The organism is Pseudomonas neuropathica, assembly GCF_015461835.1.
Lineage (GTDB): Bacteria > Pseudomonadota > Gammaproteobacteria > Pseudomonadales > Pseudomonadaceae > Aquipseudomonas > Aquipseudomonas neuropathica.
This window is the reverse complement of sequence record NZ_JACOPX010000015.1, coordinates 57672-114898: the sequence shown is the minus strand read 5'-3', so window position 1 is coordinate 114898 and position 57227 is coordinate 57672. Positions and strand designations below refer to the sequence as shown.

General features: G+C 59.7%; 51 protein-coding genes (2 of these 51 cut by a window edge). 26 read left to right on the top strand and 25 right to left on the bottom strand.

Annotated features, from left to right (window positions below; translation table 11 throughout):
- Positions 1-2428, top strand: partial view of a dermonecrotic toxin domain-containing protein gene (locus tag H8F23_RS21825; protein ID WP_194935745.1) — the 3' portion only. 2168 nt of this gene lie to the left of the window's left edge; 2428 of the gene's 4596 nt are visible here — the last part of the coding sequence; the start codon falls outside the window, past its left edge; its stop codon occupies positions 2426-2428.
- Here the strand turns inward: H8F23_RS21825 and pdxR are convergent.
- Positions 2385-3938, bottom strand: coding sequence for a MocR-like pyridoxine biosynthesis transcription factor PdxR (pdxR, locus tag H8F23_RS21820; protein ID WP_194935744.1), 1554 nt, complete (start codon positions 3936-3938; stop codon positions 2385-2387). The genes H8F23_RS21825 and pdxR overlap by 44 nt on opposite strands.
- Before the next feature lie 92 nt (positions 3939-4030).
- Between pdxR and H8F23_RS21815 the strand changes: the two genes are divergently transcribed.
- From H8F23_RS21815 to H8F23_RS21805, 3 genes are read left to right on the top strand one after another with little or no spacing between them, the layout of a single operon-like run.
- Complete coding sequence (locus H8F23_RS21815; RefSeq protein ID WP_116254209.1) at positions 4031-4654, top strand: FMN-binding negative transcriptional regulator; 624 nt, start codon at positions 4031-4033, stop codon at positions 4652-4654.
- Positions 4655-4664: 10 nt separating this feature from the next.
- Positions 4665-5111, top strand: coding sequence for a GNAT family N-acetyltransferase (locus H8F23_RS21810; protein ID WP_194935743.1), 447 nt, complete (start codon positions 4665-4667; stop codon positions 5109-5111).
- A gap of 12 nt (positions 5112-5123) precedes the next feature.
- Entirely contained in the window at positions 5124-5795 is a 672-nt protein-coding gene (locus H8F23_RS21805; RefSeq protein WP_194935742.1) for a GNAT family N-acetyltransferase, read from the top strand.
- A gap of 114 nt (positions 5796-5909) precedes the next feature.
- Here the strand turns inward: H8F23_RS21805 and H8F23_RS21800 are convergent, their stop codons facing one another.
- Positions 5910-6809, bottom strand: a complete 900-nt coding sequence (locus H8F23_RS21800; RefSeq protein WP_194935741.1) for a homocysteine S-methyltransferase family protein — start codon at positions 6807-6809, stop codon at positions 5910-5912.
- A gap of 113 nt (positions 6810-6922) precedes the next feature.
- Here H8F23_RS21800 and H8F23_RS21795 point away from each other — a divergent pair, with 113 nt between their 5' ends.
- Together H8F23_RS21795 and H8F23_RS21790 are read left to right on the top strand one after the other, a co-directional pair.
- Complete coding sequence (locus tag H8F23_RS21795; protein ID WP_194935740.1) at positions 6923-7744, top strand: ABC transporter substrate-binding protein; 822 nt, start codon at positions 6923-6925, stop codon at positions 7742-7744.
- Positions 7741-8577, top strand: a complete 837-nt coding sequence (locus H8F23_RS21790) for an amino acid ABC transporter permease (RefSeq protein WP_194935739.1) — start codon at positions 7741-7743, stop codon at positions 8575-8577. Before H8F23_RS21795 ends, H8F23_RS21790 begins: the two co-directional genes overlap by 4 nt.
- 32 nt (positions 8578-8609) lie before the next feature.
- Here H8F23_RS21790 and H8F23_RS21785 read toward each other — a convergent pair whose 3' ends face one another.
- A complete protein-coding gene (locus H8F23_RS21785; RefSeq protein ID WP_194935738.1) occupies positions 8610-8888 on the bottom strand; it encodes a helix-turn-helix domain-containing protein in 279 nt (92 codons plus the stop codon).
- 243 nt (positions 8889-9131) lie between these two features.
- Between H8F23_RS21785 and H8F23_RS21780 the strand changes: the two genes are divergently transcribed.
- Together H8F23_RS21780 and H8F23_RS21775 are read left to right on the top strand one after the other, a co-directional pair.
- A complete protein-coding gene (locus H8F23_RS21780; protein ID WP_194935737.1) occupies positions 9132-12089 on the top strand; it encodes an autotransporter outer membrane beta-barrel domain-containing protein in 2958 nt (985 codons plus the stop codon).
- A gap of 199 nt (positions 12090-12288) precedes the next feature.
- A complete protein-coding gene (locus H8F23_RS21775) occupies positions 12289-14466 on the top strand; it encodes an autotransporter outer membrane beta-barrel domain-containing protein (RefSeq protein WP_194935736.1) in 2178 nt (725 codons plus the stop codon).
- A gap of 183 nt (positions 14467-14649) precedes the next feature.
- Here H8F23_RS21775 and oadA read toward each other — a convergent pair whose 3' ends face one another.
- Both oadA and H8F23_RS21765 read right to left on the bottom strand, forming a co-directional pair.
- Entirely contained in the window at positions 14650-16458 is a 1809-nt protein-coding gene (gene oadA, locus H8F23_RS21770; RefSeq protein WP_194935735.1) for a sodium-extruding oxaloacetate decarboxylase subunit alpha, read from the bottom strand.
- Positions 16459-16469: 11 nt separating this feature from the next.
- Entirely contained in the window at positions 16470-17885 is a 1416-nt protein-coding gene (locus tag H8F23_RS21765; protein ID WP_025112637.1) for an acetyl-CoA carboxylase biotin carboxylase subunit, read from the bottom strand.
- A 190-nt stretch (positions 17886-18075) separates the two neighbouring features.
- Here H8F23_RS21765 and H8F23_RS21760 point away from each other — a divergent pair, with 190 nt between their 5' ends.
- Positions 18076-19038 (top strand): LysR family transcriptional regulator, encoded by a 963-nt coding sequence (locus H8F23_RS21760; RefSeq protein ID WP_194935734.1) that lies wholly within the window; start codon positions 18076-18078, stop codon positions 19036-19038.
- On the opposite strand, the gene H8F23_RS21755 is transcribed toward H8F23_RS21760, so the two are convergent.
- From H8F23_RS21755 to H8F23_RS21745, 3 genes are all read right to left on the bottom strand, one after another.
- Positions 18980-19183 carry a PA3496 family putative envelope integrity protein gene (locus H8F23_RS21755; protein ID WP_194935733.1) on the bottom strand — a complete coding sequence of 68 codons (204 nt, stop codon included), beginning with the start codon at positions 19181-19183 and terminating at the stop codon, positions 18980-18982. The two genes, H8F23_RS21760 and H8F23_RS21755, sit on opposite strands and share 59 nt — an antisense overlap.
- Positions 19184-19337: 154 nt before the next feature.
- The gene (gene hexR / locus H8F23_RS21750) at positions 19338-20204 is read right to left on the bottom strand and encodes a transcriptional regulator HexR (protein ID WP_007912071.1); all 867 of its coding nucleotides are present in this window, start codon (positions 20202-20204) and stop codon (positions 19338-19340) included.
- Between the two features lie 127 nt (positions 20205-20331).
- Positions 20332-23202: a GGDEF domain-containing phosphodiesterase gene (locus H8F23_RS21745; RefSeq protein ID WP_194935732.1), complete on the bottom strand. Its 2871-nt coding sequence runs from the start codon at positions 23200-23202 to the stop codon at positions 20332-20334.
- 257 nt (positions 23203-23459) lie between these two features.
- Here H8F23_RS21745 and uvrD point away from each other — a divergent pair, with 257 nt between their 5' ends.
- From uvrD to H8F23_RS21725, 4 genes are all read left to right on the top strand, one after another.
- Positions 23460-25643: a DNA helicase II gene (uvrD, locus tag H8F23_RS21740; protein ID WP_003229685.1), complete on the top strand. Its 2184-nt coding sequence runs from the start codon at positions 23460-23462 to the stop codon at positions 25641-25643.
- 141 nt (positions 25644-25784) lie between these two features.
- A complete protein-coding gene (locus tag H8F23_RS21735) occupies positions 25785-26225 on the top strand; it encodes an EamA family transporter (RefSeq protein ID WP_016984014.1) in 441 nt (146 codons plus the stop codon).
- A gap of 177 nt (positions 26226-26402) precedes the next feature.
- The gene (locus tag H8F23_RS21730; protein ID WP_093429599.1) at positions 26403-27278 is read left to right on the top strand and encodes a Tim44 domain-containing protein; all 876 of its coding nucleotides are present in this window, start codon (positions 26403-26405) and stop codon (positions 27276-27278) included.
- Positions 27279-27416: 138 nt separating this feature from the next.
- Entirely contained in the window at positions 27417-27824 is a 408-nt protein-coding gene (locus H8F23_RS21725) for an SMI1/KNR4 family protein (RefSeq protein WP_129386777.1), read from the top strand.
- A gap of 21 nt (positions 27825-27845) precedes the next feature.
- On the opposite strand, the gene H8F23_RS21720 is transcribed toward H8F23_RS21725, so the two are convergent.
- A complete protein-coding gene (locus H8F23_RS21720) occupies positions 27846-29609 on the bottom strand; it encodes a cation:proton antiporter (protein WP_093429598.1) in 1764 nt (587 codons plus the stop codon).
- Between the two features lie 279 nt (positions 29610-29888).
- On the opposite strand from H8F23_RS21720, the gene H8F23_RS21715 reads away from it, so the two are divergent.
- Positions 29889-30371 (top strand): acyl-CoA thioesterase, encoded by a 483-nt coding sequence (locus tag H8F23_RS21715; protein WP_003229693.1) that lies wholly within the window; start codon positions 29889-29891, stop codon positions 30369-30371.
- 104 nt (positions 30372-30475) lie between these two features.
- Here the strand turns inward: H8F23_RS21715 and pdxY are convergent, their stop codons facing one another.
- Positions 30476-31348, bottom strand: coding sequence for a pyridoxal kinase PdxY (gene pdxY, locus H8F23_RS21710; protein ID WP_007912061.1), 873 nt, complete (start codon positions 31346-31348; stop codon positions 30476-30478).
- Positions 31349-31465: 117 nt separating this feature from the next.
- On the opposite strand from pdxY, the gene H8F23_RS21705 reads away from it, so the two are divergent.
- Complete coding sequence (locus H8F23_RS21705) at positions 31466-31879, top strand: DUF3301 domain-containing protein (RefSeq protein ID WP_194935794.1); 414 nt, start codon at positions 31466-31468, stop codon at positions 31877-31879.
- 79 nt (positions 31880-31958) lie between these two features.
- Here H8F23_RS21705 and H8F23_RS21700 read toward each other — a convergent pair whose 3' ends face one another.
- The gene (locus tag H8F23_RS21700; RefSeq protein ID WP_194935731.1) at positions 31959-32924 is read right to left on the bottom strand and encodes a CobW family GTP-binding protein; all 966 of its coding nucleotides are present in this window, start codon (positions 32922-32924) and stop codon (positions 31959-31961) included.
- A gap of 29 nt (positions 32925-32953) precedes the next feature.
- On the opposite strand from H8F23_RS21700, the gene H8F23_RS21695 reads away from it, so the two are divergent.
- Positions 32954-33310: an NADH:ubiquinone oxidoreductase gene (locus H8F23_RS21695; protein ID WP_099757562.1), complete on the top strand. Its 357-nt coding sequence runs from the start codon at positions 32954-32956 to the stop codon at positions 33308-33310.
- Positions 33311-33314: 4 nt separating this feature from the next.
- On the opposite strand, the gene H8F23_RS21690 is transcribed toward H8F23_RS21695, so the two are convergent.
- Both H8F23_RS21690 and zigA read right to left on the bottom strand, forming a co-directional pair.
- Positions 33315-33959 carry a DUF1826 domain-containing protein gene (locus H8F23_RS21690; RefSeq protein ID WP_194935730.1) on the bottom strand — a complete coding sequence of 215 codons (645 nt, stop codon included), beginning with the start codon at positions 33957-33959 and terminating at the stop codon, positions 33315-33317.
- Positions 33959-35164 (bottom strand): zinc metallochaperone GTPase ZigA, encoded by a 1206-nt coding sequence (gene zigA / locus H8F23_RS21685; RefSeq protein WP_194935729.1) that lies wholly within the window; start codon positions 35162-35164, stop codon positions 33959-33961. The genes H8F23_RS21690 and zigA overlap by 1 nt, the downstream gene beginning before the upstream one ends.
- Positions 35165-35388: 224 nt before the next feature.
- On the opposite strand from zigA, the gene H8F23_RS21680 reads away from it, so the two are divergent.
- Positions 35389-35766, top strand: a complete 378-nt coding sequence (locus H8F23_RS21680; protein WP_194935728.1) for a glutamine synthetase — start codon at positions 35389-35391, stop codon at positions 35764-35766.
- Here H8F23_RS21680 and H8F23_RS21675 read toward each other — a convergent pair.
- The gene (locus H8F23_RS21675) at positions 35763-36965 is read right to left on the bottom strand and encodes an N-acetylmuramoyl-L-alanine amidase (RefSeq protein WP_194935727.1); all 1203 of its coding nucleotides are present in this window, start codon (positions 36963-36965) and stop codon (positions 35763-35765) included. The two genes, H8F23_RS21680 and H8F23_RS21675, sit on opposite strands and share 4 nt — an antisense overlap.
- A gap of 84 nt (positions 36966-37049) precedes the next feature.
- On the opposite strand from H8F23_RS21675, the gene folE2 reads away from it, so the two are divergent.
- Genes folE2 through H8F23_RS21645 form a run of 6 tightly spaced genes read left to right on the top strand, consistent with a single transcriptional unit; the run spans position 37050 to position 42256 of the window.
- Positions 37050-37946, top strand: a complete 897-nt coding sequence (gene folE2, locus H8F23_RS21670; protein ID WP_194935726.1) for a GTP cyclohydrolase FolE2 — start codon at positions 37050-37052, stop codon at positions 37944-37946.
- Entirely contained in the window at positions 37943-38611 is a 669-nt protein-coding gene (locus H8F23_RS21665) for a metal ABC transporter ATP-binding protein (RefSeq protein ID WP_194935725.1), read from the top strand. The genes folE2 and H8F23_RS21665 overlap by 4 nt, the downstream gene beginning before the upstream one ends.
- Positions 38611-39477 (top strand): metal ABC transporter permease, encoded by an 867-nt coding sequence (locus H8F23_RS21660; RefSeq protein ID WP_194935724.1) that lies wholly within the window; start codon positions 38611-38613, stop codon positions 39475-39477. The genes H8F23_RS21665 and H8F23_RS21660 overlap by 1 nt, the downstream gene beginning before the upstream one ends.
- Positions 39478-39488: 11 nt before the next feature.
- Positions 39489-40364: a metal ABC transporter substrate-binding protein gene (locus H8F23_RS21655; RefSeq protein WP_194935723.1), complete on the top strand. Its 876-nt coding sequence runs from the start codon at positions 39489-39491 to the stop codon at positions 40362-40364.
- Positions 40361-40921, top strand: coding sequence for a gamma carbonic anhydrase family protein (locus tag H8F23_RS21650; protein WP_194935722.1), 561 nt, complete (start codon positions 40361-40363; stop codon positions 40919-40921). The genes H8F23_RS21655 and H8F23_RS21650 overlap by 4 nt, the downstream gene beginning before the upstream one ends.
- 3 nt (positions 40922-40924) lie before the next feature.
- Positions 40925-42256 carry a dihydroorotase gene (locus H8F23_RS21645; protein WP_194935721.1) on the top strand — a complete coding sequence of 444 codons (1332 nt, stop codon included), beginning with the start codon at positions 40925-40927 and terminating at the stop codon, positions 42254-42256.
- A gap of 50 nt (positions 42257-42306) precedes the next feature.
- On the opposite strand, the gene H8F23_RS21640 is transcribed toward H8F23_RS21645, so the two are convergent.
- Positions 42307-42825, bottom strand: a complete 519-nt coding sequence (locus tag H8F23_RS21640) for a DUF3617 domain-containing protein (RefSeq protein WP_129386824.1) — start codon at positions 42823-42825, stop codon at positions 42307-42309.
- Positions 42826-42956: 131 nt separating this feature from the next.
- On the opposite strand from H8F23_RS21640, the gene cls reads away from it, so the two are divergent.
- On the top strand, positions 42957-44396 hold the full coding sequence (gene cls / locus H8F23_RS21635; protein ID WP_194935720.1) for a cardiolipin synthase: 1440 nt from the start codon (positions 42957-42959) through the stop codon (positions 44394-44396).
- Positions 44397-44431: 35 nt separating this feature from the next.
- On the opposite strand, the gene cfaB is transcribed toward cls, so the two are convergent.
- From cfaB to hflK (H8F23_RS21595), 8 genes are all read right to left on the bottom strand, one after another.
- Positions 44432-45619: a C17 cyclopropane fatty acid synthase CfaB gene (gene cfaB, locus H8F23_RS21630; protein ID WP_194935719.1), complete on the bottom strand. Its 1188-nt coding sequence runs from the start codon at positions 45617-45619 to the stop codon at positions 44432-44434.
- An 84-nt stretch (positions 45620-45703) separates the two neighbouring features.
- Positions 45704-46492: an HvfC/BufC N-terminal domain-containing protein gene (locus H8F23_RS21625; RefSeq protein WP_194935718.1), complete on the bottom strand. Its 789-nt coding sequence runs from the start codon at positions 46490-46492 to the stop codon at positions 45704-45706.
- Complete coding sequence (gene bufB / locus H8F23_RS21620; RefSeq protein WP_194935717.1) at positions 46483-47328, bottom strand: MNIO family bufferin maturase; 846 nt, start codon at positions 47326-47328, stop codon at positions 46483-46485. The genes H8F23_RS21625 and bufB overlap by 10 nt, the downstream gene beginning before the upstream one ends.
- A 65-nt stretch (positions 47329-47393) precedes the next feature.
- Positions 47394-47645, bottom strand: coding sequence for a BufA2 family periplasmic bufferin-type metallophore (gene bufA2 / locus H8F23_RS21615; protein ID WP_194935716.1), 252 nt, complete (start codon positions 47643-47645; stop codon positions 47394-47396).
- 110 nt (positions 47646-47755) lie between these two features.
- The gene (locus tag H8F23_RS21610) at positions 47756-49663 is read right to left on the bottom strand and encodes a heavy metal translocating P-type ATPase (RefSeq protein ID WP_194935715.1); all 1908 of its coding nucleotides are present in this window, start codon (positions 49661-49663) and stop codon (positions 47756-47758) included.
- Positions 49660-50709, bottom strand: coding sequence for a protease modulator HflK (gene hflK / locus H8F23_RS21605; protein WP_194935714.1), 1050 nt, complete (start codon positions 50707-50709; stop codon positions 49660-49662). Before hflK (H8F23_RS21605) ends, H8F23_RS21610 begins: the two co-directional genes overlap by 4 nt.
- Positions 50706-51752, bottom strand: a complete 1047-nt coding sequence (gene hflC, locus H8F23_RS21600) for a protease modulator HflC (RefSeq protein WP_194935713.1) — start codon at positions 51750-51752, stop codon at positions 50706-50708. The genes hflK (H8F23_RS21605) and hflC overlap by 4 nt, the downstream gene beginning before the upstream one ends.
- On the bottom strand, positions 51749-53710 hold the full coding sequence (hflK, locus tag H8F23_RS21595; protein WP_194935793.1) for a protease modulator HflK: 1962 nt from the start codon (positions 53708-53710) through the stop codon (positions 51749-51751). The genes hflC and hflK (H8F23_RS21595) overlap by 4 nt, the downstream gene beginning before the upstream one ends.
- Positions 53711-53920: 210 nt before the next feature.
- Between hflK (H8F23_RS21595) and lpdA the strand changes: the two genes are divergently transcribed.
- Positions 53921-55321 (top strand): dihydrolipoyl dehydrogenase, encoded by a 1401-nt coding sequence (gene lpdA / locus H8F23_RS21590; protein WP_194935712.1) that lies wholly within the window; start codon positions 53921-53923, stop codon positions 55319-55321.
- Positions 55322-55451: 130 nt separating this feature from the next.
- Here the strand turns inward: lpdA and H8F23_RS21585 are convergent, their stop codons facing one another.
- Entirely contained in the window at positions 55452-55925 is a 474-nt protein-coding gene (locus H8F23_RS21585) for an Lrp/AsnC family transcriptional regulator (RefSeq protein WP_158955444.1), read from the bottom strand.
- A gap of 144 nt (positions 55926-56069) precedes the next feature.
- On the opposite strand from H8F23_RS21585, the gene H8F23_RS21580 reads away from it, so the two are divergent.
- Entirely contained in the window at positions 56070-56699 is a 630-nt protein-coding gene (locus H8F23_RS21580; RefSeq protein ID WP_194935711.1) for a LysE family translocator, read from the top strand.
- Here H8F23_RS21580 and H8F23_RS21575 read toward each other — a convergent pair.
- Positions 56696-57227: the 3' end of a hypothetical protein gene (locus H8F23_RS21575; protein ID WP_194935710.1), read on the bottom strand. 1607 nt of this gene lie beyond the right edge of the window; 532 of the gene's 2139 nt are visible here — the last part of the coding sequence; its start codon lies off the right edge, out of view; the stop codon is at positions 56696-56698. The genes H8F23_RS21580 and H8F23_RS21575 overlap by 4 nt on opposite strands.

Here is a 57227-nt window from a genome sequence, read left to right as displayed (position 1 = left end):
TACAGCGGCGTGGATCTGGCAGATCATGGACGACCTGCAAGAGATCAGCGACGTCGCCAATGAGCAGTCCGGCAAGATCGCCTGGACCGCCTTGGCCGACATACTTCTGGCGTTGGGCATGGTACTCGCCCATCGCGCAGCGGTTGGCGACCAGCCCATCAGCGAGTCGATCCCGCAGGAAGAATCCACACCGACGGTCACACCCGACATAGCCGTCAGCAAACCGATGCAGTTGGCGGACATCTCCAGCACCGAACTGCCCATCACGCATGAGATGGTGGTCAACCCTTTTACTGCACTGAAACGATCGCCCATCGCGCTGGCCGCACTGCTCGACAGTTTCCAGATCGCCAAACCCAGAGGCATCGGCGATATCGCCACGGAGGGCACGCACAGACACTTGTATCCGAGTCAGAAGCAATGGTTCACCTCCGTGGGCAAGCGCTGGTTCGAAGTCATGCTCAATGAACATGCCGAGGTCCAGATCATCGACTCACGCCAGCAACCGCCGCGTAAGGGACCAACGCTGGCCCGCACCGCCAACGGTCAATGGGTGATCGACCTTCGATTGCGCTTGCAAGGCGGCGGACTCGACAGCGCCCATCAGGAGATTCAGGACACCAATAAACTGAGCGCGACACAACTGATCACCGAAATCAGCGCCTTTGACGCCACGATGGAAACCAAACGGCTGCAAATTGACGCCGAACACGACGCGTTCAAAAAGGCGCTTCCGTCAGCACGAGCGCAAGCGCGCCAGCAGTATCTGGCTACGCTCGAATCCCAGCGCAAGGCGTACAGTACGACCGTCGAACAGATCAAGGCGCTGCATCAGAAACAACCCGTTTCCAACTACCGCAAAGCCATGATTCAGCGCCTGGAGATGCAGTTGTTTTTTGGGCATGAATGGCTTGAGATTCACTCCACAGAATTCGACGCCAACTTGAAAACCATGCGGACGATGCTTGCCGACGAGGCCGGTTTCGAACAGCGATCATTTGTTCGGATTTTTGAAGAAATGACGGATCAGACTCAGGCCATCATTGAAAAAATGGAGTTGGCCGAGACCCACTTTGCTGAATTGAAGTTGCTGGGAAAAAAAGCTGTCGAGGTTGTTCGCACCTATAGCAAGAAACTGCCCGACTATGAATTGAACGACCTCAAGCTTTTACAGATCAGTCTTGGCCAGGAGATCTGCATCAAGGCTGGTGAAACGGCGACTGCTGCCAACGCCTATGAGGCGCTTGCCAGTCTCATCGAAGACGCGGCGCTGAGCATCCAGAGCACGTTGAATCTGACGGCCGATGAAAGCCTGGACAACCTGCGCGAACGCACGGACGTCTTGAGCAATGTCGCCGAACAGTTTTCCACCATTGATCAACGCTTGGGCGATCTGCTCATCGACTATCCCGAGCAGATCTATACCGAGCGCCTGGAGAATGTGCGCAAACGAGTGATCGGGTTCAAAGCGCGTACGGATACAAAGCTGGCCGAACTGCTTCGTTACAAGCACCTGCTGGAACCGACGCCGGGTCCTTCGAGGCCGAGATCATCGACGCGCCAGATCATCAAGACCAAATCCAGGGGCACGGTGGTCGGTGTTCGGAAAAAGCGCATCAAAGGTCAAAACTCCGACGTGGTGGAAGTACGGAACCCCCTGAAAGGGGTCATCGCAACATTCGAGGAAGAGTCACCCGGTATCTGGGTCGAACAACGCACGGTAAAACCCGAAGCGCCCAAGGCCAGTGCCACCCTCAATACCAGCATTCGTGCAGGTCAGGCCCTGATCGACGGGTTGACCGCATTCCACCGCCGTATCGAGGCCCAGCTCAAACGGGGGCGGCGTCTGCCTGTCGAGGCCGAGGAGGACTATCACAAACATGCCGCTGCCTTGCGCAAAGCCAACGCGGCAATCGATGAAGCATTGACCGCCAGCAATCTCACCGCCGACCTCAAGAAGCCCACTGAAGAACTTGGCCACAAACTTGACGAGGCCGCCAACTCCCTTGACGAAAAAGGCACCAGCACCCGTATCAAAATGGTCAAGCAACAGCCACCGACTGGGGCTGGGGTCCAGTGGTTGAAAGAAAAAGGCGAAGTGAAGATCTCACAAACCGTGACTCGACGCCGGCTCAAAGGTCAGGATCTGGGTTTCCTCGACGAGTACGAAATACGCGACGCTCACACCAACAAGGTATTGTGCTACGCACATTTCCACTACAGCAGCGCGCAAGCCCCCGTGACACCTTTTCCCGACGGGCATATGAAAACCGTGGCTCAGCGACGTATGGGTGGGGCCTATGAGCCACGTTTTCTGAGCAATCAGGCGCTGATCGAAATCCATCGCAGCGGTATTTCCGACAAGTCTGCGCGAGCGCTGTTTCTCACACCTGCCACGCCTGTCGCAACCGAGTCAGCGCCGCTTTGATCGCCGGTTCAGGGACTGCAGCAAAACCCAGCACCAACCCGGCCCGCTGGTCCGGAGGCGTCGTGGAATCGGGCAGCCAGTAGCTGCTCAAGCCGTTGATCTCCACGTCGGCGCGGGCGGCTTGTTCAATGAGTTGCTGCTCGCGCTCGATGCTGTCGACCGCCACGGTCAAGTGCAGTCCGGCCGAGACAGCGGGTAAGTCGCCCACACCTGCAATGGCTGCCGGCCAACCGTCGAGCAAGGTGTTGCGACGGCTAAGGGCGGCGCGGCGCATACGCCGGATATGCCGCTGGAAATGCCCGGCCGCCATGAACTCGGCCATCACCGCTTGGGTACTGACCTCGGAATGGCGGACATCCACCGCGCGGCGTTGCGAGAAGGCATCGACCAGAGCCGGCGGCAGCACCAGATAACCGAGGCGCAATGCCGGAAAGGCAACCTTGCCGAAGGTGCCGACATACAGCACTCGCCCCTGTCGATCGAGTGCCGCCAACGGCGCCAGCGGCGCACCGGTGTAGCGGTATTCGCCATCGTAGTCGTCCTCGACGATCCAGCCTTGGTTGCGCTCGGCCCAAGCGAGCAGTTCGAGGCGCCGGGCAAGACTCATCACCACGCCTGTCGGGTACTGATGAGAGGGCGTCACATACGCCACCCGACAATCCCCGGTGGCCGACAACGCCGAGCAGTCCATGCCCTCCTCGTCCACGGCAATACCCTGCAAACGACCTCCTGCCACCGCGAACGCATGACCGGCCGCGCGGTAGCCCGGATTCTCGATCGCCACGCCATCGCCCGGCTCCACCAGCAACTGTGCACAAAGGCTAATGCCTTGCTGTGCGCCGCTGGTGATCACAATTTGCTCAGGTGAACACTGCATGCCGCGCGAACTGCGCAAATAAGCGGCGATCATGGCGCGCAGGCGCGCATCACCGGACGGATCGCCGTAACACAATTGCTCCAGATCCGGTTTACGCCAGAAAGCCGCATTCAGCTTGGCCCACACCTCGAACGGGAACAGATCAAACGCCGGAACCCCGACCCGAAAGGCTCGCGGTGGACCGCTCGGTGGCTTGGACAAATGGTTGTTTTCAATGCGCGAAAAACCACCGTTGTGGATAACTTTACTGGATGAAACCACAGGTAAATCCAGCCAATTTGTGGATAAGGCTGTGGGTAAGCTTGTTGAAAAGCCTGTGGATACTTTTGTGGATAGTTTTTTTGCCGGGACCGCTACTGGCATCAATTGTGCGACGTAGGTTCCGTCCCCCACTCGCCCTTCGATAAAACCCTCGGCATAGAGTTGATCGTAGGCGCGCACAACGCTGTTGCGCGAAATCCCTAACGCCGCCGCCAGATCGCGACTGGCTGGCAACCGCGTGCCGCTCGCCAGTCGTCCATCCAGCACCCGCAGGCGCAAAGCCTGATACAGCTGACGGCTCAAACCCTGACGGCGATCAAGCTCGATCCCGGCAGGGTTGAACGGCATGGATAACAGCGGCGAATCGGGCATGGCAATGGACCTATGAAATTGGTCATCAATGGCTCTTACAACAGACCAATAGCCTGCCTAGGATGCTGGCATTCGCCAAGGAAAATCTGCCCATGTACACGCCACGCGCCTTTGCCATCGAAGAGTTGTCCCAACTGCACGAACTGATTCTCGCCACCCGCCTCGCCATTCTGGTGAGCCATGGCGAAAGCGGCTTGCAGGCCAGCCATGTGCCGGTGCTGCTGCATTGCGAACAAGGCGAATACGGCACGCTGTACGGACACCTGGCCCGCGCCAACCCACAGTGGAAAGACCTGCGCGACGGCGCCGAAGCCATGCTGATCTTCGCCGGCGCCGATGCCTACGTCAGCCCGGGCTTTTACCCGAGCAAGGCCGAACACGGCAAAGTCGTGCCGACCTGGAACTACATCGCCGTGCACGCTTATGGCCACGCCGAAACCTTCAGCGATGGCGGACGCCTGCTCGACATCGTCAGCACCCTCACCGACCGTCATGAAGCCGGCCGCACGCAACCGTGGTCGGTCGCCGACGCGCCTGCCGATTACATCGACGGCATGCTCAAAGCGATTGTCGGCTTCGCCATCCCCATCGACCGCCTCGAAGGCAAGCGCAAGCTCAGCCAGAACCGCAGCGCCGAAGACATTGCCGGCGTCCGCGAAGGTCTGGCGGCCAGCCCGGACATCAATGATCAAACCCTCGCCCGATTGATGCGCTAAGGAAATCAACATGAGTCAGATCGACATTCGCCCGGCCAGCGCCGACGACCACGCCGCCTGGCTGCCGCTATGGCAGGCCTACCTGCGTTTCTACAACACCGAACTGCCGGACGCTGTGACGCACAGCACCTGGCAGCGCTTTCTCGACCCGAACGAACCTACCCACGCCGCCCTCGCCTGGGCTGGCGGTAAAGCGGTAGGCATGGTGCATTACATCTATCACCGTTCGAACTGGAGCATCGAAGACTCCTGCTACCTGCAGGACTTGCTGGTGATACCCGAAACCCGCGGCACCGGCGTCGGCCGCCTATTGATCGAACACGTTTACGCCACCGCCAAGGCTGACGGCTGCTGCAAAGTGCACTGGCTGACCCACGAAACCAACGCCACCGCGATCCAGCTCTACGAGCGTATCGCCGAACGCCCTGGCTTCATCCAGTTTCGCCAAGCCCTTTAAGGAGACGCACGCATGATCGCTTCACTCGCTGACTGGAAAGGCGTCCCCGCCCCCACCGCCACCTTGCTTGAAGGGCGTTTTATTCGTCTGGAAAGACTCGACCCGGCGCGCCACGGTGACCAGCTGTTCGCCGCACTCGAAGGCCCCGGTGCCGACCCGAAACTCTGGGATTATTTGCCCTACGGCCCGTTCCCCGAGCGCGATACGTTCAACGCCTGGCTGAACAACCACGCGGCCGCCAGCGACCCGTATTTCTTCAGCGTCGTCGATCGCGCCAGCGGTCAGGTACAAGGCATCCTCAGCCTGATGTCGATTGTCCCGGCCCAGGGCCGTATCGAAATCGGCCATGTCACCTTCGGCGCGCCGATGCAGCGCTCGCCGAGAAGCACCGAAGCGGTGTACCTGTTGGCCAAATATTCCTTCGACCTCGGCTACCGCCGCCTCGAATGGAAATGCAATAACGGCAACGCCCGCTCCAAATACGCCGCCGAACGTCTGGGTTTCAGCTTTGAGGGGGTGTTCCGTCAGCACATGGTGGTCAAGGGGCAGAACCGCGACACCGCGTGGTACTCGATACTGGATGGCGAGTGGCCGGCGATTGCGGCAGGGTTCGAGCAGTGGCTGTCGGATGAAAATCAGACGCCCGACGGGCAGGTGAAAGGCCTGGTTGATTGCCGATCGTGATTACCTGAAAAGCAAAAGATCGCAGCCTGCGGCAGCTCCTACACGGGATTGACGTTCACCCTGTAGGAGATGCCGCAGGCTCGGGCCGCGTTCGGACGATCTTTTGATCTGCGGTTACACCAGTTTCTGCGCCAGCACAGCAATGTGTTCCGGCCCGATCCCGCAGCAACCACCCAGATGGCTGGCACCGCGCTGCTGCCAGTCAATCGCCCAGTGCAAGTAACCCGGCGGATCCAGGTCATCGCGCAACGGATCAAGTCCATCATTGGCCGTAGCCTCTTTTGGCTGCGGCGGAAACGCATTGGCGTAGGCACCTATGTTTATCTTCACCCCCAGACGCTCGAAGGTTTCACGCGCGGCATCAATCGCGGCACCGATCACTTCTGGCTGACTGCAATTGAACAACAACGTCTCGACACCCAATTCAGCCGCCACCGCAGCGGCTTCGGCGACTGGCTCACCAGAGCGCAGGCGCGGCACTTCATCAGTGTCTTCGTCCTTCAAGGTGAACGACAACCAGAACGGTTTGCCATCCTTCGGCAACCCGGCGTGAATGGCACGCGCCTCGATGATCGAGCTTTGGGTTTCCGCCAGCCACAGATCAACGTGCGGGGCCAGACCAATGACCAACGGCGCCAGCAACTCGGTCACTCGGTCGGCGTTGAACAGATCCGGACGATAGGAGCCAAACAGCGGCGGCAATGAGCCAGCCACTCGCACGGATTTCCCCGAGGCCTGCACCGCACGTCGCGCCAGCTCACCGGCCAACGCTGCCAGCGCCTGCCCTTCAGCGGCGAAGCGCTCTTCGCCAATATGGAACGGCACCACGGCGTAACTGTTGGTGGTAATCACATTGGCGCCACTGGCGATATAAGCGGTATGCACCCCCTCCACCGCTTGCGGTGCTTCGCTCAACGCCAGCGCCGACCACTCCGGCTGACGAAATGGCGCTCCGGCGCGCTGCAACTCACGGCCCATGCCGCCATCGAGAATAATCGTGCTGCCTGCGCCCATATGCTTTTCACTCATATGCTTATGAAAATAACTCACTACCAGAGTCGTTCTTATAACTATTTAATACGCACCATTCCGTTAAAAACAACCTCTTTTTTACCCAGGGATCGACTGTGAAACTTCAACCGCTACTGGCCCTGGGCCTGACGATTCTGGCCGCCTCCACGCAAGCCTTTGGTGGCACCACGCTGGACCGTATCGAGCAAAAAAAAGAACTGGTCGGCGTGCTGATGGAAAGCTATCCACCGTTCTCGTTTCTCAATGACCAGAATCAACTTGATGGCTTCGACGTTGATGTCGCCAAAGCCGTGGCTGACAAGTTAGGCGTCAAGCTGCGACTCGAAACGCCGTCCTGGGACGTCATTGCCGCCGGCCGCTGGAGCGGGCGCTACGACATCTGCATCTGCTCGATGACGCCGAGCAAGGCCCGCGCCGAGGTGTTCGACTTTCCGGTCGAGTACTACGCCTCACCCGCCGTGATCGTGGTCAACGCCAAGGATGAGCGGATCCACGACGCCAAGGATCTGAGTGGCAAAAAAGTCGGCCTCACCAGCGCGTCCAGTTACGAAAGCTATCTGAACAAGAACCTGGTTATCGAAGGTGCCGAAGACACGCAGTTGCAATATCCGTTCGAAGATGTGCAGATCGCGCCGTACGACACCGACAACGTCGCCTTCCAGGACTTGGGCCTGGGAGCTGGTGTTCGTCTGGATGCAATCCTCACCAACCTCGTCACCGCGCAGCCACGCCTGAACGAAGACAAGCGCTTCAAACTGGCCGGCGCGCCGCTGTATTCGGAGCCGAATTCGGTGGCCATCGAAAAGGGTGACGCGCAATGGGATGCCAAAGTGCGCGAGGTGTTCGCGCAACTGAAGCAGGACGGCACCCTGAGCAAGCTGTCGCAAAAATGGATCGGCGCCGATATCAGCCAATGACTTCTTTCCCGACACCGCCACAGCCACCGCAACCGGTGGCTGAATCACGCCTGCAACGGATGTTCGGTTTTCGTACGCGGCTGTACCTGACATGGGCAGCGCTGTTCTGCCTGTTCGCCGGGTTCTTCCTGAGCTTCGATCTGAAGTTCTCGATCATCCTCGACAAACTGCCCAACCTGGTCGGCTTGCACCTGGCGCCCAACGGCTTTCTGCAAGGCGCGGCGCTGACGCTTTTCCTGTGTATGTGCTCGATTGTGGCCTCGTCCCTGCTGGGCTTCATCACGGCATTGGCGCGTCTGTCGAAAAGCGCCGTGGCGTTCGGCATCGCCAGTTTTTACACCTCGTTCTTTCGCGGCACGCCACTGCTCATTCAGATCCTGTTGATCTACCTGGGCTTGCCACAACTGGGCATCGTGCCTGGCGCCATCGTCGCGGGCATCATTGCCTTGTCGTTGAACTACGGCGCCTATCTCAGCGAAATCTTCCGCGCCGGCATCCTCGGGGTCGACCACGGCCAGCGCGAAGCTTCGCTGGCCTTGGGGATGCGCGAGACAGTGATTTTCTGGCGCATCACCCTGCCGCAAGCCATGCGCACGATCATCCCACCCACCACCAACCAGTTCATCTCGATGCTCAAGGACTCGTCGCTTATTTCGGTCATGGGCGTTTGGGAAGTGATGTTTCTCGCCCAGTCCTATGGACGCTCAAGCTACCGCTACATCGAAATGCTGACGACGGCAGCGATCATCTACTGGCTGATGTCGATTGGACTGGAGTTGATTCAGGCACGCATGGAGCGTCATTACGGCAAGGCTTACGTGCGACGGAGCTAGGGGGATCGGCACCTTGCGGGTTGCGTCGGGTTTTAATGGGGCTCTCGGCGTACCCGCACAACGCCCATTTTCAGGCCAAACGGACGAAACACTGCATTCAACGATTTAAGTGTCTGGTTACCCTCGCCGTGTTCGATATGCACCAACGTGCGCACCGAAATTTTGCACATCTTCGCAAACTGGGTCTGATGCAGACCGGTCACTTCCACGCGCAAACGGCGAACGGCTTCACCGATCTCCAGCGTCCCTTGGGCCAGCGCCTCTTGAATGCTTTCGATGAGCACCGTGCGCTCAGCTACCGTCATGCTCATTGCAGATCCCACTCTTTCATTTCCTCTACTTTTAAATACATTTCAACAGAGCCTTCATTGATGCCGGATGCAATGTAGTGCATTCAAAGCCTGATAGAACGCCAAAATCTGCAACAAAATGCAGATTTACTCCTGGCAAGCGAAATCTGAATGCAAAATAATGCAGATCAGCCACCGACATCATTCTGTAAAAACCCTTCGCTATACAGGACGGCCCGCTTATAACAAAAAGGCCGTCCGACCATGCCGTTCCCGCCCCAGCGTCTGTCCCTCGCCATTGCCCTGTTGATCGCTGCCACATCGGCAAACGCTAAAACCGTGCAGATCGACACCGCCACCACGGCAGCGCAAACGCTTGCCGGTAGCGACACGTTGACAATTTCCGCGCCGGGCAGCATCACCAATAGCGGTAAGGCCGTGAGCCTGAAAGACAGCACCAGCGGTGCCGGTGTGGTGATCGATAACGCCGGCAAAATCGTTTCCAGCGGTGGCCGGGCCATCGACAGCAGTGGCGACCTGACCCAGGCGCGCAACTACACGATTTACAACCGCAGCGGCGGGCAGATTCTCGGCGCCAACGACGCTTTGCGCATCGACAGCAACTTTGTCAGCGGCAGTCTGTTGATCGACAACAGCGGCGTGATTCGCTCCACCACCGGCCAAGGCCTGGATCTGGATGCGCTGCGCAGCGACGGGGTGAAAACCACCATTATCAACCGCGCCGGCGGGCTGATTCGCGGCGACGCCAGCGACGGCATGAAGACCGGGGCCAACGCGACCATTACCAACTACGGCGAGATTTCCACCGGCGATTCGCACAATGCCGACGAGAAATTCGACGGCATCGATATCGATTCCGCGAGCGGCGTCAGTGTGACCAACTACGGGGTGATTTCCGGTGGCCGGCACGGCATCACCACCGATCTTGGCGCGACGCTGATCAACTACGGGCAGATCACCGGCCGCAATGGTTCCGGCTTCGGTTCCGACGGCGATGGCACGGTGATTAACCACGGCACCATCACCGGTGCTTACTCAGGCTTGCAAGCGAACGGTGACGGCGACGGTGTGGACATCGACAAGGTCGCCCACATCGAAAACTACGGGACCATTCAAGGCGTCGGTGCAGGCGGTGTCGACAAGGGCGGTTTCGCCAACGGCAGTGAAGGTATCGCGCTGGGTGGCGGTTACATTCTCAACGCCAGCGGTGCACTGATCAGCGGTGCCGACAGCGCCATTCTGGTCGACGATGGCAGCGGCGGTTCGGGGCTGGCGGCGACCACCCTGGAAAACTTCGGCACCATCCAAGGCCTCAACGGTTTCGGCGTGAAGTTCGTCGGTGAGTTCACCGACAACGTCATCAACGGCGGCACGATCAGCGGCAGCAATGGCCTGGCGCTGGATCTGGGTGGCGGTAACGACAGCCTGACCTTGCGCAACGGCAGTCGCTTTGTCGGCGTGGTGGATGGCGGCAGCGGTTACGACCGCGTGGTGATGGAGGACGCGGCCGGTGGCAGCTTCGGCGCCAGTCGCAACTTTGAATGGCTGGAGGTCAAGCAAGGCGCGTGGACGCTGTCGGGCAGTGGCGATTTCAGCGACGGCGGCGCGGTGCGCAACGGCGCCACCCTGATCAACCAAGGCAGCATCGCTGGCAACCTGACCGTCGACGCTGGCGGTGTGTATGCCGGTGGCGGTTCGGTGGGCAATCTCAACGTCAACGGCACGCTACGCACGGACACCGGACTCGGCCGCGCCACCATCGTTCACGACTTGAACATGGGCAGCGCCGGCACCCTCGCCTACGGCGTCAATGCCGACGGCAGCAGCGCTCCGGTACAGGTCGGCGGCATCGCCAACCTCAACGGCGCAACGCTCGCCGTCAATCCCGGCAGCGGCACCTATCCCTGGCAGAGCCGCTACACCGTGCTGCAAGCGGCGCAGGTCAACGGCACCTTCGGCAAGGTCAGCAGCGACTACGCATTCCTGACGCCGACTCTCGCCTACACGCCCACGCAAGTCGATCTGACCTACACCCGCAATGATGTGGCGTTCAATGAGTTCGCCACGACTGGCAACGGCACAAACGCCGCCAACAGCCTCGCCTCAATCGGCAAAGACAACGCTTTGTACAACGCCTTGCTCAATACCAGCCAAAGCAGCGCCGGCGCGGCGATCGAGCAACTGGCCGGTGCCAGCAATGCCAACCTGACCAGCGCCACCCTCGGCGCCAGCAGTCAGGTCGGCAGCAGCATGCTCTCGGCCATGCAGCAGATGGGCGCCAGCCCGGGACTGCTGGTCGGCCTCGATCAGCGCGACACCCCCGTGCTGGCAGCCAATGGCGTGCCGTCCGAGGCGCGTAATCTGAATGATCCTGACGCTCGCGGGCGGCTCTGGCTGCAAGGCATCGGCGGCTACGGCAAGCTCGATGGCGAACATGGCAGCAGTGGTCTGGAACAACGCACCAAGGGCAGCGTGCTGGGTGCCGACTGGTCACTGAATCCAGCGTGGCGCCTGGGCGTACTGGGTGGTTATTCGAAAACCGATCTGGACGCGACCGGCGTCGACGGCAACGTCGAGAGCTGGCACGCCGGCGTCTACGCGCTGCACCAGAACGGCCCGATCGCTTTGCGCCTCGGCGCGGCGTACAGCGGCCATCAGGGCGAAAGCAAACGCACCATCGCCTTCAATGGTTTCAGCGACCGCCCGAAAGGCGACTACGACGCCGATAGCCAGCAAGCCTTCGCCGAACTCGGCTATGCCATGGGCAGCGGCCGCCTCAGTGCCGAGCCGTTCGCCAGCCTCGGCTATCAGCGCTACCACCGCGACAGCTATAAGGAAAAAGGCGGCGCCGCCGCGCTGCAAGTCGACAGCCAGACCCAGGACAACTTCAGCAGCACCTTCGGCCTGCGCCTGGCGCACTTGAGCAGCCTCGACAACGGCATGAGCGTGACCCCGCGCATGGCTGCTGGCTGGAAACACACTTACGGCGATGTCGGCAGCTCGACGCGGCAGGCGTTTGTGACTGGCGGCACGGCGTTCAGTGTCGATGGCAGCTCGCTGGACCGTGACAGTCTGGTGCTGGAGGCCGGACTGGACGTGGGGATCTCGGCGCGGCACACGCTGGGTTTGGGATACAGCGGTGAGATCGGCAGCAACAGCCGCAATCACGGGTTGATCGGGCAGTGGCAGATGAGCTTTTGAGGGTTGAACAGCCGGCGGGGTCTTGAATGCTTGTAGGAAAAAGAGCCGCTGCTGCCGAGTAAAAATCCTGGTTCCAGATCACACGGTCATTTTCTACAAAACGATGCGATGTCGCCTGCAAGCCTGCGGGAAGCAGCCGACATCGGATTTTCGGGTGCATCAATAGAGTTGGGTCTCCTTTCAAAAAAGGCCCTACCTAATGCCCCTTCAACACACTTTCAAACCAAAACACTTGGCTTTGGCCATTTCGCTGGCGCTGGCTTGTGTAGAGCTTGCCAACGCTCAGCAATCCTCTGAAGTCGCTGATTCAACCGCAGTCGTGAATGCCAATGAATTGCCCAAAACCAGCGCTAAAGAAATGGCGCTTGAACGACTCAAGGGATTTCTCACCGACCCAAGTACGGTGCCCATCGCTTTTAAAAACCCTGAAGAAACGTTTAAAGGTACCGCTGTAAACGATCTGATCACGCTCACGGACGGCGCAAGCTTTACCGGCCTGCTGGATGGTGGCGGGGGAGATAACGTCCTGTTCCTGGATGCAGCGGCAGGCGGCGAGCTGAAAGACACACGTAATTTCAACGGCCTGTTCCTCAGCCGGGGCGATTGGGCGCTGAGTTCCAAGGGAGACTTCAAGGAGGGCGTGCTGGTCAACAGCGGTACCGCGTTGACCAACCTGGGGAGCATTAAGGGCGACGTATATGTCGAGAGCGGTGGCAGCTTTGCCGGTAAAGGTGTGGTGGGAAGCCTGGAGGTCGCCGGCCTGCTCACCGTCAATGAGGTGCTAGGCAGCCCGCGCGTGAAAGGCGACTTGCACTTGTCCCCGACCGCCGAACTGGCTTATGAGGTCACCCCCGGTGGCAGTCAAACGATCAAGGTTGATGGCACCGCCAAGCTGGAAGACGCCACCCTGAAAGTCGTTGCGGGTCCGGGAGAATATCCGCAAAGCAAACAGTACAAAATCCTCGAAGCCGGTAAGGTAGAAGGCGAATTCGGTACGGTCGTTAGCGACCTCGCCTTCATGACAGCCACTCCGCAATACAACAAAAAGTCCGTCGGGCTGACTTACGCCCGTAACGGTAAGCCGCTTTCGAGCGCTGCCACGACAGACAACACTCGTGCCGCTGCCGAGGCCATTGTCGATCCAACAGCACCTGCGCCATCAGCGACACCAACGCCATTGAGGGCGTCTGCACCAGCTCCAATTTCTGTTCCTGTTCCGACTTCAGCGCCGACTCCCATTGCAGAGTCCGTCCCATCGCCAATGCAGGACGAACCTCTTACTGCGCAAGTTAACGAGACCGCCGAACAGCCCGCACCTGCGCCTATAAAACCTGCAAACGCAGCAGTCGCCGCGCTTCTGACCAGCGACAAAACCACCGCACCGGTCGCCCTCAAACAACTCGCCGCCGGCAGCAATGCAAACCTCGCCAAAGCCACGCTGAGCAGCATCACTCCCGTAAGCGCGAGCATGCTTTCGGCCATGCAGCAACTGAACAGCCGTTACGGTTCTGCCTACAGTTCCGGCAACTCGCCGCGTCAGGCCGCCGGCGCTGCCGATTCCGGGCGCGTGTGGATTCAGGCGCTTGGCCATGGTGGCAAAGTCGACCGCAACTTCGACAGCACGCTCAAACACGCTACCCAAGGCCTGGTCATGGGCGCCGACTGGCGGCTCAACGAGCAATGGCATGTCGGCCTGGTCGGCGGTAAATCGCAGACCAGACTCGATGCCCGGCAATACGATGGCGACCTCGACAGCTGGCACCTCGGTGCCTACGCCGTACGTCAGGACGGACCCTTCTCACTGCGTCTCGGGGCGACCTACGCCAGTCATGACGGCGACAGCAAACGTCGCGTGGCCTTCAACGGCTTCAGCGATCGCCTCAAGGGCAATTACGACGCCAACACCCAACAAGCCTTTGCCGAACTGGCGGTCAACATTGGCCGGCACAACGCGACGCTCGAACCGTTCGCCAGCGTCGGCTATCAGCGCTATCAACGCGACAGCTACCGTGAAAACGGCGGGGATGCGGCGCTGAAAGTCTTCGGACAAACCCGCGACAACCTCAGCAGCACTTTTGGCCTGCGCACGGCGAAAACCAATCGGCTGGACAACGGCATGACGCTGACACCGCGATTCAGTGCCGGCTGGAAACACACCTTTGGCGAGATTGAAAGCGACACCCGCCAGCAACTGGTCAAGGGTGGCAAGCGCTTTGAAATTGCCGGTGCCGCGCTGGATCGCAACAGCCTGTCGGTGGATGCCGGCCTCGATCTTGGGCTGTCAGCCAATCACTCCGTCGGCGTTGGTCTTACCGGTGAAATGGCCACTGACAGCCGCACTCACGGCGTGATGGGCCAATGGCGCATGGCGTTTTAACTGACACAACATTTTCTGTAGGAGTTGCCGAAGGCTGCGATCTTTTGATCTTTGTTTTTATTTACCCAAAACAACATCAAAAGATCGCAGCCTTCGGCAGCTCCTACAGGTGAAAAATTCAGGCAAAAAAAAGGGGAGCACATGCCCCCCCGAGGTTTAAAGCGTTGGATCGCGGCCGTTATCTCAGCCTTCGATCTCGATCAGAATTTCACCCGGATTCACCCGATCACCCTTGGCCACATGAATTGCGGTGACCTTGCCGGCAATCGCAGCCTGGACTTCGGTTTCCATCTTCATCGCTTCAGTGATCAGCACAGCCTGGCCGGCCTTGACGGTATCGCCCTCCTTGACCAGCACATCGACGATGTTGCCCGGCATGGTGGTGCTGACGTGACCCGGTGCCGACGCCTGCTTGCGTTTGCTGCTGCCTCCACTGACAAATTCGTTGAGCGGTTCGAACACCACTTCTTCCGGCATGCCGTCGATGGACAGGTAGAAGTGACGCTTGCCTTCGGCCTTCACACCGACGCCGGTGATATCGACGCGGTAGGTTTCGCCGTGGACGTCGATGACGAACTCGGTCGGCACGCCTTCGCCGCCCGCTTTTGTCACACCGCCCGCTTCAGGAATTGGCAGCAGCACTTCCGGCGTGAGGGTGCCGGCAGCACGCTCTTCGAGGAATTTGCGACCGATGTCCGGGAACATGGCGAAGGTCAGCACGTCTTCTTCGGACTTGGCCAGTGCGCCGATGTCGGCACGCAACTTGGTCATTTCCGGCTTGAGCAGATCGGCCGGACGCACATCGATGACCTCTTCACTGCCGATCGCCTGACGACGCAGTTTTTCGTTAACCACGCCCGGCGCTTTGCCGTAGCCGCCCTGCAGATACAGCTTCACTTCGTTGGTGATGGTCTTGTAGCGCTCGCCGGCCAGCACGTTGAAAAACGCTTGGGTGCCGACGATCTGCGAGGTCGGGGTCACCAGCGGTGGAAAGCCGAGGTCTTCACGCACACGCGGGATTTCCGCCAGCACTTCGGCCATGCGGTTGAGGGCGCCCTGCTCTTTCAACTGGTTGGCGAGGTTGGAGATCATCCCGCCCGGCACCTGGTTGACTTGCACGCGGGTGTCGACGGCGGTGAACTCGCTTTCGAACTGGTGGTACTTCTTGCGTACGGCGTAGAAGTACAGACCGATCTCTTGCAGCAGTTCGAGGTTCAGACCGGTATCGAATTCGGTGCCCTTGAGCGCAGCGACCATCGACTCGGTGCCCGGGTGGCTGGTGCCCGAAGCGAAGCTGGAGATCGCGGTGTCGATGTGGTCGGCGCCGTTTTCGATCGCCTTGAGCTGGCACATGGTCGCCAGACCGGCCGTGTCGTGGGAGTGGATGAACACCGGCAGCGATTGCTCGGCTTTCAATGCGCGAACCAGTTCGCCAGTGGCGTACGGAGTCAGCAGACCGGCCATGTCCTTGATCGCCACCGAGTCGCAACCCATGGCTTCCATCTGCTTGGCCTGAGTGACGAACGCATCGATGGTGTGCACCGGGCTGGTGGTGTAAGCGATGGTGCCCTGTGCATGTTTGCCGGCAGCCTTCACCGCTTCAATGGCCACACGCAGGTTCCGCACGTCGTTCATCGCGTCGAAGATACGAAACACATCGATGCCGTTTACCGCAGCTTTAGCGACAAAGGCTTTGACCACGTCGTCGCTGTAGTGGCGGTAACCCAGCAGGTTCTGTCCGCGCAGGAGCATTTGCAGGCGCGTGTTAGGCAGCGCCGCACGCAGTTGGCGCAGACGCTCCCACGGATCTTCTTTCAGAAACCGTACGCAGGCGTCGAACGTCGCACCGCCCCAGCATTCCAGCGACCAGTAGCCGACTTTGTCGAGCTTGTCGCAGATCGGCAGCATGTCTTCGGTGCGCATGCGGGTGGCGAGCAGCGATTGGTGAGCGTCGCGCAGGATGGTATCGGTAACGAAGATCTTCTTGGACATTGTTGTATTCCTCACAGGCCTGCGTGGGCGGCGATGGCGGCGGCGATGGCCAGGGCCAGCTCTTCGGGTTTGCGCTTGATCGAGTAGTTGGTCAGTTCAGGGTGGCTTTCAACGAAGCTGGTATTGAACTGGCCGCTACGGAATTCCGGGTTGCGCAGGATTTCCTGGTAGTACGCGGCGGTGGTCTTCACACCTTGCAGACGCATGTCGTCAAGGGCGCGCAGGCCACGGTCCATCGCCTCTTCCCAGGTCAGCGCCCAGACCACCAGCTTCAGGCACATCGAATCGTAGAACGGCGGAATGGTGTAGCCGGTATAGATCGCTGTGTCGGTGCGCACACCCGGTCCGCCGGGGGCGTAATAACGGGTGATCTTGCCGAAGCTCGGCAGGAAGTTGTTCTTCGGGTCTTCGGCGTTGATGCGGAACTGCAACGCGAAACCCCGGTGCTGAATGTCTTCCTGTTTCACCGACAGCGGCAGGCCGGAAGCGATGCGAATCTGCTCGCGGACGATGTCGATCCCGGTGATTTCTTCGGTGATGGTGTGCTCCACCTGCACCCGGGTATTCATCTCCATGAAGTACACCTCGCCCTCGGCGAGCAGGAACTCCACGGTACCGGCGTTCTCGTAACCGACAGCCTTGGCCGCACGCACCGACAGGTCGCCGATGTAGGCGCGCTGTTCCGGGGTCAGTTGCGGACTCGGGGCGATTTCGATGAGTTTCTGGTTGCGGCGCTGGATCGAGCAATCACGCTCGAACAGGTGCACGACGTTACCGAAGCTGTCGCCGAGAATCTGCGCTTCGATGTGCTTGGGGTTAACGATGCATTTTTCCAGAAACACTTCGGCCGAACCGAAGGCCTTGGTCGCTTCGGAAATCACCCGAGGGAAATTCTGTTCGAGTTCTTCGCGGCTGTTGCAGCGACGGATACCGCGACCGCCACCACCGGAAGTGGCTTTGAGCATCACCGGGTAACCGATGCGGTCACCCTCGGCCAAGGCTTCTTCGATGTCGGCGACGTTACCTTCGGTGCCCGGCGTCACCGGTACACCGGCCTTGATCATGCTACGCCGGGCTTCGGTCTTGTCGCCCATGCGGCGAATGACTTCCGCCGACGGGCCAATGAATTTGATCCCGCGCTCGGCGCAGATGTCTGCCAGTTCGGCATTTTCCGAAAGGAAACCGTAACCGGGGTGCAACGCATCGCAGCCGGTTTCAACCGCCAGGTTCACCAGCTTGCGCGGGTTCAGGTAACCCGCCAGTGGCTCGGCACCGATGCTGTGGGCCTCGTCCGCGCGTTTCACATGCAGCGCATGGCGGTCGGCGTCGGAAAAAATCGCAACCGAGCGAATGCCCATTTCGGCGCAGGCTCGTACGATTCGTACGGCAATCTCACCACGGTTGGCGATCAGGATCTTTGTTATCACTTGGAGGTTCCCTTGAGCCGGTGGCACCACGACCTGCTAGACCCAGGTCGACGCGTGACCAAATGTTTCAATTCAGTCGCAGGTCCACACTAGCGCTCATGAGGGATTAACAAAAATGAATAAAAATTGGGTTAGCCATAAGTAAAGACTTATAGTTAAACAATCAGCCCGCCGACAGAGCCTATAAGAAATGCGTAAGTCATTGATGCGTATGACATTGCGTCAATTGCAGATCTTCAACGAAGTGTGTGATTTGCGCTCTTACAGCCGCGCAGCCGAGGAAATGTCGCTCACGCAACCGGCCGTCAGCCTACAGATTCGTCAGCTCGAAGAGCTGATCGGGCAGCCATTATTCGATTATGTCGGCAAAAAACTCTACATGACCGAAGCCGCCGAAGCACTTCAGCGCGCCAGCCGGGACATCTTCGGGCGTCTGGAAAACCTCGATATGCAGCTGTCCGACATGCAGGGTTCGCTGCAGGGTCAGCTGAAACTGGCGGTCGAATCGAGCGCCAAATACTTCGTCCCGCACCTGTTCGCCGCGTTCAAGCGCCAGCACCCGGAAGTGAATCTGCAATTGACGGTAGTCAACCGTGGTCAAGTGATCCGGCGGCTGTCGGACAACCGCGATGATCTGGTGATTATGTCGATGGTGCCGCAGGACATGGGCCTGGAGTTCTTGCCGTTCCTCAACAATCCGATCGTTGCCGTGGCGCGTCCGGATCATCCGTTGGCGCACATGGGCCCGTTGCGTTTGCAGGATCTTGAACCCTATACATTGCTGATCCGTGAACCGGGTTCGGGCACGCGACTGGCCTGCGAAGAGTATTTCAAAGAGAAACGCGTGCACTTCACTCAGACTCAGGAAGTGGCCTCGGCCGAAGCTCAGCGTGAATGTGTGCAGGCGGGTCTGGGCCTGGCGCTGTTGACGCGCCACGCCCTGAACCTGGAACTGGCGACCGGCGGGCTCGTCGAACTGCCGGTCGAAGAACTGCCACTGTTGCGTAGCTGGTGCCTGGTCCAAGCCAAAGCCAAACGCCTGTCACCGGTAGCACACGCCTTCCTGGCGTTTATCCGCAGTGAACGTGTGCAGATCAGCGCGCTGGTTGAGCGCTTCGACGGGAAGCGGAAGGTGCTGCCTGCCAGTGATTGATCTCGGGAAAGTCGCCGATTTCGGCCTGAAGCTGGCGAAGTTCGAAGCGATCTTCGATAGCGCGGCGAAATTCCATGCGGCGCTGGTCTTCCTGCTGACGACGGGTTTTCGCGGCGCTGTTGCGTTCTTCGTAGGGCTGAGCCATTTCGAGTCTCCCAAGGCGATGACGGGAGTTTCACGATAGGCGGGAGGGATGACGGTTTGATGAAAGTTGCCGCCCAAAAAGCAAAAGATCGCAGCCTTCGGCAGCTCCTACATTGATCCGTGTAGGAGCTGCCGAAGGCTGCGATCTTTTGATCTCAATCATCCAGGGCTTTGGCGGCCTTGGGCGACAGGCGCAAGCTGCGCAAACTGCGCTTCACGCTCTTGAGGTGATTGACCAGGCTCGGCCCGCGCGCCATCGCTACGCCCATCGCCAGCACATCGATCACCACCAGGTGCGCGATACGCGACGTCAGCGGCGTATAAATCTCCGTGTCTTCATGCACATCGATCGCCAGATTGACCGTCGACAATTCGGCCAAAGGCGTCTGGCTCGGACACAGGGTAATCAGCGATGCCCCGCTCTCGCGCACCAGATTGGCAGTGATCAGCAAATCCTTGGAACGCCCCGACTGCGAAATGCAGATTGCCACATCGGTCGGTTTCAACGTCACCGCCGACATCGCCTGCATGTGCGGATCGGAATACGCCGCCGCCGTCAGCAGCAAACGGAAGAACTTGTGCTGCGCGTCCGCCGCCACCGCGCCCGACGCGCCGAAGCCGTAGAACTCGACGCGCTGCGCCTGCGACATCAACGTCACCGCGCGCTGCAGTTCAACCGGATCGAGCTTCTCGCGAACCTCCATCAAGGTGTGCAACGTGGTGTCGAAAATCTTCAGGCTGTAATCGGCAACCGAGTCGTCTTCATGGATTGCGAACTGGCCGAAGCTGGCTCCGGCGGCCAGGCTTTGCGCCAGTTTGAGCTTGAGATCCTGGAAACCGGAGCAACCAATGGCGCGACAGAAGCGCACGATGGTCGGCTCGCTGATGCCAACGCTGTGGGCCAGGTCGGCCATGGAACTGTGCATCACTGCCGCAGGGTCAAGCAGCACGTGGTCGGCGACCTTGAGCTCCGACTTGCGTAACAGGTGACGTGACTGGGCGATGTGTTGCAGCAGATTCAAGGGGCTGGACTCTTCTTATGGACAAGGATGTAGCACGCTTGTAGTTATACTACATGAATCGGCTTTTTGCCTGCTCAATGCGTAACTCCATGTCCCCATATCAGGCGTGATGGGATGCATGTAGCCCTTAAAACGGTTTTTCCTGTTCGCGCAAAAGCCCGGCCAGACCGCTCGCCTCCACCGGCCGGCTGATCAGGTAACCCTGCACTTCATCGCAACGCTCGGCGCGTAAAAATTCCAGCTGCTCCTGGCGCTCGACACCTTCGGCGACCACTTTCAGTGACAGCCCATGGGCCATGGCAATGATCGCGCGAGTGATCGCCGCGTCTTCACTGCCCTCCCCCAAACCGCGAATGAATGCCTGATCGATCTTCACGTAATCCACCGGAATGCGCTTGAGGTAACTCAGCGACGAATACCCGGTGCCAAAATCATCGATGGCCAGTTTCACCCCCAGATCGCGCAGTTGCTGGAAGGTCGCGATAATGTGCTCGACGCTATCGAGCAACTGGCTCTCAGTCAGTTCCAGTTCGAGGTAGTGCGGCGCCAGCCCGGTTTCCTCCAGCACCTGCCGCACCAGACTGACCAGTTTGCCCTGACGCAGTTGATGCACCGACAGGTTCACCGAAACACGAATCGGCTCCAGCCCCTGACGCTGCCATTCGCAAGCCTGCCAGCACGCCTGACGCAGGACGAATTCGCCGATCGGCCCGATCAGACCGGTTTCCTCGGCCAGCCCGATGAAGTCCCCCGGCGGCACCTGGCCCATGGTTGGATGATCCCAGCGCACCAGTGCCTCTGCCGCATTCAAACGCCCGGTTTGCAGGCACAGCTTCGGTTGATAGAACACTTTCAGCTGCTTGTCTTCGATGGCCTTGCGCAGATGGTTTTCCAGCTGCAAGCGCTCAAGGGTGCTGGCCTGAAGGCTGTCGGTGTAGAACTGGAAGTTGTTGCCGCCCAAGTGCTTGGCATGTTGCATGGCCATGTTCGATTGACTGACCAGCGCAGAAATCTCCCGGGCATTGTCCGGCAGCATGCTGATGCCCATCGAGGCGCTGACCACCAGCTCATGCCCTTCGACCGTCAGTGGCAGGCGCAACTTGCTCGACAGGCGCGTGGCGACCCGGGCCAGACTCGACAGGTTGCCGTAGGCATCGAACAGCACGGCGAACTCGTCGCCGGACAACCGCGCGATGGTGTCCGCTTCCGGCAAGGCGTTGACCAAGCGGCGCGCCATTTTCTGCAGCAACTGGTCGGCAATCTCATGGCCGAGGCTGTCGTTGAGCAATTTGAAGCGGTCCAGGTTGATGTGCAGCAACGCCAGGCTGCGTCGGCCCTGACGCGAGCGCTGATGCGCTTCGTGCAAGCGTTCGCGGAACAGCGAGCGGTTGGCCAACCCGGTGAGCTCGTCGTAGTGAGTCAGATAGCGCATGCGCTCTTCGGATTCGCGGCGTGCTGACAGATCGGCGAAGAAGCCGACGATATGGCTGACATTTCCCCGACCATCACGCACTGCATTCAGTTGCAGCCACTGTGGATACAGCTCGCCATTCTTGCGCGTCTCCACCAGTTCGCCCTGCCAACTGCCGTGCTGCTCCAAGGCATGACGTATCGCCACGTAATGGCGGCGGGCATCGCGGCTGCACGGTAATTCGACGACATTGCGCCCGAGCATGTCTTCGATGTCGTAGCCGGTGACGCGGCTGAACGCTTGATTGATCGCGATCAGCGCATAGTTCGGGTCGAGAATCACGATGCCTTCACTGGCCGCTTCGAATACGGTCGCCGCCAGGCGCTGCTGCTCTTCGAGGCTTTTGCTGGCGCTGATGTCGCGGCGGGTGCCGACCATGCGGATCACCCGGCCGCTGTCGCTGCGCTCTACGGCGCGGCCTCGGTCTTCGATCCACACCCAATGGCCATCGCCGTGACGTACGCGGTATTCGATCTGATAATCCTCGGTGCGCCCCTTCAAGTGCTCGATCAACGCGTATTTCAGCGTCGGCACATCGTCTGGATGCAGACGTGGCTTGAGGTCGCGCAAAAGCGCCGTGACGTATTCCGGAGCGAGGCCGAACAGTTCCTGAATCTGCGTGTGGTGGACCTCATCGGTTTGCAGGTTCCAGTCCCACAGCCCCAACTCACTGGCCTTCAGCGCCAGCGCCAGCCGCGCTTCGCTTTTGCTCAGGGCCTGAGTGGCCGCGTCCAGTTCAAGGCTGCGCTGTGCCACGCGGTCTTCGAGTTCGACCTGCGCTTCACGCAACTTGCCCTCGGCGCAGCGGCGCTGATCGATTTCTTTGGCCAACTCCTGATTAAGCTGTTCGCTGCGCGCCTGCGTCTGTTGCAGGTGTTCGATCAAGCGCTGATTCTGAAAGCGCCGCAGCAAGCCGCGATCGATCAGCCGATTGACTTGCCACGCGACCACACTCAGCGAGCCGAGCAGAATCAGGCCGAGCCAGCCCCAACCGCGCGCCTGCTCGTCACCGCCCCAGAACAGATAACCGATCGCCGGCAACAGGCAGGGCAAGGTAAACGACAGAAACGCCGGCAGGCTCACCGCGTAGGCGACGCTGGCCGAGAGGGTTGCGGCGCCGATCAGGCCGAACACCCAAGCCTGTTGGATGAAGTTGTCGGCCGGCACCAGGGCAATGCCGGCGCCGGCCAGGGTCAGGCCGGTCATGGTCGAGCCGAGCAGAAACATCCGCCGCCAGATCGGTTGCGCCTGACGATCAGGGATCGCCGAATCGAACGCCGCCACCTGAATCACCCGCAACGCCACCAGCGACAGCAACCACACCAGCCAGACGCTGACCACGAAATAGCGCTGCGGGCTCCAGAGCAAAGCGGCGCAGACCAGACCATTGATCAACATGAACAGCGTGGGCAACAACGAGCCCTGATACAGCAGACGCGTGCGCTCGACCGCCATCTCGACGGCATAGTGCTTGCGGATAACCCGGGGATCCACGGAGGGGCCCGACAGTTCGGAGCTGAGGGTCATGGGCAACGTTCTTGTTCTTATAAGGAGGGCGTGCGCCCGAAACGTGGACGGAGCATACACAAGCCGATCCCGTTGCCAAACTGCTCCACATCATAATTTCAGCGAAACTTTTCCGTCCTTTGCCACCGGCCAAACCCTTGGAGCGCGGCGGGCCGATGCCTGTAGCCAGTGACCGACCGGTCGTCATCGACGGGAGTTTCATCGGCTAATGCAAAGCTCGGTTTGCCCGGGCCTGCGGCGCACCCTAGAATGCCCCGATGCGCGATGATCTCTCCCTTCTGCTGAACTCCCTCAACGATGCCCAACGCCAGGCCGTAGCAGCCCCCGTTGGCCGTCAGTTGGTCCTGGCCGGTGCTGGCTCCGGTAAAACCCGAGTGCTGGTGCACCGTATCGCCTGGTTGATCCAGGTCGAAAACGCCTCGCCCCACTCCATTCTGTCGGTGACCTTCACCAACAAGGCCGCTGCGGAGATGCGTCACCGCATCGAGCAGTTGCTGGGGATCAACCCGGCCGGCATGTGGGTCGGCACCTTCCACGGCCTGGCGCACCGCTTGCTGCGGGCGCACTGGCAGGAAGCAGGCCTGAGCCAGACTTTCCAGATTCTCGACAGCGACGACCAGCAACGGCTGGTCAAGCGGGTGATCCGCGAACTCGGCCTCGACGAGCAACGCTGGCCGGCGCGTCAGGCGCAGTGGTTCATCAATGGCCAGAAAGACGAAGGCCTGCGTCCACAACACATTCAGGCCAGCGGCGATTTGTACCTGGCGACCATGCGCGGCATCTATGAGGCCTATGAGGCGGCGTGTCAGCGTGCCGGCGTCATCGATTTCTCCGAACTGCTGCTGCGTGCCCTCGACCTGTGGCGCGATCACCCGGGCCTGTTGGCGCATTATCAAAAGCGCTTTCGGCACATTCTGGTGGACGAGTTCCAGGATACCAACGCCGTGCAGTACGCCTGGTTGCGCCTGCTTGGCAAAGGCGGCGACAGCCTGATGGTGGTCGGCGACGACGACCAGTCGATCTACGGCTGGCGCGGCGCGAAAATCGAGAACATTCATCAGTATTCTTCCGACTTCCCGGATTCGGTGACCATTCGTCTGGAGCAGAACTACCGCTCCACCGCCGGCATCCTCAAGGCCGCCAACGCCTTGATCGCCAACAATACCGGGCGTCTGGGCAAAGAGCTGTGGACCGACGGCGGCGACGGCGAAGCGATCAATCTGTACGCCGCGTTCAATGAACACGACGAGGCACGCTACGTTGTCGAAACCATCGAAAGCGCGCTGAAAACCGGCTTGGCCCGCAGCGATATCGCGATTCTGTACCGCTCCAACGCCCAATCGCGCGTTCTCGAAGAAGCCTTGCTGCGCGAGCGCATTCCCTACCGCATTTATGGTGGCCAGCGCTTCTTCGAACGTGCCGAAATCAAGAATGCCATGGCCTACCTGCGTTTGCTCGAAGGTCGCGGCAACGATGCAGCGCTGGAACGGGTGATCAACGTGCCGGCCCGAGGCATCGGCGAAAAAACCGTCGAAGCCATCCGCGATCACGCACGCCACAGCGATGTGTCGATGTGGGAAGCGATGCGCCAACTGGTCGCCAATAAAGGCCTGACCGGTCGCGCCGCCGGTGCGCTGGGTGCGTTTATCGAGCTGATCGAGAATCTCGCCGCCAAGTGCATGGAGATGCCGCTGCACTTGATGACGCAGACCGTCATTGAGCAATCGGGGCTGATCGCCTATCACGAAGCGGAAAAAGGCGAGAAAGGCCAGGCCCGGGTAGAAAACCTTGAGGAACTGGTCAGCGCCGCGCGCAACTTCGAGAACACCGAAGAGGATGAAGAACTGACGCCGCTGGCGGCGTTCCTCGGCCATGCTTCGCTGGAAGCCGGGGACACTCAGGCTGACGAACACGAAGACAGCATTCAGCTGATGACCCTGCACAGCGCCAAAGGCCTGGAATTCCCTTACGTGTTCCTCGTGGGCATGGAAGAAGGCCTGTTCCCGCACAAGATGAGCCTGGAAGAACCGGGGCGTCTCGAAGAAGAGCGGCGTCTGGCTTACGTGGGGATTACCCGGGCGATGCAGAATCTGGTGATGACCTATGCTGAAACCCGACGCCTGTACGGCAGCGAGACCTACAACAAGGTTTCGCGCTTCGTGCGCGAAGTACCGAAAGGCCTGATTCAGGAAGTGCGCTTGTCGAACAGCGTCAGCCGACCGTTCGGCGGCAATCAGTCGATGAGCGGCAGCAATCTGTTCAGCGGCAGCGAGATTCCGGAAACGGGTTTCAGCCTCGGTCAGGCGGTACGCCATTCGATCTTTGGTGACGGCGTGATCCTCAACTTCGAAGGCGCCGGCGCCCAGGCACGGGTGCAGGTGAATTTCAGCGAAGGCAGCAAATGGCTGATGCTCGGTTACGCCAAACTGGAAGCGATCTGACGCCGATTTCGCTTTTCTGTGGGAGCGAGCCTGCTCGCGAATGAAATCACCGCGGTTGATCTGATAAACCGTGGTGCGGCATTCGCGAGCAAGCTCGCTCCCACAGGATCTGGGTCGGCAGGTTGATCAAAGGAAATTTCCATGGGCTCAGGCTTCTTTTCTTCTTGGACATTCTGGGCCCTGCTCTCGGCGACTTTCGCCGCATTGACGGCGATCTTCGCCAAAGTCGGCATCGAAAACGTCAATTCAGACTTCGCCACCCTGCTGCGCACCATCGTGGTACTCGTCAGCCTGGCCTTGATTTTGTATGCGACGGGCCAATATCAATCTTTGGGATCGATCTCTGCGAAGAGTTATCTGTTCCTGCTGCTGTCTGGCCTGGGAACCGGTGCGTCGTGGCTGTGCTATTTCCGCGCGCTGAAAGTCGGTCCGGCCTCGCTGGTCGCGCCAGTGGACAAACTCAGCGTGGTGCTGGTGGCGGTGCTCGGCGTGATCCTGCTGGGCGAGAAACTCGACCTGCGCCAATGGGGCGGCATTGGCCTGATCACCGCAGGTGTGGTGATGCTCGCTTTTCGTCGCTAAACGAGCTTTCTCACTGAACCTGTCCCGATTTCCTACAGCCAAAAGTACATGGCCTTATTGTCCCGACCGAGCTGAACGTAACCTGTCAGGCAAAAGCCCGAAACACTCTCTCGCTAGCCAGTAACACTTCAGCTGTGCAACATGGCGCGCGTGTCTCCACAAACGGGAATTCCCTTTATGAAACGTTTTCTTAGCATCGCCATGGCGTTGTGCATCGGCCTGACGATGAGCCTCGACGCCAACGCCAAGCGCTTTGGTGGTGGCAAAAGCGCCGGCGCTGCGCCGACGCACCAGACCAGCCAGATGGCTCCTTCTTCTCCAGGTGTCGGCGGCGCTGCGGCGACCGCAGGTGCTGCCGGTGCCGCAGGCGCTGCCGCCAAGGCCGGCGGTGCTTCGAAATGGCTCGGCCCTCTGGCCGGTATCGCCGCCGGTGGCCTGCTCGCGTCCATGTTCATGGGCGGCGGCTTCCAGGGCATGCAGATCTTCGACATCCTGATCATGGCCGTGATCGCGTTCGTGATCTTCCGCTTCATCGCCGCGCGTCGACGCAAGCAGCAGGAGCAGTTCGCTCCGGCCGGCGCGCCGATGCAGCGTGAAGTGTTCGAGCAGAAGCCTGCCGCCATGGGTTCGATCTTCGGTGGTTCGGCCGCACCCGCCGCCGCTCGTCCGGTGATCAACGCGCCAGCCTGGTTCAATGAGCATAACTTCCTTGAAGCTGCCCGCAGCCACTTCCAGGCGCTGCAGCAGCACTGGGACGCCAACGAAATGGACAAGATCGCCGAGTTCGTGACCCCGCAAATGCTCGAGTTCCTCAAGCGTGAGCGTGCGGATCTGGGCGATGCGTTCCAGTCGACCTACATCGACAACCTCCAAGTGCAACTGGATGGTGTGGATGACCGCGCCGACAAGACCATCGCCACCCTGACCTTCAGCGGTGTGTCGAAGACCTCGCGTTTCGACCAGGGCGAAGTGTTCAGCGAAAGCTGGAACATGGAACGTCCGCAGGGCGAGAACCAGCCTTGGCTGGTTGCCGGCATCCGCCAGAACGGCTGATCCCTTCCAGGCGTCACTTGCCGTAATAAAAAACCCCAGCCTCGGCTGGGGTTTTCTATTTCGCGGTTGCATCTATAGCGAGCTACTGTATAAACCGGCCCATATAAACCGCGCCATTCAAGCAAGAGGATCCCGGACGTGGAAGAAATCATCGAACAACTGCGCGAAGCCAACGAACCGGTACCGGTTCCCCTGGAGTTGCCTGACGAAGATCTGCTGGTCGAAATCGAAGAACAACTGTTCATCGATATTCCGTTTGTCTTTAAAGAGTTTTTGCTGACCGTCAGCGATGTGGTGTACGGCAGCCTCGAACCGGTGACCGTTACCGATCCACAATCCCACACCTACTTGCCGGATGTTGCCGCCAACGCCTGGGATGTCGGTGTAGATCGCGGGCTGATCCCGATCTGTCAGGACGGCGACGACTACTACTGTGTCGAAGAAGACGGAACTGTGGTGCTGTGGCAAGCCGAAGAAGAGTTGATTGCCGAGGAAACCTGGGAATCGGTATGGCACTGGGCGCGGGACGTCTGGCTGGAAAGCTGATCGGCCAGCCGCCCCGTATGGTCAATGCCCCGACGACTCCTTATGGTTGTCGAGGGTTTCCAGCAGCGCCACCTGCATCCGCGTGTGCACGCGGATGAACCAGCGCCAGAGCAGCGCCGCCACGGCCGCAGCCACCACGGCGATCAGTACCAGCAACTTGTTGGTCGGCAAGATACTGGCCGACAAGGCTGCCAGCAGCAGGAAAATCACCAGCAGCGAGAGAATCGGGATCACTTCGGAGATCACCCGGCGCACTCGCTGTGTGTGACGCCCGGCCATCTCGGGCTTCACACCCATCTCCGCCAGCAGCATCGACAACGCCTTAAGCTTGCGATAAGCGGCGATCAGGAACGGCAACGACACCAACAATGCCCCGCCCCAGATCAACGCCTTCTGCCAGCTCGGATCGCTGATCCAGTCTTGCAGCCACAGCGAGATGCGTTCAGCGAAATACGCGCCGGCGAAGAAGATCGCAATCACCAGCGCCAGGTTGACGCCGACTTGCAGCAAGATCTTGCGAATGATTGACGCCAGCATCGCACCCTCGCCTTGCGGCTGAATGCTGCGCAGCCATTCGCCATACATGCCCAGCACGCGGCCGAGAGGCTTGGGCACAGCCGCGGACAACTTGATCGACAGCGGATCAGCCGCGCGGATCAGATACGGCGTCAGCAATGTGGTAATCACCGACACCGCCACGGCGACCGGGTAGAGGAAGTTACTGGTCACCTGCAACGTCATCCCGAGAGCGGCGATGATGAAGGAAAATTCGCCAATCTGTGACAGCCCCATCCCCACGCGCAGTGAGGTACGTCCGTCATTGCCGGCGATAAACGCTCCGAGACCGCAGGACAACATCTTGCCGAGTACAACGGCTACGGTGATCACCGCAATCGGCCACGCGTATTCGAGCAGAATCATCGGATCGAGCATCAGCCCGATAGCGACAAAGAAGATCGCGCTGAACAGGTCGCGAACCGGCTCGATCAGACGCTCGATTTTTAGCAGTTGTCGCGACTCGGCCATGATCGCGCCGATCAGGAACGCACCGAGCACCATGCTGTATTCGAGTTTGACTACCAGCAGACAGAAGCCGAAACACAGGCCGAGCACGGTGATCAGCAGCATCTCGTTGCTTTCGAATTTGGCCACATAGGCCAGCAGTCGCGGCACCAGCAGAATGCCGATGACCAGCGCGACGATCATGAACAGCGACAGTTTGCCAACCGTGGAAAACACCTCTCCGGAACTGACCGTGCCGCTGACGGCGATGCTTGAAAGCAGTGCGATGATGCCGATGCCGAGGATGTCTTCGACGATGAGCACGCCGAAGATCAACTGCGCAAAGCGCTCGTTTTTCATCTTCAGATCATTGAGGGCCTTGACGATGATGGTGGTCGAGGAGATCGCCAGAATCGCGCCGAGGAACAGCGAGTCCATGGTGTTCCAGTCGAACCAGCGGCCGATTTCATAGCCGATCCAGATCATCAGGACGATCTCGAGGAACGCCGCAATAAACGCCGTGGCGCCGACCTTGAACAGCTTGCGCAGGCTGAACTCCAGGCCGAGGCAGAACATCAGGAAAATCACCCCCAGCTCGGCGAGGGTCTTGATGGTGTCTTCGTCGTGGATCAGGCCGAACGGCGGTGTGTGCGGGCCGATGATGAAGCCGGCGACGATGTAGCCGAGCACCACCGGCTGTTTGAAGCGATGAAACAACACGGTCACCACACCTGCGACCAACATGATCACTGCCAGATCCTGAATAAAGCTGATGGCATGCATGGCGTGGGCTCCTTGAATGACGAGGCTCGCCGGCAGACGTCAGAAAGGTCTGGGCGAGCGAAGTAAAAATCCGCTTTTCGTGTGGGAATTGCCTTTGTAAGGGGCTTTTGCAGGTTAACACCGCGACTTGCGGCTGGAAGGCGGTGCAATATATGGAAACAGATCGAATCCGGCGTGACGGCGGCCAGTTGCCCGGCGTCCCGATAACGGTGCTTTTGAAAAGCGACCAGGCACCCGCAGAGGTGCCTCCAGAAACCAGCCTTGATCCGTGAGAACGTTATGGAACCCGGAAACGCCCAGCTGTCGATGACGGTACTGATGACCCCCGACATGGCCAACTTCTCTGGCAATGTCCACGGCGGCACCCTGCTCAAATACCTCGACGAAGTGGCCTACGCCTGTGCGAGCCGTTATGCCGGCCGCTACGTGGTGACGCTGTCGGTGGATCAGGTGATTTTCCGCGAGCCGATCCATGTCGGCGAACTGGTGACCTTCCTCGCGTCGGTCAACTACACCGGCAACACGTCGATGGAAGTCGGCATCAAAGTCGTTACCGAAAACATCCGCGAACGCTCGGTGCGCCACACCAACAGTTGCTTCTTCACCATGGTCGCGGTGGATGACCAGCGTAAGCCGGCCGCCGTGCCGCCGCTGCAACCGCAGAACAGTGAAGACAAGCGTCGTTATATGCAGGCGCAGCAGCGTCGGCAGATTCGTCAGGAGCTGGAAAAGCGCTATCAGGAGATCAAGGGCGACGCCTGAGATTTGTAGCGTTAGGAAATCGCTATCGCGAGCAGGCTCACTCCTACATTGGAATTGGTTTCCCTGTAGGAGTGAGCCTGCTCGCGATTGGATTCAACGCGGTCTTACAGACTGATCGCCGTAGCCTCGAACTTCACCCGTGGATGCGCAATGCGATCCTGCGCCCGCACCAGCTGCAGCTCATAACTGGCGCAGGCTTGAGTTTCCAGCAGCACCTCATGCACCGCCGCCGCGGTGAATTCGAACGCCGCCACCAGACTGTCACCCAGCAGCACCCGCGCCAGGAAAAGGCCGGATGTCAGATCGCCCACACCCACTGGCTGACGCGGGAACGCCAGCAACGGACGGCGCAGATGCCAGCTGCCTTCAGCCGTCACCAGTAGCATTTCAAAGCCATCGGCCGGTTTGCCCGGATAATCCAGATGCTTGACCAGTACTGCTTTCGGCCCGCGCGCCAGCAAGGCCCGCGCCATTGCCAGGCAATCGAACAGCGACTGCGGCTTGCGTCCAGAGAAGCTGTCCAGCTCCAACTGGTTTGGACACATGATGTCCGCGACGGCCGCCGCCTCTTCCAGCAGGAAATCGCTGACCTCGGTCGGCACGCTGCAGCCCTTCTCCGGATGGCCCATCACCGGATCGCACAGATACAGCGCCTTCGGATTGACCGATTTGATGCGCTCGACGCCGCTGAGAATCGCCCGGCCCTGCGCCGCGCTGCCGAGGTAACCGGACAGCACCGCATCGCAATTGCCCAGCTCGCCAATCGCAGCAATCCCTTCGACCAGCTCGGGAATCTGTTGCGGCGCCAGCACTTCGCCGGCCCACTGACCGTACTGGGTGTGGTTGGAAAACTGCACGGTGTTGAGCGGCCAGACATTAACCCCGACCCGCTGCATCGGAAAAACCGCGGCGCTGTTGCCGGCGTGGCCGAACACCACATGGGACTGAATGGCGAGCAGATGAGGCGTACGTTTCATTCGGGTCATTCCGTAAAACGATTGAAATTCAAGCCGCGCAGTATGCGACGAAACGCAGCCTGTACGACAGACCAGCGACGCAGTTAAGCTGACGCTATCTTTTGGAGTTCGATGTTGATGCTGACCCTGGAAAACATCTTCGTGCTGATACTGTTCGCCGCTGCCGGCGCGTGGCTATGGCACAACCACGGCTTGCGCGAGCGCGCGCTGGAGCGGGTCAAACAGCATTGCCTGAACGTACGGGTCGAGTTGCTCGACGGCAACGTTGCCCTGAAGAAGATCGGTTTCATCAAGGACGCCAACGGTCGCCGACGACTGGCGCGGGTGTACAACTTTGAATTCACCGTGACCGGCGCAACCCGGCATAACGGCACCATCACCCAGTTTGGCGCGCACAGTGCGCAGATCGAACTAGCGCCCTACCCGGCACCGTTCGACGACACGCCGCCGGTGGTGGAAGTGCACAAGCCGCGGGCGGAAGTGATCGAGTTGAGCCAGTGGCGGCAAGAACATACGAAGTGGAAACCGTAAAAAATCGCAGCCTTCGGCAGCTTCTACAAGGTGCACAAAAATCCCATGCAGGAGCTGTCGAAGGCTGCGATCTTTTGATCTAACCCTCCCGACACCCCGATAGCTCCCGCTGCAACACCTCAACATCCTGTGCCTCAGCGAAGATCAGCTCGAGTCGCGAATCTTTTCGCCATTCGCTGGCTTGCCAGATCAGTTCGGCATTATTCAGAGCATTAGCCGACACCCAACCCTCCGAGCTGTGGATAACCAGTTTCGCCCGCTGCCAATTGAGGCTGGCTAGCCAGTCAGCAATGTGCCGCTTGTCGAACGTCTGTCCCGGATGCCAACGCCAACCAATACTCCAGCGCCCCTCCTGCGCCTGACTCAGGCAAATCGGCAGCGTCGGATCAGTCCAGACGGCCGGCATTTGTCCTAATCCCTTGGGTACGGCCAAATTATCCACACCGTTGACCGCTTTTGCGGCTAGGCCCGGCAGTTCGCCCAGGCTTAGTTGCGCCTCTTGAGTCCAGACCAACGGCACTGCCGGCAACTGGCTGGCGATTTTTTCTCTGGCCCTGTCATCAAGGTTTTCAGCCTTGTTCAACAACAGCAGGCCAGCGGCTTCCAAGGCTTCTTGTTGCGCTACCGGCAAGGCTTTCCCTGCCAGCAGCGCTTGAGCATCCAGCACCAGCACACACGGCTGCACCGCCAGCACACCTCGCCACGGCGCCTCATTCAACTGGCTAATCAGCTGCGCCGGATGCCCCAGCCCGGACGGTTCGATAAACAACCGATCTGGCTTCGCCTTGCGCAGCAACCGCCCCAGGCCAATCTGAAACGGCGCGCCGTTGACGCAACACAGGCAGCCGCCGGCCACTTCGCCCAGTGCGATACCCTCGACGTCACTCGTCAACAGGGCGGCGTCGAGGCCGATCTGGCCGAACTCGTTGATCAATACCGCCCAACGTTCGCCTTCTGGACGCTGGGCCATGAGTTGGCGAATCAGGCTGGTTTTGCCGGCGCCCAAAGGGCCAGCAATGACATGGGTAGGAATGTTCTGCAACATGGCCGGGAGCTTTCTTGGGAGATTCAAAGATGCGTTGGAGGGGATGGTCGTTGCTGTTGGCGCTGCTGTCGAGTGAAGCATGGGCCCAGGCCTGCGTGGTGCACAGTCAGGGCGAGCGGCTCGACGTCAAAGTCTGTCAGCAGAACCGCAATATCCCGGAGAAACTGTTCAACGACGGTTTCTGCCAGCCGACGCTGGCCGGGCAGAAAGTCGAAGTGCAGTACGTCGATCAGTGCCCGAGCGGTGCATTTGGCGTGTGCAGCAACGCACAAGTCGCCAATATGCCCTATCGCCAGGATATCCACTATTACGGCGTGGCCACGGATGCGGCGTATCTGCAACCGTACTGCGAAGGCCTGAGCCAGGGTAAGTGGCTCAAGCCTTGAGGCGTCAGCCGAGCCAATCGAGGGTGAGTATCAGACGGCGCTGCCCCGAGTCCGGGTGCGGCGAGCGGTGGATCAGGCCAAAGCCTTCATTGCCGTGCCATTTCTCGCCTTTCAACAGCGCCACGTCGCCGCTGTTGAGTTGCTGTATTTGCACGTGGGGCTCGGCGTTGGCCTGCCCCAGCTGACGGCGATCCATCGCACCTTCCTTGAGCCATTGGCTGCCAACGCCCGCATAAGTCGTGATCAGTCGCACCGGCACGTGATCGACATGGAAGCGTGGACACATGGCTTTATCCAGTACCCGCAGGCGCAGGCCCACGCGCTTTGCCCCCAGTAAGCAGGCGAATGCGCTGACCAGCCATTTCAGGTCGGCGATAAAGCCCTCGTAGCCTTCCAGATCACGGAAGCCTGATGCCACACCGGTGAGATCAGGCTCGGCGTCCTCATCCGGCAACTCGAGGCACAACGATTCCGCCAAGGGTTCATTGAGCGACAGCAGCAGGTGGGCGAACTCGCTGATGTGCAACGGCAGTTGGCGTTGCCAGACGGCGAGGTTGGTGTCGTCTTCGAGGATTCGCGTCAACGCCTTCGGTGTCGGACCTTGATGCTGATGGCGCGTACGGTTCTGCAGCAGCTTTAGCGCGAGCATCAGGCAGCCTCTTCGTGCCAAGGGCCGAACGGGTCTGGCAACAATCGCCAGCCTTCGACACCGAGCGCCATTTCTTCATCGGTGAGCAGGCAGGCATCCAGTTCGGCTGAGAGCTGCTGGAAATCAATGTTCTGACCGATAAACACCAGCTCCTGGCGGCAGTCTCCTACGCTCGACATCCAGTTTTCCATGATGGCAGCGGTGCTTTCCTGATCTTGTGGCCACTGCTCCTTTGGCACGAAACGCCACCAGCGCCCGGCAAAACCGTGGCGCATCAAACCACCGGCTTGCGACCAGCTGCCGGCGTCGGTGGGTTTGCTCGCGAGCCAGAAGAAGCCTTTGGAGCGCAGCAATTTCCCGTTCAGCCAAGGACGATCGATAAAGCTGAAAAACCGTTGCGGGTGAAAGGGTCGGCGGGCGCGATAGGCTGTGGAGGCGATGCCGTACTCATCGGTTTCCGGCACGTGTTCGCCGCGTAATTCCTGCAGCCAACCCGGTGCCTGTGCGGCTCTCTCGAAGTCGAAACGCCCGGTGTTGAGGATTTTTTCCAACGGCACCTCACCCATCACCATCGGGATGATTTGCGCTTGGGCGTTGAGACGCTGGAGGATCGCGATCAACTCCTCACGCTCGCGCTGGCTGATCAAGTCGATCTTGCTGATCAACAACACGTCGGCGAACTCGATCTGTTCGATCAACAGATCGGTGATGGAGCGTTCGTCTTCTTCGCCAAGGATCTCGCCACGGGACGCGAGGCTTTCCGCTGCCTGGTAGTCCGGCAGGAAGTTCACACCGTCGACTACAGTGACCATGGTGTCCAGACGCGCGATGTCGGAGAGACTCTGGCCGTGCTCATCGCGGAAGGTAAACGTCTCTGCCACGGGCAACGGCTCGGAAATCCCGGTGGACTCGATCAGCAGATAATCGAAGCGATTTTCACGGGCCAGCTTGCTGACCTCTTCCAGCAGGTCTTCACGTAACGTACAGCAGATACAGCCGTTACTCATTTCGACTATTTTCTCTTCGGCGCGGTTCAGGCTGACATCACGCTGGACTTCGCTGCCATCAATGTTGATCTCGCTCATATCATTAACGATAACAGCCACGCGCAAACCCTCTCGATTACGTAGTACGTAATTCAAAAGTGTACTTTTTCCGGCGCCGAGAAATCCTGAAAGTACGGTGACGGGCAATTCTGCTGACATTGGATAATCCTCTTCAGAAGGCAGCCAACTGGCGCTTTTACTTGCGCCTGGCGTTTTTGCGCTTCCCACGGGTGGATTACGTAGAAAACCAACGCCTTGAAATCGCGCTGCCCAAGCTTAATTCAGATTAATGTTATAGTATAACAACAAACAGAAACCAGTCTTCTCTTGCCTTGATCGACAAACAACAGGAAGCTTCGCCAATCCCGCACCCGGAAATCGCCATGAGAAATGCGCTGAAATGCTCGATGTTGAGCCTTGGGTTGTTGCTGGGCGGCAATGCCTGCGCGCAATTGCCGGCACTCGCCAGCTGCACACGCAGCGCCAACCTGCTGGCTTGTGTCGACGCCGATGGCAACGCTTATAGCGTCAACACCGCCGGCAACACGCTTTATCTGCGTGGGTTTGAGAAAAATGGCCGGCGTTATTGGGCGCAGACCAACAGCCGTTTCGGGCAATTGACGTTTTTCACAGGGATCGCCTCTGATGGCGAAGCCTGGGTTGGTTACACCCGACGTGTCGGCTGGACGACCATCAATCGTTTCTCCAGCTCGGGCGGCAGCAGCGCAAAATTCACCTGCAGCCGCATTACCGGCTGTTAAACCCGGGTGTTTTTCTGCGCCTGCTGCCAGGCAAGGTAGCTGTCGATGGGCGGATTCTTTGCAAAATAACGCTGCAACCCTTCAAACAAACCGTTGGCCACGGCCTGCTGATGTCGCGCAGTAACCAGCCGTTGACTGTCGCGCGCATTGGAAATGAAGCCTGTCTCCACCAGAATTGAAGGTACGTCTGGCGATTTCAGGACCGCGAATCCTGCCTGTTCCACACGCTTCTGATGCAGTGTAGTGATGCCGGCCAGACTGCCAAGTACCGTGCTGCCCAACTGCAGACTGGCCGCGATCGTCGCGTTCATCGACATGTCGAGAATCACCCCAGCCAGCATCGGATCCTTGTCTTTCAGGTTGAGCAGACTGGTGGCGCCGAGCAGATCCGCACCATTCTCGCGCTGCGCCATGAAGCGCGCCGTCGCCGATGTCGCACCGCCCTCAGACAGGCAATAGACCGACGCGCCGGAAGCAGTCAGACGCGGCGCTGCATCGGCATGCACTGAGATAAACATGTCCGCCTTATGCTGACGCGCGATCTCCACGCGTTTGCGCAACGGCACGAAAAAGTCGTCATTGCGCACCAGTTTTACATCGAAGCCCCTCTCTTTTTTCAGGCGTTTGGCGAGCAGTTGCGCAATGGAAAGCACCACATCCTTTTCCCTTTCGCCCTTGGCGCCGACAGCACCGGGATCCTTTCCGCCGTGCCCAGGGTCAACGACAACAATGATGTCTCGTCTGGGATGCGCTTTCAGCGCAGGTGTTTCACGTGGAACCATTGGCGTGTTTGGCGTTGATTTGGCGCTAACCAGATCCAGAACCAAGCGGTGGCCATGGCCGTCCTGCGGCGCCAAAAGGAAGCTGTTCAACAGCACCGGATTGCTCAGATCCAGAACAATCCGCGTGTCACCGTGACCAAAAGGCCCGAAGCGAATCGAACGAATCACCGTTCCATTTAGCGCGAGCTGACGGATATCTGCGCCCACGCTCGCACTGGACACATCAATTATCAGACGTTCCGGGGCCGTTAGCGTGAAGGTTTTATAGCGCACCGGGCCGCTTAGATCGAACACCAATCGCAGCTTTTCATCCGAGCGCCATAGGCGCGCATTACGAATTTGCGTAGCTGAAACACTGAAAGGGAGGGCAAGGGCCGCGCTGGCCAGGATTAGATTGAGCAAGTGGCGTCTGTGCATATGAAAGCCTGTTCATGAAAAAGGCGTCGTGATTTGAATTGTTATAATGTAACATCGAATTCAATCAACACGACGGTCCCGAACATGAATTCGATGACACTTCCGGATATCGCCGCGCAGGCCGCACGCCAAGCTTTGCCTCTCGAATGGGTGGGCATGCGCGGCATTGCGTTACCTGTTTTGTTAGAGGGTCAGCGCTTGAGCGCCAAGGCTGATGCGGGTGTCAGTCTTGATGATGGCGAGGCGCGTGGCATTCACATGTCGCGGCTGTATCTGGCCTTGGAAGCACTCGAACAGAAGAACCTGTCCCCAGCGCTACTGCATCAGGTGCTCAAGGATTTCCTGCAAAGCCACGAAGGTTTATCCAGCCGCGCCTACCTGAATATCCACACCGATTTGCTGCTAAAGAGGTCAGCACTGATCAGCCCATTGGCCGGCTGGAAGTCATATCCCGCGAGCATTTTCGCCAGCCTGATAAATGAAGTGTTCCACGTGGAACTCAAAATCGAAGTGCCCTACTCCTCAACTTGCCCTTGCTCAGCAGCCTTGGCGCGACAGTTGATCCAGCAGAAATTCATCGCCGACTTCGCCAACAAAGCTCTACAACACGCCGACGTTCTGGCATGGCTTGGCTCGACCCAAGGCATCCTTGCCACGCCTCACAGCCAACGCAGCACAGCACAATTGCACCTTCACCTCGACGACTTCATTGATGAGTTTCCTCTTAGCGTGATCATCAATGACGCTGAAGCTGCCCTCGGCACCGCCGTACAAACCGCCGTGAAACGCGCAGACGAACAAGCCTTCGCCCTCGCCAACGGGCAGAACCTGATGTTCTGCGAAGACGCAGCACGCCGTCTGAATCTGGCCCTGCGACGTACTCCCGGTATCAGCGCATTTCAACTGCGAGTGATCCACGCCGAAAGTCTGCACGCTCACGACGCCGTCGCCGAAAGCCATTGGCAGCGTGAGCAAGCATGATCCGCTGCCAATCCCTGAGTTGGGGTGCGCCCGGCCAACCACTGACCGTGCCCCTGGACCTTGAACTCGACAGCGGCAGCCTGACGGCGATCATCGGTGCCAACGGCTGTGGCAAAAGCAGCCTGCTAAAAGTGATCGCCGGGCTACAAAAGCCATTGGCAGGCAATGTCGGGCTGAGTGTCCCACGTCAAAGCGGGTTGTCCTTTCTGCCCCAGCAACAGCATCTGGACCGCCAATTCCCCATTAGCCTTGAAGATCTGGTCGCCGCCGGTTTCTGGGGACGCAGGCTATCGACTCAACTACGAAGCCAGCGCCTGAAAGACGCACTGGCGAACTGGCACCTGAGCGGACTCGAGCAACGCCCACTCATGGCCCTGTCCGGTGGCGAACTACAACGCGCCCTGCTCGCTCGACTGAGCCTGACCGACGCGCCCGTGCTGCTGCTCGACGAGCCCCACGCCGCACTCGATGAACTCGGTCAGCAGTTGCTCTGGCAGCACATCCACGCCTGGCACGGCGAAGGTCGGACACTGGTCGTGGTGTGTCACGACCTCGCTGCCGTACGCCAACACATCCCCAAAACGTTGCTGATCAAAAACCGCGACTGCCTGTTTGGTGCGAGCGCAGAACTCATTCAGCAAACACCTCACACGCAGGTGGCCTGATGCTCACCATCGCGCACCTCTGGCAACCATTTAATGAGTTCGTGTTCATGCGCCGCGCCCTGCTCGGCGGCCTGGTATTGGCGTGCAGCACCGCGCCACTCGGCGTGTTCTTGATCCTGCGAAGGATGAGCCTGATCGGTGATGCCGTGGCCCACGGTATTCTTCCCGGCGCGGCACTGGGTTTCTGGTTTGCCGGACTGAGCCTGCCCGCGCTAACGCTGGGAGGCTTGGGCGCCGGTTTGAGCATGGCTGGCCTCGCCGCCTGGATCACTCGTCGCACGGGCCTGCGCGAAGACGCCAGTCTCGCTGCGATCTATCCGATCTCGCTGGCCAGTGGCGTACTCATCCTCGGCATCGCCGGCAAACGCCTCGACCTGTTGCACCTGCTGTTCGGCTCAGCACTGGCCGTCGATGGTCCGACCCTCACCGGCATGTTGTGGGTTTCGGGATTCAGCCTGATCGCCATGGCGCTGATCTACAAACCGCTGCTGCTCGACACCCTCGATCCGTTGTTCTTGAGAACCGTCAGCCGCCTCGGCCCACTCGCCCATGGCATGTTCCTGACGCTGGTCGTACTCAATCTGGTGATCGGTTTCCAGGCCATCGGCGCGCTGATGGTGGTCGGCCTGATGATGCTTCCCGCTGCGGCTTCGCGATTCTGGAGCCGCCGGCTGCCGACCCTGATTGCCATCGCGGCCGTCATCGGTTGCCTCTCGGTCTGGTTCGGCTTGCTGCTGTCGTTCTACTACTCGTTGCCGAGCGGCCCGGCCATCGTGCTGATCGCTGGCCTTGGCTATCTGTTGTCCGTGGTGTTCGGGCCGGTTCACGGTCTGTTGCGCCGCCCGCCTTTGCTCACATCCCAATGAGGTGCTTCCCGATGCGCGCTCTACTCGTGCTGTTCAGCCTGATGCTGTCGATGTCATTGTCGGCGGCAGAAAAACTACCTGTGGTCACTAGTTTCAGCATTCTCGCCGACATGGTTCATCACGTCGGTGGTGAGCATATCCAGATCACCAATATGGTCGGCCCGGACACCGATGCGCATACTTACGAGCCGACACCGGATGATGCGAAAGCGCTGCTCAGCGCCAAACTGATCATCAAGAACGGTCTTGGTTTCGAGCCGTGGCTGGATCGCCTCGTGACCAGCACCGAGACCAAAGCCACGGTCATCAGTGCCAGTCACGGCGTGATCCCACGCTCGCTGGATGAAGACGGCGAAACCGTTCCCGACCCGCATGCCTGGCACAATCTGGCGAACGCCGAGTTGTACGTCGCCAATATCACCAAAGCATTAATCGCTGCGGATCCCGCAAACAAAGCCGACTACGAACGCAACAGCAAAACCTACCTGAAGCAGATCTACGCCCTGCTCGCCGAAGCCAAAGCCAAACTCGGTGCGCTGCCACCGGGCAACCGCAAGATCGTTACCAGCCATGATGCTTTCGGTTATCTCGGTCAGGCTTACGGTATCGACTTCATGGCACCGCAAGGCCTGTCCACCGAACGCGAACCCTCGGCCGCCGAAGTCGCTGCGCTGATCACCCAGATTCGTCAGGCCCACGTCAAAGCGGTGTTCATGGAAAACATCAAGGACGCACGCCTGCTCAAACAGATCGCTGACGAAAGCGGCGCGCATATTGGCGGTACGCTCTACTCCGATGCCCTCGCCGCCAGCGGCCCGGCCAGCACTTTCACCGGTCTGTTCGAATACAACCTCAACACTCTTTACGACGCACTGAGCCAACCATGATCCGCAAGAATCCTTCAGGTGATTTGCCCCACATTGCCGAATCGGCCTACGTCGATAAAACCGCGATCATCTGCGGCAAAGTGGTGATCGGCGAGAACGTCTTCGTCGGCCCCTACGCAGTCATTCGCGCCGACGAAGTGGACGCCTCAGGCGAGATGGAGCCGATCACCATCGGCGCCAATTCGAATATCCAGGACGGCGTGGTCATCCATTCAAAATCCGGCGCGGCAGTGACCATCGGTGAGCACAGTTCCATCGCCCACCGCTCGATCGTGCACGGCCCCTGCGTCGTCGGCGATCGAGTGTTCATCGGTTTCAACAGCGTCCTGTTCAACTGCGTCGTCGGCAACGGTTGTGTGGTGCGGCACAACTCGGTGGTCGACGGTCGGGATTTGCCGGACGCCTTCTATGTGCCCTCGACGACTCGCATCGGCCCGAACACCGACCTCTCGCAATTTCCACCGGTGAGCGTCAGCGCCTCGGAGTTTTCCGAAGACGTGGCGCGCACCAACGTCGACCTGGTGCGCGGCTACAAAGCCTTGCAGAACGAGTTCTGAACCATGAGCAGCGTGCTGATTCGCAACGCAAGGCTGGTCAACGAAGGACGCGAGTTCGACGGCGATCTGTTGGTCAGCAACGGGCGCATCGTCAAGATTGCTCGCAGCATCGAAGGCGAAAACGCCAAGGTGGAAATCGACGCGAATGGTCAATGGTTGCTGCCGGGGATGATCGATGACCAAGTGCATTTTCGTGAGCCCGGTGCGCCAACCAAGGGCAGCATTCATAGCGAATCTCGTGCGGCGGTCGCCGGTGGCATCACCAGTTTCATGGACATGCCTAACACCCAACCGGCCACCCTTACCCTCGACGCACTGGCGGATAAAAAGCGCCGGGCAGCGATCAGCTCGGTGGCCAATTACGGCTTTCACTTTGGCGTGAGTCAGGACAACCTAGACACGGTGGCAGCACTCAATCCCTGCGAAGTGGCAGGCGTGAAAGTGTTCATGGGCGCCTCGACCGGCAACATGCTGGTGGATGATCGGCAAACTCTTGAGCGACTGTTCGCTGAGGTGCCAACGATCCTGTTGGCCCACTGCGAACACACCCCGAGTATCGACGCGAATGCGGCCAATCTGCGTGAGCTGTTCGGCGAACGAATCCCGCCCGCTGCTCACCCGCTCATCCGCAATGCCGAGGCGTGTTATCGCTCCTCTTCACTGGCGGTCCAGTTAGCCAAACGTCACGGCACGCGCCTGCATGTTTTGCACCTGACCACGGCGCGTGAACTGGCGTTGTTCGAGGACAAACCGCTGGCGCAAAAACACATCACGGCGGAAGTTTGCCTGCACCATTTGCTGTTTGATGATCGCGACTATCCCCACCTCGGCAACCTGATCAAATGCAATCCGGCGATCAAGACCCAATCCGATCGCGATGCACTACGCGCGGCACTGAACAGCAATCGACTCGATGTGATCGGCAGTGACCATGCACCGCATACCTGGGCTGAAAAACAGCGACCTTATGCGCAGGCACCTGCGGGTTTGCCATTGGTGCAGCACGCGTTACCGGCACTGCTGGAGTTGGTGGCGGACGATGTGCTGCCAATCACTACGCTGGTGGCGAAGACCAGCCACAGAGTCGCGGATCTTTTTGCGATTCCCGATCGTGGGTATCTACGTGAGGGCTACTGGGCGGATCTGGTGTTGGTTGAGCCGCAAGCCCTGGAGGTTAATCGGCAACCCATTCTGTCGCAGTGCGGATGGACGCCGTTTGCCGGGCGCAGCTTTCGGCATCGGGTGAATGCGACGATGGTGTCGGGGCAGATTGCCTGGCGGGAGGGTCGGGTGAACGAGGGATGTCGGGGGCTGGCGCTGAGGTTTATGCGCTGAATACGAAGACGCTTTCGCGAGCAGGACGAATCGTCCTGCTCGCGAAGCTTTTAAGCTCTTGGTTTAACGCTGCCGCAGTCTTGACCCAACCACACCGCGCGGGTTTCCAGACTGCCCTTCTGATTGATCCCGATCGCATTGAACGTGCCGTTGGCCACGGTGGTGAATTCACGATCACTGAGGAACGTCGCCACACCGGTACCCTGCGCTTTCGGGCAACTGAAACGGAATTTCCACTGGTTGCCCGTGCGATCGGTAATCTGCTGTTTGCAGCCCGATTGCGGGTCGGCCAATGGAATATCGTTGGTCGCCACCTGCTCCGGCGTCAGACAGGCACGAATGCCTTTGCCGCCGATATTGATCCCGTTCTTCTCCAGCGCAGCACGCTGTTGCGGGGTCATCTGGCCTTGCAACTGGCCGAGGATCGATTGCACATCCATCGGCTGGTCATCGACCTTGACGTTGCTCGATGTCATTTCCCACAGCCCCGGCTGCAGCATCTGCGCCTGCGCAACCACCGGCAATGCCAAACCCAGGCCCAGCGCCAAACCCAGCAGACGAACGTTCATCGAAAAACTCCTGATCAGTAGTGGCCGTTAGACGTCGGCCGATTGCTTCGGTTCATGCACCAATTAAATAGCGACATTCGCGGCAGAACATGGTCTGTTAAGCATTGAATCTTCCGGAGCAAGGCTGCCCCATGGATTATTTTGGACCGCACATTTTCGGTTATCTGATCGCCCTGATACACACCCTCGGCCTGATCGCCGCAATTCACGCGGTGCTCACCGTGCGCACGGCTCAAGGCTCGATCGCCTGGGCATTGTCGCTGATCTTCATTCCCTATCTCACGCTAATTCCGTACCTGGTGTTCGGGCGCAGCACCTTTGATGGTTACATCCAGGCACGACGCCAGGCCAACGAACAGATGCGTCAGGCCATCTCCGAGTTGAACTGGCGTCCGTGGGTGGAAGAAGCGCTGACTGCACGCGCCTCGAATGCCTATGCCTCGTTACGTGCGATGCCCAAACTCGGGCGCATGCCCTGTCTGGCGAATAACGAAGTGCAATTACTGGTCAACGGTGCAGCCACGTTCGAGGCGATTTTCCACGCCATCGATCAAGCCAGAGAAGCCGTGCTGATTCAGTTTTTCATCATCCACGATGATCGGCTCGGTCAGGGTTTGCGTGATCTGCTACTGAAGAAGGCCGCTGAAGGCGTATCCATCCATCTGCTTTACGACCGCATCGGCAGCCATGCCCTGCCCCACAGCTATGTGCAGACGTTGCGTGATGGCGGCGTCGAGGTCAAAGCCTTCGCCACACGCAGTGGCTGGCTCAATCGCTTTCAGGTCAACTTCCGTAATCACCGCAAGATCGTCGTGGTCGATGGAGTGGTCGGGTTTGTCGGCGGACATAACGTTGGCGATGAATACATGGGTGAAAAACCACCGCTGGCACCGTGGCGCGATACGCATGTGAAGGTACGTGGCCCGGTGGTCGCGTGCATGCAGGAATCCTTTGCCGAAGACTGGTTCTGGGCTGCGCGCGCACTGCCGCCACTGATCCTGCCTGACGAGTACCCGGATGACGGCGTGCTCTGCCAATTGCTCGCCAGCGGCCCGGCGGATGCCTACGAAACCTGCTCGTTGTTCTTTGTCGAAGCGATCCACGCGGCGACCGAACGGGTGTGGATCACCAGCCCGTATTTCATTCCGGACGAAGCGGTATTCGCCGCACTGAGGCTGGCCGTATTGCGTGGCGTCGACGTGCGATTGCTGCTGCCGTCGCGTCCCGATCACCGCATCGTTTACGCTGCTTCCAGTCTCTACGCCTTTGAAGCCGTGAGGGCCGGCGTGCGGGTATTCCGCTACGAACCCGGTTTCCTGCATCAGAAAGTGGTGTTGATCGACAGCGAGATCAGCGCGATCGGCAGCGCCAATCTGGACAACCGTTCGTTCCGGCTGAATTTCGAAGTGATGCTACTAACCGTCGACAGTGACTTCGCCGCCAGCGTGGAGAACATGCTCAGCGCCGATTTCGCGCAAGCCTACGAGGTCGCCAAAGAAGAAAGCCGGGAGATCCACCGCCTGCAACAGGTCGGCATGCGGATCGCCCGGCTTATTTCACCGATTCTATGAAAGCCCTCACCGATAATAAAAGGACTGCTTAGCGATTAAGGGTTGTAGATATCGTCGCGTGTCCACGGCAGTTCATGGCTGCCATCCGCATGCGCCTTCACCGCGAGGATCTGGTGCAGATTGATCCAGCCGCGCGCAAACGCATAAGCGCAGCCGGCCAGGTACAGACGCCAGATACGCAGCGCTTGATCCGGCACCAGTTTGCTAGCGGCTTCCAGGTTGTCCTCCAGCCGCTCGCTCCAGTGGTCCAGCGTGCGCGCGTAGTGCAGGCGCAGGCTTTCGACGTCGACAATCTCCAGACCGGCTTCGCTGATCTCGGCCGATATCATCGCCAGGTGCGGTAATTCGCCGTTGGGGAAGACGTATTTCTCAATGAAATCCCCGGCACCGCGTCCCACCGGACGGCCGTCGGTGTGCTTGGCGGTGATGCCATGGTTCAGCACCAGCCCGCCCTCCTTCACCGCACCGAACAGGGTTTTGCAGTACTCGGCAAGATTGGCATGGCCAACGTGTTCGAACATGCCGACGCTGACTACCTTGTCGAAACGCCCGTCCTGAGGCAGATCGCGATAGTCGAGCAATTGCAGTTCGACCTGCTCTTCCAGGCCTTCGGCTTTGACCCGCTCGCGGGCCAGTTTCAGCTGTTCCTTGCTCAGGGTGATGCCGAACACTTTTGCACCGAACTCCCGCGCGGCATACCTGGCCAGCCCGCCCCAGCCGCAACCGACATCCAGCAGATAGTCACCGGGCTGCAAACGCAGCTTGCGGCAAAGGTGGCGGAATTTGGCTTGTTGCGCCTGCTCGAGGGATTCGCTGCCAGTTTCAAAATACGCGCAGGAGTAGACCATGTCGCTGTCCAGCCAGAGCTGGTAGAACGCATTCGACAGGTCGTAATGGTAGGAAATGGCTTTGGCGTCGGTTTCCTTGTCGTGCAAGGTACGCACTGGCTGGCTGTCACCATCTTCGCCGAGCAACGCGTTGCTCAATTCGTCGCAGACCCGGATGACCTCGCTGATCGAGCCCTCCAGCTCCAGCTTGCCTTCGACAAACGCCGCCCCAAGCGCGTCGAGGCTTGGATGGGTGAACTGGGTAACCATCGTCGGGTCCTTGACCACGATGGTGACGCTGGGCGCCGGCCCCAGATTGAACTCATGGCCATCCCAGAGTCGCAGGCGCAGCGGAAGCTGCAGATTCTGTAAGGCCGGTGGAAGTTGCGCGAGCATGGAAAATCCCCCTTGTTTCAGACGTCAGATCTGAGGGTAGACCATCCCGAAAAAATAGCAGGCTATCGATTTGATTAACCTTGTCTATCGTTGCAGACGCTCCAGCAAACCATCCTGTATCCACTGTTTCAACCAGGTAACCGCTTGAAGTGGCGCGCCCTCACCATAAGTGACTGCCAACTCGGCGCACAGTTCGGCGAAATTCCAGCCATCGTTGAGTATGCCCTTGAGAGCTGAGGCTTCGGCTGGATCCAGGCTGCGGTAACTGCAGATCAACTGGTTTCGCCAGATCAGACAGACCTGTGGGATTTCGAGCGGCGCGCTTTCAGGGAATTGCGCTTCTTCCTTTACCGAGCGCCATAAAGAAAGGCTGTTGAAGTGGCACGCCAGCCGTTGCATGGACGGCACCGCTCTGACGCGTAATTCGGGCCACTCCTCCGGAGTCAAAGCCGCCATGGCCTCAATTGTCAGCGACTCAGCGGCAGGTGCATCGAAAGCCAGGGTGAAGGCCCATTCGAGCGCAATCAGCTCGGCCAGCGGCGCGCTCTGTTCCGGCACCAGATGCTCGCGGACGAAGCCTTCGAAGCCTTTGCCCAACCAGCGCAGGCTGAAGTGCGCAGACGGATACCGATGGATGTAAGCCATTGCGAGGCGGTCGAATTCCTCATCGCCCAGCCAGTGCAGGGTCGCCGGAAAGTCATTGCGCAACACCTCCAGCAAACGCGCCTTGTAAGCGTTGTGGTAGATCGCCAGTCCCGTGCCGACATCCAGTGTCGGGCCACCGACCAGGCTCTCGCTCAACGTCGGATCCGCGTTGGGGTCTTCTTCGAGCAGAAACGCTTCAAACGCCAGTTGCCACTCTTTCAGGAGCATGACTGCCTCCGCGCCAGAACCTTGTTCCCGAGCTGACGGGCCGTTTGCAGTTCATCAAGCAGCGCTTCGAGGGGCGGAAAATGATCGTCGCGTTCCAGCAACGTGGCCACCGGGCCGAAATGTTCGAGTGTGCGTTGATAGAGCGCCCAGACCGGATCGCTCACCGGATGGTCGTGGGTGTCGATCACGTAATCGCCGTAATCGCTGTGCCCCGCCAGATGCAGTTGGCGGACTTTATCAATGGGCAGGCTGCTGATGAAGGCCCACGGATCGAAGCCATGATTACGTGAACTGACGTAGACATTGTTCACATCCAGCAGTAATTCGCAGCCGCTCACATGGCTGAGCAAAGCGAGAAACTCCCACTCGGTGAATTCGTCCGAGGCGCCGCGCACGTAACTTGAGACGTTTTCCAGCACCAACGGGCGCTGCAGAATGTCCTGAACCTGCATCACCCGAGCAGCAATGTGGACCAGGCTTTCTTCGGTGTAAGGCAACGGCAGCAAATCGTGTAGCTGATGGGCATTGCCGCGGCTCCAGCACAGGTGATCAGAGATCCATGCCGGTCGGACGCGTTCGGCCAATTGTTTGAGTTGTTTGAGGTAGTCAGGATCGAGGGCATGCGGCCCGCCGATGGACAACGATACGCCGTGCATCACCAACGGATAGCGTTCGGCGAAGGCATCGAGGTAATACAGAGCCTTGCCGCCCTGCACCATGAAGTTTTCCGAGACCACTTCGAACCAGTCGACATCCGGCGACTGCTCAAGGATCTGTTGATAATAAGCGCTGCGTAAACCCAGGCCGTAACCCAGAAAAGGAGGAGAAACAGACATGTGCGAACTCCTGATAAAAAGTGGCCGCAGTGGCGCAAACCACTGCGGCAACACTTGCCGGTCAGTTATTCGCCGACCTTGCCACCGGCTTTTTCGCAAGCCGCCTGAGTCATCGCCTTGAAGCCCTGACCTTTGCAGGCGCCCATGCCTTTGCAGGCGTGGTCTTTGGTTTTGCAGTCGTTCTGGCCTTTGCAAGCGGTCACGCCGTAGCAATGAACCTGGGCATCGGTAGCCATCGCATTAGTGGCAACACCGGCAAACATTGTGGCGGCAGCCAAAGCGAGAGCGGCACCAGCAGCAGCGGTCTTGATGGTCATTTTTCTTATCCTCGGTAATCGTCAGGGGTGTCGGCTGGAAGGTTGTTCAGTCCCGACATAGCACTAGAGAGAGCGGCCCCGACGGCGTTACAGAGGATCGAAAAATAATTTCAAAAGTCTTTCTCGAGCTTGAGCAACGGCTCCTGAAAGCGCAGCAAGCGCCCGGCATTCCCGAGGACCAGCAACGTGCTGAGGTTGTGCAGCAGCGCGGCGATCATCGCCCCGGCGGCACCCAGCCAACCGAAAGCGGCAAACACGACAATGGCCAGCGTCCAGCCCAGGCCGATGATCACATTGACCTGCAACGTCCTGCGGCACTGGCGGCTGAGCCGCACACATGTACCGAGACGGCGCAGGTCACTGCCGATCAACACGATGTCGGCTGAGGCCAGCGCGATGTCCGCTCCGCCCGCGCCCATCGCTACACCGACCACGCCCGCCTTCAGTGCGAGGGAGTCGTTGATACCGTCACCGACCACCATAGGCCGGAAACCATTGTTGATTTCCTTGAGTACGTGATTGAGTTTGTCCTCGGGCAGGGCTTGGGCTTGCACCTCATGCAAGCCGACCTCGCTGGCCAGCGATTGCGCCACGCTTTGGCGATCGCCGGTCAGCAGCAATTGCCGGCCAAGACCCAACTCGCGCAATTCGTCGAGGGCAAAACGAGCTTCCGGTTTAACCGTGTCGGCGAGCAACAACCAAGCGAGGAATGCACCGTTCAATGCCAACCCGGCGATGGGACCGTCGTGATCGGGAACCGTCGTCGTGGTGATGCCCAGTTGCGCGAACAACTCCGGTCGGCCCAACGCGGCTTCGCCTTGCGCGGTCATGGCCACCACGCCGAGGCCCTGACGTTCGTGGATATCACTGAGTGCCAAACATTCTTCCTGACTGACCAACCCTGCGAGCGCACGACTGACCGGATGACTGCTTGCCGCGCCAAGGCTGGCGGCAAGCGCGATGATCACGGATGACTCTGCGCGCGGATTATTGATCGACTGCAGGCGCAGGGTGCCGAAAGTCAGGGTGCCGGTCTTGTCGACCACCAGCGAAGTCAGGTCGGCCAGTTCTTCAAGGAACGCCGAACTGCGGATCAGAATGCCGTGGCGTGCGGCCACCGCCACACCGGCAATCGCCGTGGCCGGAGCCGACAGCACCAACGCACACGGACAAGCGGCGACCAATACCGCAAGCATCGCTTGCGCATCGTGAGTGATAAACCAGGTCACTGCCGCCAGCAGCAAGACCAGCACCATATAGCTGCCAGCGTAACGTTCGAGCAACCGGGTGATTGGCGGTTTCGAGCGCTCGGCGTTCTGCATCAACGCGATGACCTTGCCCAGCGTCGACTCGCCACCGGTGCGCGTCACTTCAATACGCAACAGACCGTCAAGGTTGATCGCACCGCCGAACACCGACATGCCGACACCCGCCTCGACCGGCACCGATTCACCGGTAATCGATGCAGTGTCGAGACTGGCCTGACCTGACAACACTCGACCATCGGCGGGAATCCGATCACCGGCGCGCACTTCAACGGTGTCGCCGGCTTTCAACGTGCCGTTGTCCACTTCGATGATCGAGCCGTCAGGCTGAACCTTGCGCGCATGGCTGCGCGTCAGTTGGCCAAGGGCATGGATCGCCTCTTGCGAGCCGATGACGCTGCGCTCCTCCAGCACGTGGCCAAAGATCATGATGATCGGCAGCAGCGCGGCCGTCAGCAAGTCACCAGTCGCCCAGGCACCGAGCATAGCCAGGGCAATCAGTTGATCGGTGATGCCGTGCAAGCTCGGATAGCGCAGGCTGTACCACGCCGAGCGCATCACCGGTACGGCGACCAATAAAGAAGCAACACCCAACAGCAACTGACTGACACCGGTTTGCTCGGGCATCTGCCAGCGCCAGATCAAACCCAGACCAAGCAGGCCCAACGCAAGCATGGCCAAGGTCAGTTGCCGTGCAGCGCGGCGTTGTTCGGCCGAGGACAACAGGCTCGGTGCGGCGGTGGTCGCAGTCATTTACTGGCTCCCTGAATAATCAGACGGGAATCGTCTTTCGGGTCGACCGTGGTCACCGATCCGGCTTGGCCGAGTATTTTCGGCATGCGCTCGCGGTACAGGCGCAGAAGCATTTGCGGGTCGGTAGTGTTGGCCAGACTCGACACCGTGGCCGTGTCGGCTGAGGCTTTGGCCAAGCGCTCGCCAGCCTGCGCGTGAGCGACTTGTAGCGTGCGGTCGGCCTGTTCGTTGGCGGTCTGGGTGAGTTTCTCGGCGTCGGTGCGTGCATTGGCCACAGCTTTGTCGGCCTGTTGACTGGCGGTCAGCACCGCGTTGAAAGCACTGACCGCTGGATCGGGCAGACTCGATTGCACATCCACCCGCGCCACTTCGATGCCGATGCCCTGCCCGCTTGCCTTCAACTCGGCCAAGCGTTTGTTGATGCCTTGCACCAGATCGCCACGCAGTTTTTCCCGACGTTCCGCGGCTTGATTATCAGCACCGATCAACTCCGGTCGAGCGACCAGAATGGTGTCCAGATCGCGTGCAGCCGTCAGCGCCACCGCGCTGCGCGTCACCAGACGATCCAGCGCCGGCAAGACATGCTCGCCCTGCAACACGAAGTCGTAAGGGTCAGTGACTTTGTAGAACACCCGCACATCCAGTTGCACCACGCCGGCATCACCGGTCAATAAATAACCGGATCCGGCCAGCGCATCACTCAGGGGGGTGGCAAAGGAAGCGACCCGATCGGCCTTCAGCGCCTCATCACTGCGCAACAGATTCTCGACACGACGCTCGATCACCCGATCGGCTGCCGGCAGCAAAATCACTTGTTCGAATGGCTGCGGCCAGGCCAATAGCAGACCGGCATTCTGGATGCGATCAAGCGCGCCGAAATGCAACACCACTGCGCGATTCTGCGGATCAATCTGCCGCACATTGGAAAACACCCAGGCCAATGCCGCCAGGAGCGTCACCGCGTACAAGGCAAAAAATGCCAAACGCCCAGCCTGAATCCACGGACTGTTCAGCGCATGTGTTCCACGTGGAACTTCTTCATTCATGGCTGCGGTCCGGTTTTGCTGTCGAGTGTCGGCGGGCCGTCGACCAATACTCGAAATGGCGCGGCGTCGGTACGCAGAATCAGTTTGGTGTCCGGCGTAACAATGGTGCCGAGAGTGTCCAGCGAACGCAGCAAATTGTAGAGCTGCGGTGAGCTGGCGTAAGCACGGCCATAAATCTGCGCCGCCTCGACACGAGACTGCGCTTCGATTTCTACCGCTTTTACCGTGGCGTCAGCCTGCACAATTCGCGCATCGCGCTCAGCTGCAGAACGGATTTGCGCGGCCTCGCGTTTGCCGATGGCCGTACGTTCAGTGGCAATGGTTTCACGCTCGGCGCGCATGCGATCGACCGTGGCAGTGAGCGTCACCGACGGCAAAGTCAAACGCTCGATGCCGACTTGCACAACCCGCACGCCATACGTCGCGAGTAATTGCTGATCGATCTGCTGGCGCAACTGCGCTTCGAAATCGGCGATACGCACCTGACTGGCATCGGTGTTCACCAGATTCGCCAGATCAAAACTGCTCGCGGTGGTTTCCAGCGCCGAGCCGACAAAGGTACGAATCTGCCGTGCCGCTTCGTCCGGCTGATTCTGCACCGCACGCATGAAACGCTGCACATTGTCCGCATCGCCCTGCACCTGCCACGCCACGTAGGCCTGGACAATGATGCGCAAGCCGTCACGGGTGCCGACATCCTGCAAACCACTGGACGTCGTGCGCAAACGCAGGTCGACCGGAATCGCCGCCTCGAACGGCGCTGGCCAACGCCAGCTCAAACCCGGATCAAGCAACACCCGCGCAGGGTTACCAAAACGCGTGATGACCGTGGCCTCGCCCGAGCGCACTTGCACCAGGCTTGCCGCCGCGATGGCGAACGCCACCAGCAATAGGGCCCAACTCATGCGTCGCCACGGAAAAGGCCCTGCCTCTTCCGGCGCACCGTGGTGATGGTGATGATGCCCATGATGATGGTGATGTCCGCCGTGGCCATGATCGTGGCCGCTGTGATCATGCGGTTCGTGAGTATGCGACTGGCTCAATGGGCGACTCCTGGTTGAGCGGTGGTACGCGCGGGCGTCGGGTCAGCCGGCAGCGTGAAAGTCCGCAAGTCGATGGTCGGCGCATTGCTGCTGCCCCCGAGACGATGGTCGAGTACCAGCAACTTGGCCTTGCTCAGCCCCTGGCTGAGCTGACCGAGGTATTGCTCCAGCACGAAAGCTTGGCCGGCACTGGCGTAAGCTTTTTGTTCGGCGCTGAATTTCAGATCCGCCGCCTGCGCAGTAGCATTGATTTCCCGGGCATTGGCGCTGGCCTGATCGCGAGCCAGGCTGGCCTGCAATTGCGCTTGATTACTCGCTTCAGCTGCCGCGCCACGCTCGCGGGAGATCAATGCCTGCGCGCCGATCTGCGCGGCTTGAACGCTGTGATAGGCATTGGCAGCACCGGCCGGCGGGTGAATGGCTTCGACGACCGTGGCGAGAATCTCCACGCCACTGTTGAGTGTTTGCAGATCACGCTGCACCGCGCGACCAATCTCATCGCCCAGCCCTACCCGGTCTTGACCGAGTAAACCGTCCAGCGTGCGCGAGGCAAAGTCGTGCACCAGAATCCGGCTGGCGGTGCTGCGAATCAGCGTTGGCACATCGGCGCTGTTATACGTCGCCGCCAGTGCGGCCTGATCGCTGAGGCCGATGCGATAGACGAAGCGCACATCCATGTTGACGATCTGAAAGCTCTGCTGATCGCCACGGCTGCTGGCGATCACTTGCGATTTGTCGTTGACGTGGCTGGCGTCCCACAAACGGTTGGCGGTCATCGGTGCCGGACCCTCAGCAGGGTTGGCTTGCAGCGGGACCGGGTTTTCGCCGACGCTGGTGGCCAGTTCATGCACCACGCCGTTTTCGATGATCCGCACCCGCCCCAGCGGCCAAGGTAAGCCGCTGTGCAAACCTGGACCGAATACCTGCACCGGTTTGCCAAAGCGCTCATAAATGCCGCGTCCCTGTAGCGGAATTTCATGGATCCCGGTGAGCAACCAACCCACTGCGGCTACTAGCACCAGCACCGGTAGAAAAGCACGGCGCATGTAGCTGAACGCCCAGATCTGGCGCAGATCGATGCCAAAACGGTTGTGCAATTCATGCTGCAACGCGAGTAAAGGTTGTGGCGGCCAGCGCAGCATCTCTGCGACAAAACTGCGCGCCAGCAGGCGCGGCTCAAGCTGCTCGCGACGAGGGCTGAACACTGACAGAACGGCGCGCAATAACAACTCGATCGCGACCAATCCCGGCAAGATGCCGATCAAGACAGCGACGCGAACTGGCCACACCGCATTCTCGCCGGCGAACAACAAACAGAGTGCGCCCAGCACCAGGCTGATGATCGCCACACGGGTCAGTTGCGCGAGGGAAACCGCTTCGGGCCATTGCGCCGGGTTTTCCTGGGCCAGTTGCCGCTCCAGCACCAGCAGACCGAACGCCAGCAACAATGCCAACGCTGCGCCCACCGTTGCCGATAAACCCACCGCAGCGGCCGGCAACGTCAGGTTCCACACCTGCTCGATGCTCAGAACCGTCAGCAGCGCCCAGCCTCCCAACCACAGCGTCGCCGCGCCGATCTGGCCAAGCAGATGCAGACCGCGCTGACTCAAGCGATCCAGCAGCCGCTCATACCACCCTTGCGGCGCGGGTTGTTCCTCCACGGCAAGCGGCGCCAGCGCAACAGGATTGATCACCCGCGCACGCCATCGCGTCACCCACCACGCCGATTGCAGCCCGGCAACCAGCACCAGCAGCGCGGCGCTCTGATTGACCAGCAGCGCCAGCCACAATGACTGCGGGGCAAACAACCCGACAAAGAACGCCAGCACCCACCCTGCCCCGGCCAGTCCGCCGAGGCCGATCGCCCAGCGGCGCAGACGCCGGCTCTGCACGGCCGCCTGTTGAAAACGCGGCAGTGCGGCCACTTGCGTGCCATCCACTTCCAGATCGACTTGCATATCACCCCAATTCATTAGCCCACACCGCATATCGTTACGATATAACGAAAAGCGTGAAATATTCGTACACAATTACGCTTATTCAAAGATGCCCAACCTGTCGCTTGGCTGAAGCCTTGACCGAAATGTCCGCGAACGCACATATTACGTTCGTAATTTTTATCCGAAACTACCTTTAGCGATCTCCATCCATCCATCAGGAGCAAGCACATGAGCAACTATGACGTGGTGATTCTGGGCGGCGGCCCCGGTGGTTATAACGCGGCGATCCGCGCCGGCCAGTTGGGCCTCAGGGCCGCTTGCGTCGAAGGCCGGACAACCCTCGGCGGCACCTGCCTGAACGTTGGTTGCATGCCGTCCAAAGCCTTACTGCATGCATCAGAGCTTTACGATGCGGCGATGGGTGCGGAATTCGCCAACCTCGGCATCGAGGTCAAACCGACGCTAAACCTTGTGCAAATGATGAAACAGAAAGACGAAAGCGTGGCCGGCCTGACCAAAGGTATCGAATTTCTGTTTCGCAAGAACAAGGTCGACTGGATCAAGGGCTGGGGCCATATCGACGGCCCCGGCAAGGTTACGGTGACCGACGATCAGGGCGGCAAAGTCGAACTGACCGCCAAGGACATCATCATCGCCACCGGTTCCGAGCCCACTCCCCTGCCCGGTGTCGAGATCGACAACAAACGTATCCTTGATTCGACCGGTGCGCTTTCCCTGAGTGAAGTGCCCAAACACCTGGTGGTGATCGGTGCCGGTGTGATCGGTCTGGAGTTGGGCTCGGTGTGGCGGCGGCTCGGCGCGCAGGTCACCGTGGTCGAATACCTCGACCGCATCTGCCCTGGCGTCGATGGCGAGGCAGGCAAAACCCTGCAACGCTCGCTGAGCAAACAAGGCATCGCGTTCAAGTTGAGTTCAAAAGTCACCAGCGCCACCGCCTCCGCCAACGGTGTGCAACTCAGCGTCGAGCCGGCCGCTGGCGGTACGGCCGAGTTGCTGGAAGCCGATTACGTGCTGGTGGCCATCGGTCGTCGCCCGTACACCCAGGGCCTCGGTCTGGAGAACGTCGGCCTGAGCACCGACAAACGCGGCATGCTTGCCAACAAACAGCATCGCACCGAAGCGGCAGGGGTCTGGGTGATCGGCGATGTGACCTCCGGGCCGATGCTCGCGCACAAGGCTGAAGACGAAGCGATGGCCTGCGTCGAGCAGATCCATGGCAAGGCCGGCGAGGTCAATTACGACCTGATCCCCAACGTGATCTACACCAAACCGGAACTGGCCAGCGTCGGCAAAACCGAAGAACAGCTCAAGGCTGAAGGACGCGCCTACAAGGTCGGCAAATTCCCCTTCACCGCCAACAGCCGGGCGAAGATCAACCACGAGACCGAGGGGTTTGCCAAAGTCATCGCCGACGAGCGCACCGATGAAGTCCTCGGCGTGCACCTGGTCGGTCCGAGCGTGAGTGAAATGATTGGCGAATTTTGCGTGGCGATGGAGTTCAGTGCTTCGGCGGAGGACATTGCGTTGACGTGCCATCCGCATCCAACGCGGTCAGAGGCGTTGCGCCAGGCGGCGATGAATGTCGAGGGGATGGCGACACAGATGTAAGCAAAAAAGTATCTGGTGACTGGGCGTCTGCTATCGCGAGCAGGCTCACTCCTACAGTTGATCGCGTTTGTTCAGAAGCACCGCGATCAGTGTAGGAGTGAGCCTGCTCGCGATTGGGGACAACTCGGTCTCAGGCAGGAAGATGCCCCAGCGGCAACGCCCCCGGCGTCTTCACCGTGTGAATCGCAAAGTTGCTGCGGATGTCACTCACCCCCGGCAGCTTCAACAGGCAGCCGCTGAGAAAACGGTCATATGCGCGCAAATCCGGCACCACCACTTGCAGCAAAAAGTCCGACTCCCCCGACACCAGAAACGCAGAAATCACTTCCGGCAACGCCGTCACCGCAGCATAAAACGCCTCGGCCTGTGCATCGTTGTGACGCTCGACCTTGACCCCGACAAACACCGTCAGACCCAGCCCGACTTCATCGCGATCGAGATTGGCCTGATAACCGCGAATCACCCCGGCCTCCTCGAGCATCCGCACCCGACGCAGACACGGTGAGGCCGACAAGCCGATTTCGTCAGCCAGCTCGACATTGCTCAGGCGTCCGTTGCGTTGCAGCGCCGCGAGAATCTTGCGGTCGAAGGCGTCGAGTTTCATGGTTGGCAGATCCTGATAGTCCGGGCGTTGAAAACCAGCAGATTATGCCAAAGCAGCAGGCTTTTGAAGCGGACTACGCAAGCACCTGCCTCACCTTTCGGCCCTAGACTTGGCGCACCGAATCGACAACGAAAGGACTGCAACATGGCGAGTCTCTGGCTGTTCTTCCTGGCATTGGCGGTGGTCTATCTGTTGCCCGGCCCGGACATGATCCTGCTGCTGCAAACCGGCGCTCGGCAGGGACGCGGCGCGGCGCTGGCCACCGCTGTCGGTCTGGGCATCGCCCGTGGTTGTCACGTGGCCCTGGCGGCGTTGGGGCTGGCGGCGTTGTTCAAAGCGGCGCCGTGGACGTTCGAGGTGGTGCGATTGGCGGGGGCAGCGTATCTGCTGTGGATCGGCATTCAATGCCTGCGCAGCACCCTGCTGCCGAACCTGAATACCGGTGAAGCTGTCGACGCACACGGGCAATGGCGCGAAGCCGTCCGACGCGGTTTGCTGACCAACCTGCTCAACCCCAAAGCGCTGCTGTTCTGCTCGGTGTTGCTGCCGCAGTTCATCGTCAATGACGGCGTGGCGGTACTAAGCCAGTTCGCCGTGCTGGGCATGCTGCTAGTCGGTGTCGGCCTGCTGTTCGACAGCGCCTACGCCCTCACCGGCGCCGCGCTGGGTCGTTGGCTGCAACACAGTCCAACGGCCCAACGCGTACAACAATGGTTGTTCGGCAGCTTGCTGATCGGTTTCGCCGTGCGCCTGACCTTCGTCCAGCAAGCTTAGCCTTTACGGACCTTGCGCTGGCGACGACTGATCAACAGCAACGCAGCACCGGCGACCAGTACAGCCGCGCCGATCTGCACCGGCCACTTGTACGGCCGCAGCGATGAACGCACAGCATCCGTGACCTGGGTGACGTAACGCTTGTCGGCGTTTTCGAAGTCCGGGTACGGGCACTGATTGCCGAAATCCACCGCCCACGGGACAAACGGACCTTCCTTGATGTAACGCTGATACAGCGCGCTTTGATCTTCCAGGCTGCTGTTCCAGCCAGCGGCGTTGCACAGCACAGCGGCAAACGCCTGACTGGTGTGCGGCAGGTTGTCAGCGGCGCGTCCGGCCAGCTCGGTGGCGACGAAACGGTAGTGATAGCGCTGATCCGGTTTCGCTTCGCTGGCGACCTGACGTTGCACTTCGGCTTCGCTCACCAGCGGACCGACTTTCAGCTCGGTACTTTCCAGGCTGTAGTTGCCACCGAACGTGGCGTAGTCCGGCGCCATCTCGTAACCGAGAATATCCATGCCCCACTCG

What these genes read in the sequence shown, in the direction of transcription:
- H8F23_RS21700 (WP_194935731.1), bottom strand. Translation starts at nt 32,924, where the DNA reads ATGTTGCAGAACATTCCTACCCATGTCATTGCTGGCCCTTTGGGCGCC.
- H8F23_RS21680 (WP_194935728.1), top strand. Translation starts at nt 35,389, where the DNA reads ATGAGAAATGCGCTGAAATGCTCGATGTTGAGCCTTGGGTTGTTGCTG.
- pdxR (WP_194935744.1), bottom strand. Translation starts at nt 3,938, where the DNA reads ATGCCCGATTCGCCGCTGTTATCCATGCCGTTCAACCCTGCCGGGATC.
- H8F23_RS21585 (WP_158955444.1), bottom strand. Translation starts at nt 55,925, where the DNA reads ATGAAACTCGACGCCTTCGACCGCAAGATTCTCGCGGCGCTGCAACGC.
- H8F23_RS21800 (WP_194935741.1), bottom strand. Translation starts at nt 6,809, where the DNA reads ATGGGCGCAGGCAGCACGATTATTCTCGATGGCGGCATGGGCCGTGAG.
- cls (WP_194935720.1), top strand. Translation starts at nt 42,957, where the DNA reads ATGGATTATTTTGGACCGCACATTTTCGGTTATCTGATCGCCCTGATA.
- zigA (WP_194935729.1), bottom strand. Translation starts at nt 35,164, where the DNA reads ATGTCAGCAGAATTGCCCGTCACCGTACTTTCAGGATTTCTCGGCGCC.
- H8F23_RS21805 (WP_194935742.1), top strand. Translation starts at nt 5,124, where the DNA reads ATGATCGCTTCACTCGCTGACTGGAAAGGCGTCCCCGCCCCCACCGCC.
- H8F23_RS21720 (WP_093429598.1), bottom strand. Translation starts at nt 29,609, where the DNA reads ATGCATGCCATCAGCTTTATTCAGGATCTGGCAGTGATCATGTTGGTC.
- H8F23_RS21610 (WP_194935715.1), bottom strand. Translation starts at nt 49,663, where the DNA reads ATGACTGCGACCACCGCCGCACCGAGCCTGTTGTCCTCGGCCGAACAA.
- H8F23_RS21735 (WP_016984014.1), top strand. Translation starts at nt 25,785, where the DNA reads ATGGGCTCAGGCTTCTTTTCTTCTTGGACATTCTGGGCCCTGCTCTCG.
- H8F23_RS21655 (WP_194935723.1), top strand. Translation starts at nt 39,489, where the DNA reads ATGCGCGCTCTACTCGTGCTGTTCAGCCTGATGCTGTCGATGTCATTG.
- H8F23_RS21810 (WP_194935743.1), top strand. Translation starts at nt 4,665, where the DNA reads ATGAGTCAGATCGACATTCGCCCGGCCAGCGCCGACGACCACGCCGCC.
- H8F23_RS21755 (WP_194935733.1), bottom strand. Translation starts at nt 19,183, where the DNA reads ATGGCTCAGCCCTACGAAGAACGCAACAGCGCCGCGAAAACCCGTCGT.
- cfaB (WP_194935719.1), bottom strand. Translation starts at nt 45,619, where the DNA reads ATGCTCGCGCAACTTCCACCGGCCTTACAGAATCTGCAGCTTCCGCTG.
- H8F23_RS21665 (WP_194935725.1), top strand. Translation starts at nt 37,943, where the DNA reads ATGATCCGCTGCCAATCCCTGAGTTGGGGTGCGCCCGGCCAACCACTG.
- H8F23_RS21785 (WP_194935738.1), bottom strand. Translation starts at nt 8,888, where the DNA reads ATGAGCATGACGGTAGCTGAGCGCACGGTGCTCATCGAAAGCATTCAA.
- folE2 (WP_194935726.1), top strand. Translation starts at nt 37,050, where the DNA reads ATGAATTCGATGACACTTCCGGATATCGCCGCGCAGGCCGCACGCCAA.
- oadA (WP_194935735.1), bottom strand. Translation starts at nt 16,458, where the DNA reads ATGTCCAAGAAGATCTTCGTTACCGATACCATCCTGCGCGACGCTCAC.
- pdxY (WP_007912061.1), bottom strand. Translation starts at nt 31,348, where the DNA reads ATGAAACGTACGCCTCATCTGCTCGCCATTCAGTCCCATGTGGTGTTC.
- H8F23_RS21580 (WP_194935711.1), top strand. Translation starts at nt 56,070, where the DNA reads ATGGCGAGTCTCTGGCTGTTCTTCCTGGCATTGGCGGTGGTCTATCTG.
- H8F23_RS21730 (WP_093429599.1), top strand. Translation starts at nt 26,403, where the DNA reads ATGAAACGTTTTCTTAGCATCGCCATGGCGTTGTGCATCGGCCTGACG.
- bufA2 (WP_194935716.1), bottom strand. Translation starts at nt 47,645, where the DNA reads ATGACCATCAAGACCGCTGCTGCTGGTGCCGCTCTCGCTTTGGCTGCC.
- H8F23_RS21625 (WP_194935718.1), bottom strand. Translation starts at nt 46,492, where the DNA reads ATGCTCCTGAAAGAGTGGCAACTGGCGTTTGAAGCGTTTCTGCTCGAA.
- H8F23_RS21695 (WP_099757562.1), top strand. Translation starts at nt 32,954, where the DNA reads ATGCGTTGGAGGGGATGGTCGTTGCTGTTGGCGCTGCTGTCGAGTGAA.
- hflK (WP_194935793.1), bottom strand. Translation starts at nt 53,710, where the DNA reads ATGCAAGTCGATCTGGAAGTGGATGGCACGCAAGTGGCCGCACTGCCG.
- H8F23_RS21690 (WP_194935730.1), bottom strand. Translation starts at nt 33,959, where the DNA reads ATGCTCGCGCTAAAGCTGCTGCAGAACCGTACGCGCCATCAGCATCAA.
- bufB (WP_194935717.1), bottom strand. Translation starts at nt 47,328, where the DNA reads ATGTCTGTTTCTCCTCCTTTTCTGGGTTACGGCCTGGGTTTACGCAGC.
- lpdA (WP_194935712.1), top strand. Translation starts at nt 53,921, where the DNA reads ATGAGCAACTATGACGTGGTGATTCTGGGCGGCGGCCCCGGTGGTTAT.
- H8F23_RS21775 (WP_194935736.1), top strand. Translation starts at nt 12,289, where the DNA reads ATGCCCCTTCAACACACTTTCAAACCAAAACACTTGGCTTTGGCCATT.
- H8F23_RS21745 (WP_194935732.1), bottom strand. Translation starts at nt 23,202, where the DNA reads ATGACCCTCAGCTCCGAACTGTCGGGCCCCTCCGTGGATCCCCGGGTT.
- hflK (WP_194935714.1), bottom strand. Translation starts at nt 50,709, where the DNA reads ATGAATGAAGAAGTTCCACGTGGAACACATGCGCTGAACAGTCCGTGG.
- H8F23_RS21715 (WP_003229693.1), top strand. Translation starts at nt 29,889, where the DNA reads ATGGAACCCGGAAACGCCCAGCTGTCGATGACGGTACTGATGACCCCC.
- H8F23_RS21675 (WP_194935727.1), bottom strand. Translation starts at nt 36,965, where the DNA reads ATGCACAGACGCCACTTGCTCAATCTAATCCTGGCCAGCGCGGCCCTT.
- H8F23_RS21760 (WP_194935734.1), top strand. Translation starts at nt 18,076, where the DNA reads ATGCGTAAGTCATTGATGCGTATGACATTGCGTCAATTGCAGATCTTC.
- uvrD (WP_003229685.1), top strand. Translation starts at nt 23,460, where the DNA reads ATGCGCGATGATCTCTCCCTTCTGCTGAACTCCCTCAACGATGCCCAA.
- H8F23_RS21660 (WP_194935724.1), top strand. Translation starts at nt 38,611, where the DNA reads ATGCTCACCATCGCGCACCTCTGGCAACCATTTAATGAGTTCGTGTTC.
- H8F23_RS21705 (WP_194935794.1), top strand. Translation starts at nt 31,466, where the DNA reads ATGCTGACCCTGGAAAACATCTTCGTGCTGATACTGTTCGCCGCTGCC.
- H8F23_RS21640 (WP_129386824.1), bottom strand. Translation starts at nt 42,825, where the DNA reads ATGAACGTTCGTCTGCTGGGTTTGGCGCTGGGCCTGGGTTTGGCATTG.
- H8F23_RS21780 (WP_194935737.1), top strand. Translation starts at nt 9,132, where the DNA reads ATGCCGTTCCCGCCCCAGCGTCTGTCCCTCGCCATTGCCCTGTTGATC.
- H8F23_RS21815 (WP_116254209.1), top strand. Translation starts at nt 4,031, where the DNA reads ATGTACACGCCACGCGCCTTTGCCATCGAAGAGTTGTCCCAACTGCAC.
- H8F23_RS21790 (WP_194935739.1), top strand. Translation starts at nt 7,741, where the DNA reads ATGACTTCTTTCCCGACACCGCCACAGCCACCGCAACCGGTGGCTGAA.
- H8F23_RS21645 (WP_194935721.1), top strand. Translation starts at nt 40,925, where the DNA reads ATGAGCAGCGTGCTGATTCGCAACGCAAGGCTGGTCAACGAAGGACGC.
- H8F23_RS21650 (WP_194935722.1), top strand. Translation starts at nt 40,361, where the DNA reads ATGATCCGCAAGAATCCTTCAGGTGATTTGCCCCACATTGCCGAATCG.